This window comes from Sphingobacterium siyangense, from assembly GCF_023277505.1.
In the GTDB taxonomy this organism is placed as follows: Bacteria; Bacteroidota; Bacteroidia; order Sphingobacteriales; family Sphingobacteriaceae; genus Sphingobacterium; species Sphingobacterium siyangense.
The window spans coordinates 1,614,617-1,670,675 of sequence record NZ_CP080574.1; the positions used below are offsets into that span (position 1 = coordinate 1,614,617).

At 39.2% G+C, this 56,059-nt stretch carries 66 protein-coding genes (2 of these 66 cut by a window edge); 51 read left to right on the forward strand and 15 right to left on the reverse strand.

Annotated elements, in window-relative coordinates:
- On the reverse strand, positions 1-260 hold the 5' end (the start) of the coding sequence (locus K2F45_RS06530; RefSeq protein WP_083663514.1) for a hypothetical protein. 601 nt of this gene lie to the left of the window's left edge; only the first 260 of its 861 coding nucleotides appear in the window; its start codon is at positions 258-260; the stop codon falls past the left edge of the window.
- 360 nt (positions 261-620) lie between these two features.
- On the opposite strand from K2F45_RS06530, the gene K2F45_RS06535 reads away from it, so the two are divergent.
- Entirely contained in the window at positions 621-1,067 is a 447-nt protein-coding gene (locus K2F45_RS06535; RefSeq protein WP_075991463.1) for a nuclear transport factor 2 family protein, read from the forward strand.
- Positions 1,068-1,521: 454 nt separating this feature from the next.
- On the opposite strand, the gene K2F45_RS06540 is transcribed toward K2F45_RS06535, so the two are convergent.
- From K2F45_RS06540 to K2F45_RS06550, 3 genes are all read right to left on the reverse strand, one after another.
- The gene (locus K2F45_RS06540; protein WP_248933197.1) at positions 1,522-2,436 is read right to left on the reverse strand and encodes a hypothetical protein; all 915 of its coding nucleotides are present in this window, start codon (positions 2,434-2,436) and stop codon (positions 1,522-1,524) included.
- Between the two features lie 51 nt (positions 2,437-2,487).
- Complete coding sequence (locus K2F45_RS06545; RefSeq protein WP_075991464.1) at positions 2,488-3,345, reverse strand: helix-turn-helix domain-containing protein; 858 nt, start codon at positions 3,343-3,345, stop codon at positions 2,488-2,490.
- Between the two features lie 90 nt (positions 3,346-3,435).
- Complete coding sequence (locus K2F45_RS06550) at positions 3,436-4,341, reverse strand: alpha/beta fold hydrolase (protein WP_075991465.1); 906 nt, start codon at positions 4,339-4,341, stop codon at positions 3,436-3,438.
- Between the two features lie 578 nt (positions 4,342-4,919).
- Here K2F45_RS06550 and K2F45_RS06555 point away from each other — a divergent pair.
- Positions 4,920-5,270, forward strand: coding sequence for a DUF3024 domain-containing protein (locus tag K2F45_RS06555; protein WP_248933198.1), 351 nt, complete (start codon positions 4,920-4,922; stop codon positions 5,268-5,270).
- A 281-nt stretch (positions 5,271-5,551) separates the two neighbouring features.
- On the opposite strand, the gene K2F45_RS06560 is transcribed toward K2F45_RS06555, so the two are convergent.
- A complete protein-coding gene (locus K2F45_RS06560; RefSeq protein ID WP_075991468.1) occupies positions 5,552-7,234 on the reverse strand; it encodes a S8 family peptidase in 1,683 nt (560 codons plus the stop codon).
- A gap of 354 nt (positions 7,235-7,588) precedes the next feature.
- Between K2F45_RS06560 and K2F45_RS06565 the strand changes: the two genes are divergently transcribed.
- From K2F45_RS06565 to K2F45_RS06580, 4 genes are all read left to right on the forward strand, one after another.
- Positions 7,589-8,035, forward strand: a complete 447-nt coding sequence (locus K2F45_RS06565) for a nuclear transport factor 2 family protein (RefSeq protein WP_075991469.1) — start codon at positions 7,589-7,591, stop codon at positions 8,033-8,035.
- A gap of 199 nt (positions 8,036-8,234) precedes the next feature.
- Positions 8,235-8,570 (forward strand): hypothetical protein, encoded by a 336-nt coding sequence (locus tag K2F45_RS06570; protein ID WP_075991470.1) that lies wholly within the window; start codon positions 8,235-8,237, stop codon positions 8,568-8,570.
- Between the two features lie 110 nt (positions 8,571-8,680).
- Entirely contained in the window at positions 8,681-9,859 is a 1,179-nt protein-coding gene (locus K2F45_RS06575) for a putative Ig domain-containing protein (RefSeq protein ID WP_075991471.1), read from the forward strand.
- A gap of 153 nt (positions 9,860-10,012) precedes the next feature.
- Positions 10,013-10,459 carry a nuclear transport factor 2 family protein gene (locus tag K2F45_RS06580; protein WP_157625942.1) on the forward strand — a complete coding sequence of 149 codons (447 nt, stop codon included), beginning with the start codon at positions 10,013-10,015 and terminating at the stop codon, positions 10,457-10,459.
- A gap of 394 nt (positions 10,460-10,853) precedes the next feature.
- Here the strand turns inward: K2F45_RS06580 and K2F45_RS06585 are convergent, their stop codons facing one another.
- Positions 10,854-11,846, reverse strand: a complete 993-nt coding sequence (locus tag K2F45_RS06585; RefSeq protein WP_075991473.1) for an ADP-ribosylglycohydrolase family protein — start codon at positions 11,844-11,846, stop codon at positions 10,854-10,856.
- A gap of 176 nt (positions 11,847-12,022) precedes the next feature.
- Here K2F45_RS06585 and K2F45_RS06590 point away from each other — a divergent pair, with 176 nt between their 5' ends.
- Entirely contained in the window at positions 12,023-12,469 is a 447-nt protein-coding gene (locus K2F45_RS06590; RefSeq protein ID WP_075991474.1) for a nuclear transport factor 2 family protein, read from the forward strand.
- Positions 12,470-12,592: 123 nt separating this feature from the next.
- Here the strand turns inward: K2F45_RS06590 and K2F45_RS06595 are convergent, their stop codons facing one another.
- Complete coding sequence (locus K2F45_RS06595; protein WP_075991475.1) at positions 12,593-13,834, reverse strand: hypothetical protein; 1,242 nt, start codon at positions 13,832-13,834, stop codon at positions 12,593-12,595.
- Positions 13,835-14,238: 404 nt separating this feature from the next.
- On the opposite strand from K2F45_RS06595, the gene K2F45_RS06600 reads away from it, so the two are divergent.
- The 3 genes from K2F45_RS06600 to K2F45_RS06610 all read left to right on the forward strand — a co-directional run bounded on the left by K2F45_RS06600 (position 14,239) and on the right by K2F45_RS06610 (position 16,864).
- Positions 14,239-14,400, forward strand: a complete 162-nt coding sequence (locus tag K2F45_RS06600; RefSeq protein WP_157625944.1) for a hypothetical protein — start codon at positions 14,239-14,241, stop codon at positions 14,398-14,400.
- A gap of 99 nt (positions 14,401-14,499) precedes the next feature.
- Positions 14,500-16,185, forward strand: coding sequence for a tetratricopeptide repeat-containing sensor histidine kinase (locus K2F45_RS06605; RefSeq protein WP_075991476.1), 1,686 nt, complete (start codon positions 14,500-14,502; stop codon positions 16,183-16,185).
- A gap of 13 nt (positions 16,186-16,198) precedes the next feature.
- The gene (locus tag K2F45_RS06610) at positions 16,199-16,864 is read left to right on the forward strand and encodes a response regulator (RefSeq protein WP_075991477.1); all 666 of its coding nucleotides are present in this window, start codon (positions 16,199-16,201) and stop codon (positions 16,862-16,864) included.
- 243 nt (positions 16,865-17,107) lie between these two features.
- On the opposite strand, the gene K2F45_RS06615 is transcribed toward K2F45_RS06610, so the two are convergent.
- The gene (locus K2F45_RS06615; protein WP_248933199.1) at positions 17,108-17,596 is read right to left on the reverse strand and encodes a tetratricopeptide repeat protein; all 489 of its coding nucleotides are present in this window, start codon (positions 17,594-17,596) and stop codon (positions 17,108-17,110) included.
- Positions 17,597-18,000: 404 nt separating this feature from the next.
- Between K2F45_RS06615 and K2F45_RS06620 the strand changes: the two genes are divergently transcribed.
- The 16 genes from K2F45_RS06620 (at position 18,001) to K2F45_RS06695 (ending at position 30,708) form a co-directional block, all read left to right on the forward strand.
- Positions 18,001-18,576 (forward strand): TerD family protein, encoded by a 576-nt coding sequence (locus tag K2F45_RS06620; protein ID WP_046674360.1) that lies wholly within the window; start codon positions 18,001-18,003, stop codon positions 18,574-18,576.
- An 8-nt stretch (positions 18,577-18,584) separates the two neighbouring features.
- Positions 18,585-19,238, forward strand: a complete 654-nt coding sequence (locus K2F45_RS06625) for a stress protein (protein ID WP_075991480.1) — start codon at positions 18,585-18,587, stop codon at positions 19,236-19,238.
- 9 nt (positions 19,239-19,247) lie between these two features.
- Positions 19,248-19,910, forward strand: coding sequence for an HAD family hydrolase (locus K2F45_RS06630; protein ID WP_075991481.1), 663 nt, complete (start codon positions 19,248-19,250; stop codon positions 19,908-19,910).
- Between the two features lie 3 nt (positions 19,911-19,913).
- Positions 19,914-20,789 carry a phosphoribosyltransferase family protein gene (locus K2F45_RS06635; RefSeq protein WP_075991482.1) on the forward strand — a complete coding sequence of 292 codons (876 nt, stop codon included), beginning with the start codon at positions 19,914-19,916 and terminating at the stop codon, positions 20,787-20,789.
- Complete coding sequence (locus K2F45_RS06640) at positions 20,723-21,277, forward strand: TerD family protein (protein WP_075991483.1); 555 nt, start codon at positions 20,723-20,725, stop codon at positions 21,275-21,277. Before K2F45_RS06635 ends, K2F45_RS06640 begins: the two co-directional genes overlap by 67 nt.
- Before the next feature lie 3 nt (positions 21,278-21,280).
- Positions 21,281-21,892 carry a TerD family protein gene (locus K2F45_RS06645; RefSeq protein ID WP_075991484.1) on the forward strand — a complete coding sequence of 204 codons (612 nt, stop codon included), beginning with the start codon at positions 21,281-21,283 and terminating at the stop codon, positions 21,890-21,892.
- Positions 21,893-21,894: 2 nt separating this feature from the next.
- Positions 21,895-22,533, forward strand: a complete 639-nt coding sequence (locus tag K2F45_RS06650) for a vWA domain-containing protein (RefSeq protein WP_075991485.1) — start codon at positions 21,895-21,897, stop codon at positions 22,531-22,533.
- 2 nt (positions 22,534-22,535) lie between these two features.
- Positions 22,536-23,174 (forward strand): vWA domain-containing protein, encoded by a 639-nt coding sequence (locus K2F45_RS06655; RefSeq protein ID WP_075991486.1) that lies wholly within the window; start codon positions 22,536-22,538, stop codon positions 23,172-23,174.
- A 15-nt stretch (positions 23,175-23,189) separates the two neighbouring features.
- On the forward strand, positions 23,190-24,233 hold the full coding sequence (locus K2F45_RS06660) for a TerY-C metal binding domain-containing protein (RefSeq protein ID WP_075991487.1): 1,044 nt from the start codon (positions 23,190-23,192) through the stop codon (positions 24,231-24,233).
- Between the two features lie 2 nt (positions 24,234-24,235).
- Positions 24,236-25,720 (forward strand): PP2C family serine/threonine-protein phosphatase, encoded by a 1,485-nt coding sequence (locus K2F45_RS06665; protein WP_075991488.1) that lies wholly within the window; start codon positions 24,236-24,238, stop codon positions 25,718-25,720.
- A 3-nt stretch (positions 25,721-25,723) separates the two neighbouring features.
- Positions 25,724-27,235: a helix-hairpin-helix domain-containing protein gene (locus K2F45_RS06670; protein ID WP_075991489.1), complete on the forward strand. Its 1,512-nt coding sequence runs from the start codon at positions 25,724-25,726 to the stop codon at positions 27,233-27,235.
- 9 nt (positions 27,236-27,244) lie between these two features.
- Positions 27,245-28,282, forward strand: a complete 1,038-nt coding sequence (locus K2F45_RS06675) for a TerC/Alx family metal homeostasis membrane protein (protein ID WP_075991490.1) — start codon at positions 27,245-27,247, stop codon at positions 28,280-28,282.
- Complete coding sequence (locus tag K2F45_RS06680) at positions 28,282-28,869, forward strand: thermonuclease family protein (RefSeq protein ID WP_216640447.1); 588 nt, start codon at positions 28,282-28,284, stop codon at positions 28,867-28,869. Before K2F45_RS06675 ends, K2F45_RS06680 begins: the two co-directional genes overlap by 1 nt.
- Before the next feature lie 66 nt (positions 28,870-28,935).
- Positions 28,936-29,172: a hypothetical protein gene (locus tag K2F45_RS06685; RefSeq protein WP_075991491.1), complete on the forward strand. Its 237-nt coding sequence runs from the start codon at positions 28,936-28,938 to the stop codon at positions 29,170-29,172.
- A gap of 34 nt (positions 29,173-29,206) precedes the next feature.
- The gene (locus tag K2F45_RS06690) at positions 29,207-30,256 is read left to right on the forward strand and encodes a type I restriction endonuclease (RefSeq protein ID WP_075991492.1); all 1,050 of its coding nucleotides are present in this window, start codon (positions 29,207-29,209) and stop codon (positions 30,254-30,256) included.
- Between the two features lie 11 nt (positions 30,257-30,267).
- Complete coding sequence (locus K2F45_RS06695; RefSeq protein ID WP_157625950.1) at positions 30,268-30,708, forward strand: hypothetical protein; 441 nt, start codon at positions 30,268-30,270, stop codon at positions 30,706-30,708.
- A gap of 199 nt (positions 30,709-30,907) precedes the next feature.
- Here the strand turns inward: K2F45_RS06695 and yidD are convergent, their stop codons facing one another.
- Entirely contained in the window at positions 30,908-31,186 is a 279-nt protein-coding gene (gene yidD / locus K2F45_RS06700) for a membrane protein insertion efficiency factor YidD (protein WP_075991494.1), read from the reverse strand.
- On the reverse strand, positions 31,183-31,410 hold the full coding sequence (locus tag K2F45_RS06705; protein WP_070570510.1) for a hypothetical protein: 228 nt from the start codon (positions 31,408-31,410) through the stop codon (positions 31,183-31,185). The genes yidD and K2F45_RS06705 overlap by 4 nt, the downstream gene beginning before the upstream one ends.
- A 203-nt stretch (positions 31,411-31,613) precedes the next feature.
- On the opposite strand from K2F45_RS06705, the gene K2F45_RS06710 reads away from it, so the two are divergent.
- From K2F45_RS06710 to K2F45_RS06730, 5 genes are all read left to right on the forward strand, one after another.
- Positions 31,614-31,916: a hypothetical protein gene (locus K2F45_RS06710; protein ID WP_075991495.1), complete on the forward strand. Its 303-nt coding sequence runs from the start codon at positions 31,614-31,616 to the stop codon at positions 31,914-31,916.
- A gap of 237 nt (positions 31,917-32,153) precedes the next feature.
- Positions 32,154-32,948, forward strand: a complete 795-nt coding sequence (locus K2F45_RS06715; protein ID WP_075991496.1) for a type IV toxin-antitoxin system AbiEi family antitoxin — start codon at positions 32,154-32,156, stop codon at positions 32,946-32,948.
- Positions 32,949-33,019: 71 nt separating this feature from the next.
- Positions 33,020-33,862 (forward strand): nucleotidyl transferase AbiEii/AbiGii toxin family protein, encoded by an 843-nt coding sequence (locus K2F45_RS06720; protein ID WP_216640448.1) that lies wholly within the window; start codon positions 33,020-33,022, stop codon positions 33,860-33,862.
- A gap of 356 nt (positions 33,863-34,218) precedes the next feature.
- A complete protein-coding gene (locus K2F45_RS06725; RefSeq protein ID WP_075991497.1) occupies positions 34,219-34,563 on the forward strand; it encodes a hypothetical protein in 345 nt (114 codons plus the stop codon).
- 171 nt (positions 34,564-34,734) lie between these two features.
- Positions 34,735-35,181: a nuclear transport factor 2 family protein gene (locus tag K2F45_RS06730; RefSeq protein ID WP_083663515.1), complete on the forward strand. Its 447-nt coding sequence runs from the start codon at positions 34,735-34,737 to the stop codon at positions 35,179-35,181.
- A gap of 131 nt (positions 35,182-35,312) precedes the next feature.
- On the opposite strand, the gene K2F45_RS06735 is transcribed toward K2F45_RS06730, so the two are convergent.
- Positions 35,313-35,894 carry a macro domain-containing protein gene (locus K2F45_RS06735; RefSeq protein WP_248933200.1) on the reverse strand — a complete coding sequence of 194 codons (582 nt, stop codon included), beginning with the start codon at positions 35,892-35,894 and terminating at the stop codon, positions 35,313-35,315.
- A gap of 109 nt (positions 35,895-36,003) precedes the next feature.
- Here K2F45_RS06735 and K2F45_RS06740 point away from each other — a divergent pair, with 109 nt between their 5' ends.
- Positions 36,004-36,450 carry a nuclear transport factor 2 family protein gene (locus K2F45_RS06740; protein WP_248933201.1) on the forward strand — a complete coding sequence of 149 codons (447 nt, stop codon included), beginning with the start codon at positions 36,004-36,006 and terminating at the stop codon, positions 36,448-36,450.
- A 108-nt stretch (positions 36,451-36,558) separates the two neighbouring features.
- Here K2F45_RS06740 and K2F45_RS06745 read toward each other — a convergent pair whose 3' ends face one another.
- Positions 36,559-37,794, reverse strand: a complete 1,236-nt coding sequence (locus K2F45_RS06745) for a hypothetical protein (RefSeq protein ID WP_146752976.1) — start codon at positions 37,792-37,794, stop codon at positions 36,559-36,561.
- Between the two features lie 44 nt (positions 37,795-37,838).
- A complete protein-coding gene (locus K2F45_RS06750) occupies positions 37,839-38,450 on the reverse strand; it encodes a Crp/Fnr family transcriptional regulator (RefSeq protein WP_075991501.1) in 612 nt (203 codons plus the stop codon).
- A 262-nt stretch (positions 38,451-38,712) separates the two neighbouring features.
- On the opposite strand from K2F45_RS06750, the gene K2F45_RS06755 reads away from it, so the two are divergent.
- The 15 genes from K2F45_RS06755 (at position 38,713) to K2F45_RS06825 (ending at position 51,491) form a co-directional block, all read left to right on the forward strand.
- A complete protein-coding gene (locus K2F45_RS06755; protein WP_070565751.1) occupies positions 38,713-39,189 on the forward strand; it encodes a c-type cytochrome in 477 nt (158 codons plus the stop codon).
- Positions 39,190-39,248: 59 nt separating this feature from the next.
- Positions 39,249-41,237, forward strand: coding sequence for a Sec-dependent nitrous-oxide reductase (gene nosZ, locus K2F45_RS06760; protein ID WP_248933202.1), 1,989 nt, complete (start codon positions 39,249-39,251; stop codon positions 41,235-41,237).
- Between the two features lie 11 nt (positions 41,238-41,248).
- On the forward strand, positions 41,249-41,863 hold the full coding sequence (locus K2F45_RS06765) for a hypothetical protein (RefSeq protein ID WP_198386050.1): 615 nt from the start codon (positions 41,249-41,251) through the stop codon (positions 41,861-41,863).
- Positions 41,850-42,299, forward strand: coding sequence for a nitrous oxide reductase accessory protein NosL (locus K2F45_RS06770; protein WP_248933203.1), 450 nt, complete (start codon positions 41,850-41,852; stop codon positions 42,297-42,299). Before K2F45_RS06765 ends, K2F45_RS06770 begins: the two co-directional genes overlap by 14 nt.
- A 10-nt stretch (positions 42,300-42,309) precedes the next feature.
- Positions 42,310-43,560, forward strand: a complete 1,251-nt coding sequence (locus tag K2F45_RS06775; RefSeq protein ID WP_070565743.1) for a nitrous oxide reductase family maturation protein NosD — start codon at positions 42,310-42,312, stop codon at positions 43,558-43,560.
- The gene (locus tag K2F45_RS06780; RefSeq protein ID WP_075991503.1) at positions 43,557-44,270 is read left to right on the forward strand and encodes an ABC transporter ATP-binding protein; all 714 of its coding nucleotides are present in this window, start codon (positions 43,557-43,559) and stop codon (positions 44,268-44,270) included. The genes K2F45_RS06775 and K2F45_RS06780 overlap by 4 nt, the downstream gene beginning before the upstream one ends.
- 7 nt (positions 44,271-44,277) lie before the next feature.
- Entirely contained in the window at positions 44,278-45,045 is a 768-nt protein-coding gene (locus tag K2F45_RS06785) for an ABC transporter permease subunit (RefSeq protein ID WP_248933204.1), read from the forward strand.
- 29 nt (positions 45,046-45,074) lie between these two features.
- Positions 45,075-46,001, forward strand: coding sequence for an iron-sulfur cluster repair di-iron protein (ric, locus tag K2F45_RS06790; RefSeq protein ID WP_075991505.1), 927 nt, complete (start codon positions 45,075-45,077; stop codon positions 45,999-46,001).
- Between the two features lie 14 nt (positions 46,002-46,015).
- Complete coding sequence (locus tag K2F45_RS06795; RefSeq protein WP_075991506.1) at positions 46,016-46,843, forward strand: DUF2249 domain-containing protein; 828 nt, start codon at positions 46,016-46,018, stop codon at positions 46,841-46,843.
- A gap of 1 nt (position 46,844) precedes the next feature.
- Positions 46,845-48,107, forward strand: a complete 1,263-nt coding sequence (locus tag K2F45_RS06800) for a hypothetical protein (protein ID WP_075991507.1) — start codon at positions 46,845-46,847, stop codon at positions 48,105-48,107.
- Positions 48,108-48,144: 37 nt separating this feature from the next.
- Positions 48,145-48,474: a metal-sulfur cluster assembly factor gene (locus tag K2F45_RS06805; protein WP_070565732.1), complete on the forward strand. Its 330-nt coding sequence runs from the start codon at positions 48,145-48,147 to the stop codon at positions 48,472-48,474.
- Between the two features lie 285 nt (positions 48,475-48,759).
- The gene (locus K2F45_RS06810) at positions 48,760-49,146 is read left to right on the forward strand and encodes a hypothetical protein (protein WP_248933205.1); all 387 of its coding nucleotides are present in this window, start codon (positions 48,760-48,762) and stop codon (positions 49,144-49,146) included.
- Between the two features lie 542 nt (positions 49,147-49,688).
- The gene (locus K2F45_RS06815) at positions 49,689-49,847 is read left to right on the forward strand and encodes a hypothetical protein (protein ID WP_248933206.1); all 159 of its coding nucleotides are present in this window, start codon (positions 49,689-49,691) and stop codon (positions 49,845-49,847) included.
- A 23-nt stretch (positions 49,848-49,870) separates the two neighbouring features.
- Positions 49,871-50,020, forward strand: a complete 150-nt coding sequence (locus K2F45_RS06820) for a hypothetical protein (protein ID WP_248933207.1) — start codon at positions 49,871-49,873, stop codon at positions 50,018-50,020.
- Positions 50,021-50,486: 466 nt separating this feature from the next.
- A complete protein-coding gene (locus tag K2F45_RS06825; RefSeq protein ID WP_248933208.1) occupies positions 50,487-51,491 on the forward strand; it encodes a hypothetical protein in 1,005 nt (334 codons plus the stop codon).
- A gap of 51 nt (positions 51,492-51,542) precedes the next feature.
- Here K2F45_RS06825 and K2F45_RS06830 read toward each other — a convergent pair whose 3' ends face one another.
- Together K2F45_RS06830 and K2F45_RS06835 are read right to left on the reverse strand one after the other, a co-directional pair.
- Positions 51,543-52,118, reverse strand: a complete 576-nt coding sequence (locus K2F45_RS06830; protein WP_248933209.1) for a metallophosphoesterase family protein — start codon at positions 52,116-52,118, stop codon at positions 51,543-51,545.
- Positions 52,119-52,131: 13 nt separating this feature from the next.
- The gene (locus tag K2F45_RS06835; protein WP_248933210.1) at positions 52,132-53,028 is read right to left on the reverse strand and encodes a helix-turn-helix transcriptional regulator; all 897 of its coding nucleotides are present in this window, start codon (positions 53,026-53,028) and stop codon (positions 52,132-52,134) included.
- Positions 53,029-53,166: 138 nt separating this feature from the next.
- Here K2F45_RS06835 and K2F45_RS06840 point away from each other — a divergent pair, with 138 nt between their 5' ends.
- The 4 genes from K2F45_RS06840 to K2F45_RS06855 all read left to right on the forward strand — a co-directional run.
- Positions 53,167-53,529 (forward strand): hypothetical protein, encoded by a 363-nt coding sequence (locus K2F45_RS06840; protein ID WP_248933211.1) that lies wholly within the window; start codon positions 53,167-53,169, stop codon positions 53,527-53,529.
- Positions 53,530-53,742: 213 nt separating this feature from the next.
- The gene (locus K2F45_RS06845; RefSeq protein ID WP_108635557.1) at positions 53,743-53,964 is read left to right on the forward strand and encodes a DUF6140 family protein; all 222 of its coding nucleotides are present in this window, start codon (positions 53,743-53,745) and stop codon (positions 53,962-53,964) included.
- A gap of 163 nt (positions 53,965-54,127) precedes the next feature.
- Complete coding sequence (locus tag K2F45_RS06850) at positions 54,128-55,960, forward strand: DUF262 domain-containing protein (protein WP_248933212.1); 1,833 nt, start codon at positions 54,128-54,130, stop codon at positions 55,958-55,960.
- Positions 55,953-56,059: the 5' end (the start) of a GmrSD restriction endonuclease domain-containing protein gene (locus tag K2F45_RS06855; protein WP_248933213.1), read on the forward strand. The gene runs 2,245 nt beyond the window's last position; 107 of the gene's 2,352 nt are visible here — the first part of the coding sequence; the start codon lies at positions 55,953-55,955; its stop codon lies beyond the right edge, outside the window. Before K2F45_RS06850 ends, K2F45_RS06855 begins: the two co-directional genes overlap by 8 nt.

The window sequence follows — 56,059 nt, forward strand, 5'->3', positions numbered from 1 at the left end:
AATACCGAAGTAGTAATAATGTCGTCTTTAATAGTATCGAGATTAATTTCTTTCCAATCTGCGCTCCCTAGCAAATCGGGGAGGACAGCAATAAGTATTATATTGAGCTGCGTATTGGCATTAATTTTATCTTTACTTATTGAGTCTGGTCCATTATGGAATGTGAGTGTAAATAACTCTACATTCTTTTCTATACCGTATAGTTTTTCTGTTGATAATTTGTATTGATCAATTGAATAGTTCTCCGGCTTATCCGGCATAACAAAATATTTTGGTCGGCTAAATAAACTAACATTGACAAATATAAATGACAATAAAAGTAAGAATCTGAACAGTTTAATTAGACGTTGTTCCATCATTTCCTTCGCTATGGTTAATAACTTTGTTTTTCTCCGCTTCGCTAAAATCAGTTACAACATCGACCTTGGCGAATCGCGTTTTTTAATTGTTGTTAAAAGATAATAAAAATAATTTCACTTTCCTCGCCGTTCCATTCCTGCCATTCACCGAGTTTTCCCAATCGTTGGTCTAAAGCCCGTAGTCTAGGGGCCTATTGTGTCGTAGTTTTGAGTCAACAAATAAGAACAGATAAAAAACTAACACAATAAAATAAAGACATTATGAAAACGCTAGTAAAAACATTCACAGCAGCCGCCCTAATCGCCGTATCAACTTTCGCTATGGCAGCTGAAGGACCTGGAGCCAAAGCAACAAAAACAAACGTTAACCTTTCCACAGCAGATTTCGCTTTAGAACACTATGTTGCGGTAACGACTGAAGGAGAATCAGCAGGTGTAGAGCAGTTATTCGCCGAAGATTTTAATCAAAAGATCCAAGCTACCAATGCGCAGTCTAACAGCCGTAGTGCCGTAGTTAAACTATTGAAAAAGCAAAAAGGAGAGAAACTGAACTGCACAGTTAGCACTGATATTTTAGAAGAATCTGCAGATTATATGGTCGCTAAAGTAACGTTGAAATTTGAGAACTTCACAAAAACGGACTTAGTTACCTTGGAGCGTGTGGCTAATGACTGGAAGGTATCCAAATCAATTAATTCTTATAAGTAGTATTCAATAACTGGTGGTTTACCAATAATAAAAGACAAACCACTAGTGAATCATATGTTTATTAAGGCCACGTCGGGAGATGTGGCTTTTTTACTTCAAAAGGGCCTGATTCTCATCAGATCCTTTCTCTTAGCGTTTATTTGTACAGTAATTTTTATGTTTCCTATCGTTTCCTCTTTTTTGTTTCGTCATCCAATGTTTTTAAAGACTATTGGATTTTCACTGTACGACGCCAATTTTTATGTTGAACCTTTCTTTCGAAAGGTAGCTTGTAGCCGTTTTGTATTATAAGAACAATAGCCAGTTCAAAATAGTTTTATAATTTTTTACTAACTGCAGTTTTAATTCAAAAAGCTTACGCTCTTAGTGAAGTACTGGTTGTACTAGTAAACATTTGAAACATCCTTTGATTATCAACCAGAGCTTACAACTCGCGATTAATCATGAAGGACCGCTAATCATAAAATACCTTCAGCTGCTCCAGCCTCTTTTTTACCAGCTTACTTTTCATCGGTTCAAAACTCATGATTTCTTTGCTGTTCTGTTTTACGGATACCCGAAACGGCTGGTTTAGCTTTGCTGTCAAATGATAGATAGCCACTAGCTCAGCGAGGTCTTCAAACCATGCAGCTGTACTGTAAAGTGACGCGAAGGGTGTTTTTTGAAGCTCTTTGTAAATTTTAGGTGCATCAGAAACCGGCACCTGCTTTCCGCTTAGGAAGCGTGTGGTTGCCAGCAAAGGGCTAATGAACGCTTTCTCGGGCACATTCGCGGCATGCCAGATACCCCGGGTAAATGCTGTAGGTGCCGCAACTGTATCACTTTCGAAGGAGTGAGGTGTAAGAGCCAGCACCGCATCCACTACATGCGTTGCCTCGTGAAGCAATACGTACACCATAGCGTCCAGCTCGCCGGCTTCTATCGTTACCTTCAGTCCGCTGTCTTCAGGAAATGTGTAGTACGAATTCTCCTTCCATGTGGCCCATTGGGAAACAGTTTCATTAATAATCTCTGCACGAAAAGTGATGTTGAATTTTTGGCTTGAATCGGCTGTTTCAACCGGGGATGTAAGTGCCGTATTGGGCATATTATCCATGAAGCTTATACTGTGCAGATGTTGCTTCAGAATTTTACTATGCAGCGGCGACAGCATACTAAAAGCCTTTGCGACCTTGTCTTTTTCTTTTGCTGTCAGTACATGATCCACAGGCTGCATCCCTGCTTCACGAAATTTGTTGAAAACTTCGTCCGGTGCCGGTTGTATTCGTTCTGCCAATGCTGACAAGGACCGGCTTTCTGGACTTTGCGCGCGAAGAGCCATCGGGATAATAAGAGAAAAAAATAAGTAAGTAAAGAATCTGCTTATCATATTGAATTTGTTTTGGAGCAAAAGAGACTGAATTTACAAAAAAGACTGAATTTAATTTATGGCAAGAAATTTTGCCCGGAATGCTGATGGCGTTTCACCTGATTTCTGCACAAATAGCCTGCTGAAGTATGCTGGATCTTCATATCCCAGTTCATAGCCAACCTCTTTTGCCGTCAGATTGGTATGTACCAGCAGCCGTTTTGCTTCTAACAGAATTCTGTTCTTTATCACATCATTTGGCTGTGGCAGATTGAGCCTTTTAAATTTATGGCTAATCGTTTTTGGAGCCATAAACAGCAGTTCGGCATAGTCGGCAACATGGTGCTTTTCCTTATAATGTTCGTCAACCAACAAGGTAAACTTCCTGAAAAACTCCAGGTCGCTGTTCTGTTCAGTAAGTTCTTTATCGAGATTTTGCTTTTTCCACAACCGTGCGGATTTGATGAACAATTGTTTGAGATAGGTACGAAGCATCTCTTCCAGCGAGGTATCGTTCAATCCGAACTCATCCGTAATCTGTCCGAAAATATAGCTAAAGAAAGGAATTTCGCCATTATCCAATTCCACCATCGGCATATTGTAGATGTTACTGAACAGCAATCCGTTACAGGCTACTTCCTCATCGTGTATCTGGATACAATAAAAGTTGCGGTTGTAAAAGATGAAGTGTCCTTCTTCCTTTCCGAGCTTCTTTATATGCAGATGCTGATTGGGGCTTACAAAGAACAGGGAGGGCTGTTTTACGGAATATTCAGCAAGATCAACCTGTAACTCAGTTCCCTTTGAAAGAAGCAGTACTTTTATGTATTGTTTATAACCCGCGCTATTAATGGAGTCAACATTTTCTTCATGCAACGATATAAGTCCTATGGTTTTTAGGTCGTTTCGAAATACTTTTTCACTTGCCATATTGGTAAACTAATGGGGTTAAAAATACTAATCTCAGTTTAAATAGAAACAGGAGAACATAATATTCTTGCTCTCCTGTTTTGCAATTCATCATGATTTTGCAAATTTCTCCAGCTCGGTATTGAATTTTTCCATTTCTTCGACGAACAAAGCATGACCGCTGTTTTCAAAGCGGATAAGCGTTGCATTTTTTATGCCTTTCTGTAATTGTTCGGCCCAAACAAGCGGACAGTTTTTATCATACACTCCCTGAAAGATGGTCACAGGAATATTGATTTTTGAAAGCTGGGGGCGTAGGTCCAAATCGCGGAGTGCGGTGATCGATTCTGTCATGGCATAAGGAGAGGCCTGTAAGTTGATATTCTCCAACCATTTTTCTACGTTTTTAGAGATATTGCCCTCTTTCGCCACGAAGCCTGCACCGAAACTTGCGATCAGATCCTGTCTTTGTGTTTTGGTTGCGTTTATCAATCCTTGTACAGCTGCATCCGGCAATCCGTCAGGAAAACCTTCCCTTTGTTTCCACGATGGTGCTGCCGCTCCAAACAGCGCTAGCTTGCTTATATGGGCGGAGTTATATTTTGTTACATAATGCAGTACTATTGCGCCACCGAGCGAAAATCCTCCAAGCGTAGCATTTTGTATGTCCAGTTTTTCCAGAGCCACTTTTATATCATCGGAAAAAACATCAAAGTCATACTTTCCGTAAGGTTTATCTGATTTTCCAAAACCACGAAGTGTAATTCCAATCACTCTGAATCCTCTGCGGGATAGATATTGGTATTGGTATTCGTACATTTCATCGCTCAATGGCCAACCGTGAATCAATACAATAGGCTTACCTTCGCCAAGGTCGGTTACATGGAGCTTTACTCCCTTTTCTACTTCGATGTATTCTGCTCTTCCGGCAGAAGCTGGTACTCTTTTCCCTTGAGCAAAAATAGAAGTGCTCAATAAAGTCATCACTAAGCTGATTATTGTAATAATTGTTTTCATTTTTTTAATGTTTAAATTGTTTCAAAGTTATGATACAAAGGTATAATCAGCTTGGTTTGAATGGAATGGATAATGGTGGATATGTATTGTACTTTTTTCCCTAATAAAGAATTTGAGGATAATAACCTCGAATCAAAAGTAATGTTGAAATTTGAAGTTTTTACCAAGGCCGATCTCGTGAAACATCTATATATTAAGGTCATGTCGGGCGATCTAGCTTTTTTAGATCATTGTATTTCGATTCGGCGATAATGATAACTTTGAAAATGGTCGCATACTGCAGGAGACCAGATGAAGTAAAGTATGTAATGAAAGGGCTGGTTTAAGTATGGGAATGGTTAAAGAAAACAAGTGTGCCGAAGATTATCAAAGAATTTTAGGGAAACGCTATGCTGATTTTGATCTCATCAATCCATCGTGTAGGGATGAGTTAATCGATAAAATTGTATCGGAGTATCAGCCGTTTGTTTACAAAAAACAACTATAAATAAGCGCAAATAAAAATTTTAGTTCAGCAAAGTGTGTTAGATCATTGGTATGAGATGGAAAAATAAGCCGATAAATTTAAATTTGTAACTATGATGCATAAAAAAGAACTTATTTCAATGATTAAAATTCAGTTGAAAAGCTTTATAGATTCCAAAAGACCGAAAGATGTAGAAGTGCGCAAAAAATTGGATTTTGGTTATTCGTGGGATGGGAAAACGGCTTTACTGTTTGAAATCAGACCACAATGGAATGACTCAACGAATATTGTAGAATTACCGTTTGCAAAGCTTCGCTTTGTGAAAGCAGCTAAAATTTGGAAACTCTATTGGATGCGAGGATCGGGCAAATGGGAGGCTTATGAACCGAAACCCGAGTGTACTAATCTGCAATTATTGTTGGATGAAATCGATCATGATGGATATGGATGTTTTTTCGGATGATATCCGGTCATCGAGGAATCGGCAGATTATATGGTCGCTAAAGTGACGTTGAAATTTGAAAACTTCACCAAGACTGATCTCGTTACCTTGGAGCGTGTGGGTAATGACTGGAAAGTATCCAAATCAATTAATTCGTATAAATAGAATTTAACAACTAGTGGTTTGTCAGCTCAGGCAGGCTACAGACCACTAGTGAATCATATGTTTAAGTTTAGTTTAGAAGCCAGGTCTTGAGACCTGGCTTTTTTGAGTCATTACTCCCCGTAGCTTTAATATCCCTATTAAAGCTTTCTTGATTTTTTGATCTCTTTTGCTATTTCCATTGCTTTCTTCATGTCAGGAATACCATAACCATAAGGGATAACCGGAGTATTGATTCGATCTCCTGATTTGCGTATTACATCCATTAGCTCTTTATTGCTCAATTGCGGATAAGCTTGCCATAAACAGGCGGCTAAGCCACAAAGTATAGGACTCGAATAGGAGGTTCCGCTACGTGTTTCACCGACGCCTGATTCCCCGATTACCCATGCTCCTCCACCTAGGGCCATAACATCCGGTTTCATTCTGCCATCTACTGTCACTCCCCAAGATGTAAAATATGCTACCCTACGATTATCATATACCGCACCTACTGTAAGTACATGAGGAGAGTCGGCCGGACTCCCTACCCAGCTTCTGTCATTGCCCGCACAATTGACAATTAAGATACCTTTACTGGCTGCTATGTTAGCAGCCCTTGTGGCAAATGTGGTCTTTCCATCCATCTCTTCAAATTTATAAGCAGGATTGTAGAAACTTTCTGGACCATAATAAAGTGACGAATTAATAATATCTACACCAACACTGTCCGCAAATTCAGCAGCGCTGGCCCAGTAGTCCTCTTCAACATGCTGTTCAGATGATTGATCTTCAGAGCGCAGCAGCCAGTAATTTGCCTCCGGTGCGGTACCCACATATGTTCCAGGTTGGTTGACAGCCATACAGGAACTTACCCAAACTCCGTGCATATCGACCGCATATGGATCATCGTTTTCATAGACAAAAGATTTAGCACCTTTGATATTCACATTTTTAAAAGCTGGGTTATTTTTAAGATTCAAAAAACCGGCATCGATGACAGCAATATCGATACCTGCTCCTTTAAAACCATTCTCGTGAAGCACCTGTCCATTATTTATGCTTATATTGGAGGCAGCTCCGCCATAGTCCAATTTATTATTAGTGGTATTGTTGGATACCCTTTGCGGGATATCTTTATACTTTCCTTTCTCGGTCAAGTTTTCCCTAGGCCCTTCCCATACTTTTTCTGCGGAGTGCACAAAGGGGAGATTTTTATAGTTGTCAATAAGGAAATAATCTACACAATGTACCGTGACGGTATTTAGCCATTTACTTTTGGAGACAATTTTACATCCTATCTTTTCAATTTGATTTAAATAGTCCTCCGAAATCGGAAGATCGGAATTGTCGATTGCGATGTTTCGTTTCTGCCGCCGCTGGATAGCCTTCTCTGATAAGAATGTTTCAGGATTATTCAACGTATGAGAAGATGTCCCTTTGTCCTTTAGTACTAACCTAAACTTGTAGTCATTGGCATCTGTTACAATGATTTTTACTTTTGCTGTTGCCTTGCCATTCGCGAGGGTTGCTATTGCATATGTTTCGCCAGCTCCTTCAGGCCATACTGAAGCTTCTTTTGTTTCTGGATTTTGTGTTAAACTTGCAATTCTTGTGTTCTCGACTGTCCAGTTTATTTCATCTGAGTCACCTACCGGCAGATTCTGTATTTCAGTTGACAGCCTGGCCCCTAAAAATTGTATTTCACGTTTTAAGTAAACTTCATCTGGTTTAATGACAATTCTTACAGGTTCTGGAATGATAGTCTCTTCATTTTTTTTGCATGAATTAAATAAAAAGCACAGTAAAAGTAAGTACGAGGAGATTTTGAATGAATGAAGCATTTATATGTTATAATTCAATTGATTTTTGTGGTATATATAGACTTATTTGTGTTACCAAATAAGTTTTTGTATTTGTAGTGAAATCGAGTGCAAATTAAATAAATATTGACTATTAATTCTCTTTATTTATTATTTAATTTTAGTTTTTGTGTCGATTGCCCTTATATTTCTTTAATTGTGAATATAATTCTCCGTAATCAGTAATTCGTAAACATTCACCTCCCCATTCCCGCCATTCACCGAGTTTTCCCGATCGTTAGTCTAAAGCCCGTAGGCTAAGGGCCTATTGTGTTGTAGTTTTGAGTCAACAAATAAGAATAGATAAATAAACTAACACAATAAAATAAAGACATTATGAGAACACTAGTAAAAACATTCGCAGCAGCAGCCTTAATCGCAGTATCAACTTTCGCTATGGCAGCTGAAGGACCAGGTTCGAAATCAGAGAAAGCAAACGTTAACCTTTCTACCGCAGATTTCGCTTTAGAGCACTATGTAGCGGTAACTACTGAGGGAGAATCAGCAGGCCTAGAGCAACTATTTGCAGAAGATTTTAATCAAAAGATCCAAGCTACTAATGTACAGTCTAATAGCCGTAGCGAAGTGGTTAAATCCCTGAAAAAACAAAAAGACGAAAAGCTAAACTGTACAGTAAGCACAGCTATCATCGAGGAATCGGCAGACTATATGGTTGCTAAAGTAACGTTGAAATTTGAAAACTTCACCAAAACAGATTTAGTTACCTTGGAGCGTGTGGGGAATGACTGGAAAGTATCCAAATCGATCAATTCGTATAAATAGTATTTAATAACTAGTTGTCTGCTCGGTAGCAGACAACTAGTGAATCATATGTTTAAGTTTAGTTTAAAGGCCAGGTCGCGAGATCTGGCTTTTTTCTTTTGCTCAAGTATAAGGCAGACTTTTTGATTAACTTTAAGTATTCATGAGTGATGATGAGTTTTCTTTATGAAGTGAGTATTGCCACAAGGATATATTAATTATGACCGAAAAGTATTATTATAAACTTTATTTACAAATTGTTTTAAAAGGAGCCGATTACGTTTTTGGCTATTTAAATGTCTCTCATATTCCTTATGAAAAATTTTATGAACTTTTTCAGGATCAAGTGACTACTGAAACCTTCTTGTTTAAAGATGTCAGTTATTTTATAGACGAAGAGCTCTACCAGAAGAATAAGGTTTTTCTGGATAAGGAAGTTTCTTTCACATTTGATTTTGATTTATTTGAATATAGTATCGGTCTTACAGGAGATCCATTTAGTCGTTATATAAAAGATTATTACGAAGAGCTGCCACCCGCAATAAAACGGAAATAAAAATGTAGCTGTATTTATAAGAAGAAGAAAATATGCTAAGATGCGAGTACATAAAGATAATGGAATAGATTGGTTGGGCATGATTCCTGAGCATTCGTAAATTCAGATATATGACTAAAATAATCATTCCTCTTATTCTAATCTTTCTATTAATTGGTTGTAAATCGATTACCGATTCGGTAGATTATTTTGGGCAAACCTACCCTGATTCTATCCCTATTGTTTTTGCCCCAGGTACCATTTCAGTAAAAGGCCGACTGGAACATGGTATTTCATTTACACCTAATGGCGGGGAATTAGCATTTGGAATACTCGATAAAGAAGATTTCAGTGGAGCGATATTTCATGCTAAAAAAATCAACAAAAAGTGGACTAAACCTGTAGCTTTTGAACCATTAAGAAATAAGTGTGTCTATTTACCCTATTTTTCACCTAATGGTACATCCTTACTTTTTAGTCAAAGTAATGCTGGAAAGGACAACGCCTCCACAGATATTTGGATACTTGAGAAAGTTAAAGGTGAGTGGGGGATTCCAAATATGATACAAGCTCCAATAAATTCGGCAAGTAGGGAAGCAAACGCCTGCATGACTTATGACGGTACAATCTATTTTTCATCCAACAGAAATTGCGAGGGAAAGGAAAATTGCCACAACGCTGATTTATTCTATTCAAAGCTCGTGGGTAATGCGCATCCAAGCGCAGATATCATACCGGAATTTGCCTCCCCAAATGATGAGGAAAGTGTATTTATTTCTCCAAAAGAGGATTACATAATTTTTTGTAGATATACAAACGATGAAAGTAAAGTTGATCTATATATCAGTTACCGCGATATACACAATAATTGGATTGTGCCGCAAATTGTTCATTCAACAATAAATTCAAAAGATTGGGACAGAAGACCATTTGTAACTATTGATAATAAGTTCCTGTTTTTTACTCGATTGCAAATTGGAGAAAGCGGAGTAACCGAATCTGATATATATTGGGTTAATACTTCAAAACTGTTTAAGCCTTTTGTCTATAATTCTCTTTCTGATACAACAGTTCAAATAGGAAAGAAATTCGAGATATCCGTCCCAAAAAATTATTTTAAAGATATAGATGATGAACGGTTGGTTTACAGTATTAACCAAGACCAATTTAATTGGCTGCATTTTGATAGAGAACAAATGAAATTATCTGGGCTGCCAACTGTCGAGGGGGATTTTGAACTCACTTTTTCAGCAAGAGACCGATATTCAAATATGGCAGACGATAAGATTAACATAACCGTAAAAAAGTAAATACTGCTATAAGACTTTTCACCTCCCCATTCCCGCCACTCACCGAGTTTTCCCGATCGTTAGTCTAAAGCCCGTAGGCTAAGGGCCTATTGTGTTGTAGTTTTGAGTCAACAAATAAGAACAACAGAACTAACACTATAAAAAAAAGACATTATGAGAACACTAGTAAAAACATTCGCAGCAGCAGCCTTAATCGCAGTATCAACTTTCGCTATGGCAGCTGAAGGACCTGGAGCAAAATCGTCAAAAGCAAACGTTAACCTTTCTACCGCAGACTTCGCTTTAGAGCACTATGTAGCGGTAACTACTGAGGGAGAATCAGCAGATGTAGAGCAGTTATTTGCAGCTGATTTTAATCAAAAGATCCAAGCTACCAATGCGCAGTCTAACAGCCATAGCGAAGTGGTTAAATCCTTGAAAAAACAAAAAGGCGAAAAGCTAAACTGTACAGTAAGCACAGCTATCATCGAGGAGTCGGCAGACTATATGGTCGCTAAAGTGACTTTGAAATTTGAGAACTTCACCAAGACTGATTTAGTTACTTTGGAGCGTGTGGGCAATGACTGGAAAGTATCCAAATCGATCAATTCGTATAAGTAGTATCCAGTAACTGGTGGCTTGCCAATAATAAAAGACAAACCACTAGTGAATCATATGTTTATTAAGGCCAGGTCGAGAGATGTGGCTTTTTTACGTCAAAAGGGCCTGATTCTCATCAGACCCTTTCTCTTAGCGTTTACATGTACAGTAATTTTTATGTTTCCTATCGTTTCCTCTTTTTTGTTTCGTCATCCAACGCTTTTAAAGACAATTGGATTTTCACTGTACGACGCCAATTTTTATGTTGAACCTTTCTTTTGAAAGGCAGCTAATAGCCGCTTTGTATAGTAAGAACAGCTGTCGATTTAAAATAGTTTTAAAAATAAATGTTTCGATTTTTTAAATTGACATTTTTGAAATAAGCTCTTACTTGTTAGACATTATTATCGAATTTCTAATCCAAATATCTCTTCGCTATTTTTTCTATTAGCAATTTGATATCATCATAGCGGGCGATGCTCAAAAGCCAATCTTCAGGTATACTTTCCAGCCCATAGTACAAACCAGCTAATCCGCCCGCAATCGCAGCCCCGGTGTCTGTATCTTCACCAAGGCTTACAATAGATAATACAGTGTCTTTATAGTTGTCTTTTTCCATAAAAACCCATAGGCTTGATTCTAGACTATCGATCACATAACCGCTGGACCTTAATTGATTATGTGTCTTAGATCGGATGTCATGCAAAATGGTGCTATTAAAATGAGTTATTTCCGACTCAGGGAAATTGATGTCCGTCCAGAACTTTGAAACTTGATTCCGCATTTCAGCATAAGCCTGCTCTTTGGCCAAACCTAGCAAAATGAGTTCGGCTAATTTAAGATAGATAAAACATGCCATTGCAGCGCGTATGTGCTTATGCGTTAGGGCGGAAATTTCCCAAATTTTCTCGAATTGTTCCGACGGGCTAAGTCCTTTGATCTCAAATAAAAGGGGTAATATTCTCATTAACGAACCATTGCCGTTGTCTTGTTCTCTCGCCCGATATTTTAGCAAATGTAGCTCTCCGATTTGCCCGGATCCGATAATATCTTTAAGCTCACCGATCGATTTAGCCGTGGTGATGCCGATATCAAAGACTTCTCCTCTTGCTGTCCACAGCTTACCTTCCTTCCAAGCTATAAATTTTTTGGAGATATCTACCAAATCATATCCACCTAACAGCGAGTCTGCAAGACACAAGGTTAAAGATGTATCATCTGACCAGGTACCCATAGGTTGATTATGGCTGCCAAATCCGATCATTTCGGTAGCTGGATTTTTTAGCATTTCTTCTTTCGACCTGAATTCAAATGGTACACCAAATGCATCACCAACCGCAATGCCAAACAATGCTCCATACATTTTATTTTTCGCTTGATTAGCAGCTGTATTAGACTGTATATTCATAAATAATTTGATCGTTGATTCATATCAATATAATAAAAAATATTCACCTCCCTATTTCCTCCATTCACCGAGTTTTCCCGATCGTTAGTCTAAAGCCCGTAGGCTAGGGGTCTATTGTGTTGTAGTTTTGAGTCAACAATTAAGAACTAAAAACTAACACAATAAAAAAAGACATTATGAAAACGCTAGTAAAAACATTCGCAGCAGCAGCCTTAATCGCCGTATCAACATTTGCTATGGCAGCTGAAGGACCTGGCGCAAAAGCAACAAAAACAAACGTTAACCTTTCTACAGCAGACTTAGCACTCGATCACTATGTTGCGGTAACCACAGAGGGTGAATCAGCAGGAGTAGAGCAATTGTTCGCCGAAGATTTAAATCAAAAAATCCAATCTTCGAATGCACAGTCTTACAACCGTAGCGAAGTTGTTAAATCCTTGAAAAAGCAAAAAGGAGAGAAGCTAAACTGTACAGTAAGCACCGACATCTTAGAAGAATCAGCTGATTATATGGTAGCGAAAGTGACTCTAAAGTTTGAAAACTTCACCAAAACAGATTTAGTTACCTTGGAGCATGTGGGGAATGACTGGAAAGTATCCAAATCGATCAATTCGTATAAATAGAATTTTACAACTGGTGGTTTGCCAGTAATAAAAGACAAACCACTAGGGAATCATATGTTTATTTAAGGCCGCGCCGTAAGTCGCGGCTTTTTTTGCGTTTGGAAATTTGGAATTAAATAACGGTTATTGTTTTTGCATAATTCCATATTTCTTGTTTTGATCGCTTTTGGCGTTTGCCCCTGCGTAGCTATCTAAAATCCGCGTGGTGGCCGCCTTTAGGGAACGTCCGAATTCTGTGGGATGATAACCCGGTCCAGTAAAAAATTCCACCTCATGATTGATTTTTGAATACCATACTCTTCCTACATCCTTTGGACCTAGGGTATCTGGTCTCGTTATTTTTACAAATCCCTCGAGTTTGTTTTTATCTAAGCCTATCACTTGATATGGCTGTGTCTTACTCTGACAATCTACCTCAATATATTTTTCTCCATTCCAGCACATGCAATCGTTTAGAGGAGGATCAAAGATGATAATTGCTAATGCAGCACAAGTAAGTACACCTGCTCCACACAATAAAAGCTTTTGTTTTTTCTTTTTTAATAGGAAAATATTACCAGGAGTTTTTATTTGATCTTTCTGTCTGTCATTTTCATATTTTTTATCCACTGCGTCAGTTGGATTTATTGGGGACTTTTCAGTGTTTATAATATTTGAATCAGCAGATGTAGAGGGACCATCTTTTGTGCCATTAGTTGTTTCTGTACAAGATTTATTGATATTATTATCTTCGCTCAACTGAGCGCTGTTTTCTCCATATACAGCGCTCGATCCCTTAGTAATCGTATTACTGTTTTTGTTATCGTTCTCCTTTATTGGAAACTGATTGTCTTTTGGTTGGTTATATCTTTCTTCAAAAGAGTCTCTGCTATTTGTAATCTCAGGAGGTTCTACTGAAGGTTGATGGAGTTCGTTGTCTTGAGCAGCAATATCTATATTGACGGTTGCTTCATTTGGAGAGAAATTTTCTTCAGACGTCGTTATTTCAGGTTCGGTTGAACTTTCTTTCCAGTCCTCACTACAGTAAGGCCGGGGTTGGAAATCTATCAAAATAGCAAGTAGTTTTACGACATTTTCCTGTGCTCTATATGTGGTGCTGCCAATTATAAAGTTTCTTAAATTCCTCAGTTTATCTAAGTCGAAAGTATTAACTATACTCTCCAAATCCTTATCTGAATTCTGAGGATTGAAAAAACGATGGAAGACAATGAGATCTTCTCTTGCTAGCCCTTTTACTAAAATTTGATAGCTCCAATCTCTCAAATCTTTGGTTGATGGTCGTTCACGGCTAACAAACACAAGTTTGTTATTCAACTTTAAAACTAAATAGGCATTCCTTACTGCCTTCTGAAATTTCTCAAACATTTGAACAAAATTAAAATAACCCCACCATCGGAAAATACGGAAAACCGTAAGCAATAAATATTACTTCCTTTTTGGAAATTTTGGAAAACGATTCGATCTAGACTGGAAATTTTTGAAACATTGGAAACATCGGAAATCTATGATAAAAAGGCTGTTAACGGCTATAACTTTGTTCTCGAAGTCAGATGATAAATCGATTAAAATATAAACTAAGATACTAATCTGATTTCACAATGAGAAGATCTCGCGGTAGTCATTAGCCGGTTTGGGAAGCAGCTTCTGCCTCCCGCGATTGACACTCTTACTTCCCAAAAAATTCAGAAGGCCTTCTGAAAACATTTGTAGCAATCCCGTGCATGGTGCACGGGGCCTACCAGGTTTTTGACTTTTAAATTTTTTGAGTTATGTGGAGTTTAATATTATATTTTTTATTTGGAATCGGCCAACCGTCTAATGCACAACAAAACACTGGAACACCAACAGTGCAAACGGCAGACACACCACCACCAAATCCTGGTGATGATGGAGATGGGGGAGATAAAGGAAACCCACCACCGAAAGGTTAATTTTTAATATTAGAAAAAGAGAGTTGATGTAAATCACTCTCTTTTTTTTTTGTTGTTGATTTAGATAAGTTTTTTGGATAAATTAGAAAAAACTTAGCCGTGCGAAAACTCATTTTATTCCTATTTTTCATCTTAGGTATATTCTCCTGTTCTGAAAAGAAACAAGGCAAGGTAAAAGGGGAGAGTCGAAATTACTACCTAAAAGCGCTGTCATTCTATAACCTAGGGGTGTATGATAGTTCGTTCGTTTACCTTGAATTGGCAAAAGAACAAGCATTTAAAGAAGATGATAATTTGACGGTTGTAAGAAGTTTAATTCTTATTGGAATCAATGAGTATGATCAAGGTGATTTTTTTGGAGCACAAGAAACATCTCTAAAATCAATCGAATTTCTAGAGAAGAGTAATTTAAAACAAGACACATTGTTGTCCTTTGCTTATAATACTATTGCTAATTCGACCGACGAATTGAAACAATATAATAAAGCTATCCCTTATTATCATCAGGCTATAAAATATTCCACTAATCCCGAAAATACACTAATTTATATAAATAATCTTGCCGTCTGCCTAAGAAATGCAAAACGTTATGCCGAATCAATTAAGCTTTCCGAAGAAATCTTGTCAAAAGTCCCGAGTGGAACAACGGACTACGCCAAGTTTTTAAATAATTTAGCCAAAACAAAATGGATTGCAGACAACAGCTATAATCCCGTACCGGACTATCATAAAGCTTTAGCGATAAGGACTAGTCAAAAAGATCGTTGGGGTCAGAATTCAAGTTATGCGAGTTTAGCTAAATATTATGACCATAAAAACTCAGATTCATCTATTTATTATCTACATAAGCAATATGAAATAGCGAATGTAATAAATAGCGCGGATGATCAGTTGAATGCATTAAGAGGCCTAATTCAAACTAGTTCCTTCAATTCTCAACGGTATCTATCAACCTATTTGGCGCTCAACGACAGCATCCAGCAGGCCCGCGCCGCTGCCAAAAACCAATTCGCCCTTATCCGCTATGAAGTCGAAAAAAACAAGGCCGATAACCTGCGGCTAGAAAAAGAAAATTCCGAAAAGCAAAACCGTCTTGTCAGACAACGAGCCATTACTGGAGCAAGTATCTTTTTACTGCTGTTGGCTGTTGGTGGGGGAACCCTCTGGTACAAACGACGCAAGCAGCGTCTTGAACTCGAAGCCGAGAACAAGGTTAAAGAAACGCAACTTCATCTTTCGAAGAAGGTACATGATGTTGTAGCAAACGATATTTATCATGTGATGACGGAAGTTGAATATCGAGATGATCTGGATCGTGAAGTGCTGCTTGATAAATTAGAAATTATTTACAACCAATCGAGGGATATCTCACATAACGTTGAGCAACGGCCTACCGTTGAAGTTCCATATAATGAGCAAATTTCTACATTACTTAAGCCCTATGGCTCGAACAGTCGTCGTATATCGATCGTTGGAATTGATGCTGAGCAATGGTCCGATGTCAGTAAGCGTATTAAAGAAGAAATAAAACATGTACTACAAGAGTTTATGGTCAATATGAAAAAGCATAGTGGGGCCGAGCGGGTCGTCGTGCGCATTGAAAAATCTGACCAACAGCTTAAAATTTTTTATAAAGATAATGGTGTTGGCCTACCAGCAGAAAGACCTCAGGGAAAAGGTATGGCGAATACGGTTTCCCGTATTGAAAGTCTAGGTGGCGGAATTATCTTTGTCAGTGAACCGGGAGAAGGGCTCAGCATTACTGTCAATATCCCATTAATATAAAGATGATTGTTGTATGTTTAAAAAAGTACTTATTGCCGAAGACCACGATACAGAAAATTTTGCAGTACAAGTAACACTGCGTGACTTGGGAGTAGTTGATCCCGAATATGTTTATTATTGTGATCATGCCCTCGCTTGGATCAAGAATGCTATCCGTGCCGGAGAACCATATGACCTACTTATTACCGATATTAATTTTAAGGATGATGGTTCTGATCAGGAGATTCAGGATGGACTTTCGCTGATTAAAGCAGTTAAATCTATTCAGCCGGATATTAAAGTTGTTGTAATGACCGTGCAAGAGATCACGACAATAGTCCATGAAATGTTCAAGGAAAAACAAATTGATGGTTATGTTTTGAAGGCACGCCGCGGAAGAGAGCATCTAAAAGAAGCCCTCCAGATGGTGTATCAAGGTAGAACATATCAATCTGCAGATAATAAGAAGGCTGTCCAAGATCTAAATGCATTTGAATTCTCCCAGCTTGACTTACAGATTGTTAATTTATTATATCAAGGTATTCCACAATATCAGATGCCTGAAATACTCAAACAGTTAGGTGCTAAAGCTTCCAGCCTGAGCACAATCGAGAAGCGCCTTAATCTGATGAAAGAATCTTATGGTTTTACCAACAATGCCCAGCTAATTGCACACTGTAGAGATGCTGAGCTGATATAACTTTTTCCATTACGGTTTTCCGTAAAGAATCTTGAGGGTATCGTGCTACTTTTGTGAAAGCAAGGTAAATAACGAGGTTGGTTTACTTGCCGAAAATACGATATCTGATGCATTCAGGATATTTAGTGCCATATTTTAACCAATAAGATGATGAGAAAGGGCTATCCACCGATAGCCCTTATTTGTTTTTATGATCATTTGTAACAGCCGACTTATGAGAGATCCAGCTAAATGCGCGATCATTTAATCAGCCTGATTTGAAAAGGTATTGATTGAGTTTAGCGCATAGTAAGCGATTCCATTATCCGGATATTTTTCCAAGATCTCTTCGTAGAGCGCCTTTGCTTTTTCGGCTTGCCCAGTCTGCGAATAACAGAATGCAATATTACAGAGCGCCATTTCCCGATAGCTCATTTTTGAAGCGCTAAACATGGTAACTGCCCGATATTTATCTAACCATTCCTTTTTTGTAAAAAAATCGACACTCTGTTTAAAATATTCAATCGCACCTTTAAAGTCATTCTGTTTGACTGCTTTCATTCCCTTTTTGTGACTTTTTGGAATGAGCTGTTGCAATGCTGTTACTAAAATGAAAAAAAGAACTGAGGCGACTATCATGCCCTCAAGTTGGAATAAGAATAAGGAAGCTACCACCAGGACCATCCAGAAGGCAATCAGTATTAAAACAGCTGGCCAGGACACTGACCTTACAATAGGAACATTTGCACTCATAGATTAATAAATTGCTGGTTGTTATTTTCTAAAGGTATCAAAATTTCTTAAAAAAATCCTCTTTCAGTATGTCGATTACGTTAAGTTTTAAAGCGGTATTTATCGTATTGCTGCTTATCTCTAGAATATAAGGTAATTGTTTTATCTAAAGTACTTCTGTTGACAAAACTATAAGACAAAATGATGGTAAAAATAGCTTGTAACATACTGAAATGTAGTTTACTATTTTTACGTAAAATCATATTTTGAATTTCATGTTAAGATTCTGATTTAATTTTTATGAGCTACGGTTTCCCGTAAAAAAGACTGCCTTAATCAAGCTAGTTTTGTTTTAAGCGAGTTAGCAATGTTTTAATCAAATGCTTAACTGCTGGAGTTAACGATACATTTATTAGCAGATTAATATGGCTATTAACCTACAAAAAGGACAACGTATTGAAGTTGGACTTACAAAAATTACCATAGGATTGGGCTGGGATCCTAATGAAGGAACAGGGAATGATTTTGACTTAGATGCATCCGCATTTATGATTGATCAATTCAAACAGATACCAGCTGAACCTTTCTTTATTTTTTATGGAAATACAGATTCTCCAGATGGCGCACTTCATCATACAGGTGATGATCCAACCGGTGGAAATAGTGCCGATGGAGATGATGAAAGTATTCAAGTTGATTTATCAAAAGTAGATTCACGAATTACAGAAATATCCTTTGTGGTTACCATCCATGATGCGATTGCCCGCAGGCAAAATTATGGACAGGTAAGAAATTCCTACATACGAATCGTAGATGATAGCAATGGACAAGAAGTTGCGAAATACGAATTAGGAGAAGATTTTTCTCTTGAAACTGCCGTTGAGTTCGGGCGTCTTTATCGTCGCAATGATAGCTGGAAATTTGAAGCTTCTGGTATGGGCTATAAAGAAGATCTAGCCTTCTTCCTGTCAAAATATTATAAAGGACAAATTATAAAATAATATAAATTATGGCTATTAACCTAGAGAAAATCACCCTTGAAAAGAAAGGTGACTCGCATTTTATTGACTTATCAAAAAAAGGTAATCCAATTACACAGGAGATCAATATCAATTTGAATTGGTCAAAAGGAACAAAAAAGGGAATATTTGGAAGTTTATTCAGTAAGGATATCGACCTGGATCTGGGATGTTTCTATGAGTTGAATAACGGAGAGAAAACCGTTATCGATGGTCTTCAGTTTTCCGGTGGCAAGGGAGGGACCAAGGATCGTTTGACCCGGCAAGGACGTTATGTGGCTGAACCCTGGATATGGCATACTGGTGATGATAGAGGGGCTAGCTCGGGTTCTGGAGAAAATATCATTGTAAATCCGGCTGGACTAAAAGACCTGAAACGGATGGTTATCTACTGTTTCATTTACGAAGGGGCAGCACGTTGGCAAGAAACAAATGGTGTTGTCACTGTAAAGGTCCCTGGTAATGCGGAAATAGAAGTACAGATGGGAGCACAATCCAGTCACAACAAATTCTGTGCGATTGCTGAAATACTCTTTTCTCAAAATTCAATCACTGTCAGAAAGCTGGTGACTTTCCATACTTCGCATGGAGACTGTGACAAGGCTTACCGATGGGGAATGCAATGGACGGCCGGATCAAAATAGGAAATCATTATGGTTATTGATACGTCATTATTTGAACACTATTCTTTTGATCTATGGCTTACACTCATCAAATCAAATCCTCATTTCAAACAAAAGAGAAATATGTTGCTACGGGATTTCTTTTGCGTCGATAAAAAGATCGGGGATATAGGTAAAGTCGTCCGGCATTACGATATTTTGAGTAATCAGATCAGTGAGATAACAGGAAAACATATAGATCGTGAGTTTATCTACTGTTTGATTTTAAGTGAATTAGGGGTTGATCTCGATACAGATCTCAAAGAGCGTTTGACGGAATTCACGAGGGAAGTCGATATTCTTTTTTGGGAATATAAGCCTGTTCTCCTGAATGATAATCAGAAAAGCGTATTCGAAGCAATAGTTTCCAAGGGGAAGACCCTAAGTCTTTTAAGCAATACTGCATTTCTAGACGGTACCGTGTTACGTCGGGTACTCGAATATTATGAGCTATCGGATTTCTTCTCTTTTCAACTTTATTCAGATGAAATAGGGGTTTCCAAGCCAAATAATACAGCTTTTGAACTTGTTTTCCAAAAAATAAGACAACAGCGAACGATCAAGAAAAAAGATATTGTCCATATAGGTGATAATCAAAAAGCAGATTATAATGGCGCTATCAATTATGGTTTTAACGCAATATTAATCCAATAAATTATGATGTACAGATATAGCTTACATCATGTTGAACATCAGCATGTATGTCCTTTTTCAGAAATGGAATACAGTCGCTTTAAGTTTGGAGAGACGATTTATGCCGAGAAGTTTGCGAAAGAACTGTGCATGGGTTTTTTGGCAAAGCATAAGAATTTGATTCTCGAACAAGAAGAGATTATTTTACTGCCTAGCCCATATAACTCCATTCCGACAGCATCCAATTTTTTATGTTCCTATTTCAAACGGGAGTTAAATAGATTTTTGTTTCAGCATGGCAAGGCCGCATGCAAAGAAAGTAAGATCCATCGCAAACAGACTTATGTGGAGGACTATGGAAATATGGACTCTGAACAACGCTTGAAACTTATTGCCAACGATACCTATCATTTGGATCGGAATTTTATAGCAGATAGGTTCTGTATTTTTTTAGATGATATCAAAATCACTGGAAGCCACGAACTGACAGTTGAAAAAATACTAAAAGATCATAACGTGCAGGGGACTTTTTTCTTTGTCTATTATGCTGAGCTCGTCAACCAGTCTATCCATCCCAATATTGAGAATAAGTACAATTACTTTGATGTCAAATCACCGGGCGACCTTGTACGGATCATTAACAGTAGTAGTTTTCACTTCAATACACGCTTGGTTAAATATTTACTCTTGTTAAATGAAGTAGATTTTTTCCAGGTCGTCAATCAAATCCCGGTAGAAAAAAGCTGTGAATTGTTCGATCTAGCAATTAGCAATAACTACCATACTATAGTGCATTACCAACAGAATATTATAAAACTAAAACAACATAAATCATGGCAATCAATTTACAAAAAGGGCAAAGAGAAAACATCAATGCACCCAAATTTACAATCGGCCTAGGCTGGGACACCAATAGTTCTTCCACAGGAAGCGCCTTTGACTTGGACGCTTCGGTATTTATTCTTGGAGAAGACAAAAAGATCCTTTCGGATCAACATTTTATTTTTTACAACAACCTAAAATCTCCAAATGAGGCAGTAGTTCATACTGGTGACAATCTTACGGGAGATGGGGATGGAGACGACGAGCAAATCATCGTAGATCTAGCGAAGATTGAAGATACAGCGACAGAAATATGCATCGTCATTACCATTCACGATGCAATATCACGAGGTCAGAACTTTGGACAAGTACGCAATTCCTTTATGCGTATTCTCGACACTGTTTCCAATGAGGAACTATTGAAATACGAATTGGAAGAGGATTTCTCCATAGAGACTGCTGTCGAGTTTGGCCGTATTTATAAACGGAATGGTGAGTGGAAATTTGAAGCTGTGGGTATGGGCATGAAAGGTGGGTTGGAAGATTATTTAACGAAATACAATTAAGAAATGGGAATTAATCTTCAAAAAGGGCAACGTATCAACCTTCAAAAGGGTAATGGTACAGTATTGCAAAATGTTTGTGTAGGTGTGAACTGGGGAGCTATTGAAAGGAAAAATTGGCTCGGCGGAACAGAGAAAGAAGCGGTAGATCTAGACGCCAGTTGTATTCTTTTCGATGAAGCTAAAAATAATGTTGATGTTGTGTACTTCGGGAGTTTACGATCTAGAGATGGAGCCATTAGTCACAGTGGCGACGATTTGACGGGAGACATGGATGGCGATGATGGCTTGGATAATGAAATCATTACGGTTGATTTTTCTAAGCTTAATAGTCAAGTAACTCATGTCGCGTTTGTGCTCAACAGTTATCGTGGGCATGATTTCGGGACTATTCCTTTTGCCTCTATCCGGATTTATGAGGGTACACCTTCCCGGGTCAATGAAGTATTTGCGACCTACAATATTGCTAAAGGTGAGGGCTTTTCTGGGCACGTCTCCATGGTATTGGGCGTATTTTATAAACGCAATGGTGAATGGAAATTTAATGCCATTGGAGAGCCAACTAAAGACCGTAAGTTGGAAGAGACTATTAAAACCGTTCAGCAAAAATTTTTATAGCCATGAGAAGACTTCCCGTATATCTATTATTGGATACTTCTGGCTCAATGACCGGAGAACCAATTGAAGCCGTTAAAAACGGTGTACAGATGATGATGCATTCCCTACGTCAAAATCCTCAAGCGATCGAGACCGCTTTTGTCAGTATTATCACCTTTGACTCTGACGCTAGGCAGATTGTACCCTTGACCGATTTGGCTTCCTTCCAGATGGTTGATATTAAAGCCTCTGGTGTGACTTCCTTGGGAGCAGCCTTGGCCTTACTTGCTGATAAACTGGAAACAGAGGTAACCACGACCACACTGGAACAGAAAGGGGACTGGAAGCCACTGATTTTTGTTATGACCGACGGTATCCCAACGGATAATTGGCAGCAAGGGTATAGCAAACTAAAGGCTGTTAATAAAGGGTTGATTGTCGGTTGTGCAGCAGGACAGGGGGCTGATGATGCTATTTTAAGACAAATTACTAATTCTGTAGTACGTCTTGACAGTGCAGATTCAGAAAGCATCTCAAAATTCTTTCAATGGGTAACGGCTTCCATATCCACTACGTCGACCAAAGTTGAGGAATCAGGCAAAGAGGTAACTGGATTGGATCAGCTACCACCACCGCCATCGGAGTTAGTTATAGTAGCTTAGTTATGAACAGACGATTATTAGCCTACTTTCTGCTCGACACCTCAGGATCTATGCGTGGTGAGCCCATACAAGCATTGAATAATGGCTTTAATGGGCTCATTAGTATGCTCCGTACGGATCCACAGGCGATGGATTCCTTGCATATCAGTGTCATTACCTTTGATCGTGAAGTTCATAATCTAGTTCCTTTGACCGACTTGGCAAGCTTTCAGCCAGTAGAAATACATTGCCCCGAAAGCGGCCCAACTCATACAGGAGAGGCACTCGAAATGCTGCTTAAAATGATAGACAATGAACTGGTCAAGGGATCGACCGAACGAAAGGGTGACTGGAAGCCTCTGCTCTTTGTTTTCACCGATGGAAAGCCATCCGATATTCAGAAATATCGGATGTGCATTCCCAAAATCAAAGCAATGGATTTTGGAATTATTGTTGGTTGTGCAGCTGGTCCTAAAGCCGAAGTTTCTTTTTTAAAGGAGCTGACGGATGAAGTTGTCAAATTGGATACCACCGATAGTAATACATTGACAACCTTCTTTCGATGGGTGAGTTCATCAATTGAAATGGGCAGTAAATCCCAAGGTACAGGTGAAACTCTGACACTTCCACCTCCACCGAACGAATTGAATATTATCATTTAAAACTTTGAATTAATCATGAGAAGGTTACCTGTATATTTCTTGATAGATGTATCTGAATCTATGGTCGGCGAACCTATAGAGCAAGTACAAGATGGTATTGGTACCGTCATTCAGACACTCAAAACTGATCCTTTTGCACTCGAAACTGTATGGATATCCATCATTGGCTTTGCCGGTAAAAGCAAGGTCATTACACCCTTACAGGATGTGATCACTTTTTATCCGCCAAAATTGCCCATTGGTAGTGGAACCTCGCTGTCCAGTGGATTGACAGAACTGATGCGCTCCATTGATAACGAGTTAATGCCGACGACCTATGAACGAAAAGGTGATTGGAAACCCATTATATTTTTGTTTACGGACGGTGTACCGACAGATGATACAGAAGAAGCCATCAAAAAGTGGAATACAGTATACCAACGCAAAGCAAATCTAATCGCGATCTCAATAGGAGATAATACCAACTATGGATTACTGGAGCAACTGACCCCACATGTGTTGCGTTTTAATAATAGCGGTGCGCAGTCATACAAAGAGTTTTTTAAATGGGTGACAGCTTCCATCAAAGCGACAAGTGAGCAAGTGACCAATAGTAATACTGATACAATAAATTTAGCGAAAAGCACTCCTGAGGTGATTGAGAAAGTTGATACAGTTAGAATGCATCAGATCGTGGATGATAATTTTGTCGTGGTTAATGCAAAATGTTCAAATACCGATAAGTCATATCTGATCAAATTTAGGCGTGATATGGAAGATTCAGGTATCATGGACTTATCTACCCGAGTTTATCGTGTACAAGGAGCTTATAAAATAGATGAAAACGCCTATCGTGATTATTCTGGACTTGACAATTCTAACTTGAAGGTATCAACCGACGAGCTGTATGGTAATCCCAATTGTCCTTGTTGCGGTAACCAATTTGGTCTCGCCAGCTGCTCCTGTGGTGGAATACATTGTATCAAAGGTGATGGCGAAAATACATGCCCTTGGTGTGGCAATATTGGCTTTTATGGTGCCTCAGGTGGCGGATTTGATATTAATAGAACTTTAGGTTAATCGTGGAAACAATTTTAAAACAACTGCTGGACGAATTTAACGTAGAGCAGAACAAGGTCGTTGATAATACTCTGGCCAAACTGATGCACAATGCGAAGATCAATGCATTAGCAAGGGATATTAATTCATTAAAACAGCAGATAATAGCGATATTTCAAATGTATAGAGAGAAGGAAGAATTTAAAGAAGCGCAACTGGTCATTACTAATGCTAATGCGAAAAAACACTATGCGTATAGTTTTGACCTAGCTCAATTTCCCAATATTCGCATCCAACAGATCAAAAATCTGGATAAAGTTGGTTTAACCTTTGATCCGGAGACTTCAAGTATCTGTGGAGTGCCAAACATGGCACTTACGATGGATTTGCACTTGGTTTTTATTAATACTCTAGAAGAAAATCCAACGGAAGACATTAAGATCATCCCATTTATTGTCAATGCTGATCCTAAGGACCTTTGGCTGAATAAACCTAGCAATCAAAATGATCTATACGCCAAGGCGGACAGTGATAAATATGCTGGAGCCTTTCTCGACAAGCGGATAGTTGTTGCCTCACAAAGAGGACGCTCGCATGCACACGAAGGTTCTTTTCGCGATGATCATTTTTATGTGTCTGCACTGCCTGAAGCTTGGGCCGTCGTGGCCGTTGCGGACGGAGCTGGTTCGGCTAAATTTTCCCGGCAAGGATCTAAAATAGCTACAGAATATCTTGTTAAAACTTTCGATAACGAGGTTCTTCTACACGAATTAAACGATTTATGCTTGGCTTACTATACTACCGCACCCGCTGAAGCAGTTCCGCCTGCACCAAAAGATGATCAACCTGTTTCCGCGGCCACAACAAATATTGTCAATGATCCGATTGAAGAGGTTGTTAAAGCCGAAATGACTACAGAGGAGTGTTTGCTCAAGGTCAAATCTTCGATCATCAATATCCTTTACAAATCTGTTCGCGATGTACATGCAAAGCTAGTGGAGTTTGCCAAACAGGAAGATATTCTATTGAAAGATCTCAACACCACATTGATTTTTGCGCTTGTCAAAAAATTTGATTTTGGCTACGTGGTCCTGACATTTGGTGTCGGTGATTGCCCGATCAATGTTGTTATTGGCGATCTACAGGAAGTGCATTTACTCAATCTGCTCGATATCGGTGAGTTTGGTGGGGGAACCCGTTTTATTACCATGCCAGAGATTTTCAGTCACAGTGATATGCCATTACGATTTGCGATCAATAGATTTGATGATTTTTCAAAATTGATGTTGATGACAGATGGGATCTATGATGCCAAATTTATTACAGAAAACAAACTGGAAGATAAAGAAAGATGGAATACCTTTCTACAAGATCTAGGTGGGCAAAATGAAGACGGTGCAAAGGTAGATTTTCTGACAGATGAACATATTAAGGATCAGTTATTGACCTGGCTTGACTTCTGGAGTAAAGGTAACCACGACGATAGAACACTAGCCATAATCTATTAACAGATGAAGACGATAACTATAAAATCCATTATTGATCCGTCTCGGACTTACAAGTATATAGATGACGGCAGTCCCAAACAAGGTGGTGTTAAGGATGTCTATTTCGCACCCAATAGAAAGTACGTGGTTGCTTTTTTTCGAAACACCCTTGACTTCAATCAGCGGGATCGGATAAAGCGTATTGTCACTTTATATTTAGACAATATTAAGAATGGTAGTGCAGGTGATTATTTCTTGCAGGAAATCTACCGCTGGCCTTATGATGCGGTAGAACAGGATGGCAAGACAGGCGTCATTGTACCTATCTATGATACCAAATTTTTCTTTGCAAAGGGTTATGGTGCCAATTCGATGATAAAAGGAGGGGAGAAAGTTGGAAAGTGGTTTACTGCACCATCCTTTCGTCATCAACAATATCCGCTCGCCTTGGATAAGTCCGAATTAGGCGATTGGCTAAGTTATTTTCAAATTGCTATTAATATTTGTCGGGGCGTCAAGAAAATGCATCAAATGGGGCTTGCCCATTCAGATCTATCCTATAATAATGTGCTTATTGATCCTGTTAGTAAGTCTGCCAATATCATTGATTTGGATGGTTTGGTTGTCCCCGGATTGTACCCTCCTGAGGTGATTGGTACAGCCGATTTTATTGCCCCAGAGGTATTAAAGACCAAACACCTTAAACTTAATGATCCCGATCGGGTACTGCCTAATCAGAAGACAGATCTCCATGCCCTGGCAGTGCTGATTTATATGTATCTGTTGCGACGGCACCCACTGCGGGGTGGTAAGATTTGGGATCTTGATGCCGAAAAAGATGAACTAATGGCGATGGGAGAAAAAGCACTGTTTGTTGAGCATCCTACTGATCGAATGAATGCTGTTAAGACCGATCAGCTGAGAAAATGGGAATCCTTCTGGGGAAATCCTAATAAGCTTTCCTACACCAAAACGGGACCTTATCTGGCCGATCTGTTTAAACGGGCTTTTATCGATGGCCTGCACAACCCTATGTTGCGTCCCATTGCCAACGAGTGGGAGACTGCATTATTGAAAACAGTAGACCTTATTCAGCCGTGCAATAATCCACATTGTGATGAGAAGTGGTACGTATTTGACAATTCTACCAAACCTATCTGTCCATTCTGTGGTACAGCGCACAAAGGAAGCCTTCCCGTCATCGATCTCTATTTTAAATTTAAAGATACTGTATGGAAACCCGAAGGACATCGGCTAATGGTCTATCACAATCAATATCTTTTCAAATGGCATGTATCCCGTAAAGTGATACGGAATGAAAGCCTTACCGCTGAGGATAAGAAACCAGTTGGGTATTTCACCTATTACCAAAATAAATGGATGCTAGTCAACCAAAACCTGCAGGGGATGAAGGATCTGACTGAGCAAAAAGATGTACCAATTAATTCAATGGTTGAATTGACTGACGGCAAAAAGATTCTACTGTCCAATGAGGAGGGTGGAAGGTTATTATTTATCACGCTAACTAATCAATAATTTATAAAAATGGAACAAAGTATTTTACAATTACATCCTGGTCTAATTTGGGGATTTGGGTTGACAGTCATTATCATGCTGTTACTGGATTTGGGTGTTTTCAACAAAAAGAGCCATATTGTTTCTTCCAAAGAAGCGACTATATGGACAGTGGTTTGGATTTCGTTGGCAATGATTTTCTCCGGTGTTGTCTATTATGTATTTAATCAGGATGCTGGAGGGCATGCCACTGCAATAGAAAAGTTTACCCAGTTTCAGGCAGCTTACTGGATTGAAAAGGCTTTGTCAGTAGATAATTTATTTGTGTTTATCTTGGTGTTTTCTTACTTCAAAGTGCCACGGGAATTACATCACAAAGTACTGTTCTGGGGGATTTTGGGTGCGTTACTCTTTCGGGCGATCTTCATCTTTGCAGGCGTAGGCCTAATTAATTTGACATATCTTAATCCGATACTGGATTTCTTTGGTGTGACCGCTCTACCTTGGAATATCAATCTTGTGTTGACAGCCTTTGGTTTGTTTCTAATTTTTGCAGGGATCAAATCTTGGGGAAGTGGAGATGACGATGAAGATGAGGATTTTAGCGAAACAGCAGGTGCGCGATTGGTGAAGAAATTCTGGAAGGTATCTGATAATTATGATCAAGGAAAGTTTTTTACTGTTCAGAACGGGACGAAACTTGCAACCCCGCTTTTGGTTGTTGTTGCCGTAATTGAATTTACAGACGTGTTATTTGCGGTCGACTCTATCCCTGCTATTTTTGCTATTTCGAAGGATCCTTTTATTCTTTACACATCCAACATCTTTGCCATACTTGGACTTCGGTCACTCTATTTTCTACTGTCCAATTTTATCCATATGTTCAGCAAACTTCCTTACGGGCTCTCGGTAATCTTAACGTTCATTGGTGTCAAAATGATCATCTCGCCTTGGTATCATATCCCTTCACCAGTTTCTTTGGGCATTGTAGGGGGAATTCTTATTTTATCTGTTTTGGTATCCATACTATTTCCTGAAAAGGAAGCAGATGAAAAGATCTCGGCATAATGAAAAAGCTAGCCAGAGTCAGAAAAAGATGGCAAATACTGGTTGCCATCTTTTTCATATTACCTTTATTTATTAATTGCGGAAGTGAACAGCCGACTGAGGTCACTCAACAACATTTTATTAGTGCCTCTAGGGAAGGGAAGTCTACTGCTCCACTTCAGGAGGAAATGATCAACCGGTGGCAACAAAAAGAAGTTTATGTTACGAAGGTCATTGATGGAGACACTTTCTGGGTTAATAATGGTAGTGAAAAATTTAAGGTCAGATTTATAGGAATTGATGCACCAGAGACGCGCAATTCCCGAGGAAAATTAAAGGGACCATATGCAAAGGAAGCAAAAGAATATGTACGACAGCTAACCGAAAATAAGTGGGTTAAGCTTGAATTTGATGTTCAGAAAAAGGACAGATATCATCGGTTGCTGGCCTACATCTATTTGCAGGATGGTACTTTTCTGAACGCTGATTTAGTGAAAGGCGGATTTGCAGTTGTAGATACCTATCCTCCCAATGTAAAACATACAGCCCTTTTTGTGAAGCTTCAGCATGAGGCTAGAGAAAGTAAGAAGGGTGTATGGGCTTATTAAAATAAAATGTGTCACTACGGGAAACCGTAAAATAAGATGCGCTGATCCGATTATTTTTGATGTATTATGAAATTGATAAGCCTATTATTTATCATCCTCTTGCGGTTTGATGGTACCACAGCTTCGCTAGTGAAAGAAAGTTCAGATAAGAATACAGTATACGTTTGTGGTAGTGGCAAAGGGAAGCGATATCACCTCAATGAAAACTGTAGAGGATTAAAGTCATGCGGTGCCAAAACCATCAAGACAACACGGGAGCAAGCACAAAAAGAAGGTAAAACCCTTTGCGGTTGGGAAGATTAAAGAAACCACTTATTGCTAACAAAACTATTTTATTATGGATTTTAAAGATGAGATTCGTCAATTTGCCAAGCGCGTTGACCGACTTTTACCACAGATCAAAACAGAGGAAGCCACAAAGACATCCCTAGTGATGCCGTTTTTGAAGATATTGGGATACGATGTGTTTGATCCGTTTGAGGTACAACCAGAGTTTATTGCCGATATCGGTATCAAGAAAGGGGAGAAGGTTGACTATGCGATATTACGTGAAGACAAACCTGTTATCTTAATTGAATGCAAACATTATGCGGACGGGCTTGATCCGCATAATTCGCAATTGTTCCGTTATTTCCATACCACAGAAGCCAAATTTGGTTTGCTGACGAACGGCGTAGAATACCGCTTTTACACCGATCTGGTTACTCCGAATAAGATGGACGAAAAGCCATTTTTTGAGTTCAAGATTATGGATATCAAAGACAATGAAGTATCCGAATTACGCAAATTCCACAAAACAGAATTTGATCTCGAAAGCATTTCCAGCGTTGCGAGCGAATTAAAGTACTTTAACGAGTTGACTATTTTAGCAATGGGCGAGATGCAAAACCCAAGCGACGATTTCGTTCGTTTTTTTGCGAAGCAAGCCTATCCAAGTGTTGTTACAGCAAAGGTTTTGGAACAGTTTACGCCATTGGTAAAACGGGTGTTTACACAGATTGTGAACGACCAGATCGCCGAAAGACTAAAAAGCGCACTCAAAAAAGAAACTGAAGCCGAAGAAAAGAACGCTGCAATTGCACCGACAGAACCCGATGCCTTGATTGTCACCACGGAGGAAGAGATTGAGGGATACCTGATCATTAAATCTATTTTGCGTAAAGAGATCGAGGTAGGTCGCATATTTATGCGTGATAATCAGTCCTACTGCGGCATCTTACTAGATGATAACAATCGCAAACCGATCTGTCGATTCTATTTTACGCCCAATCGCCTGCGTATCGGGTTGTTTGACAAAGACAAAAAGGAGGCTAAATATGATCTAGATTCATTGGATGATATCTACAAATATTCAGAGCAGATCGTGGAAACCGTCATTAACTATTAATCAGCTGTGTTATGAAAAAGTATCTATTGTTATTTCTTATTTCATTTTTATCTATGGCCTGTAAAAAAGCTGAATCGGAATACGATACATATGGTTATGAAACAGAATGTGATGAATGTGACATTAACTATGTTGATGACCTAGGGACTACGGTGTATTTGAATGGTCATAAAGGAACATGGAAGAAAGATTTTCCGCGCTCGGTATTCACAGAGATGAAAGTGACCGTCACTGGGCGACAATCGAATTCGAATACTGTGTCTGCTCATATTATAAAAGACGGTAAGCGGCTGGTTTCGAAGTCAGGCAATTCCAGTGTTACTGTTAGACATATCGTAAAAAGTTCGGGATCAACTAAACCTGTTTCGGGCATCTGTGGTGCTCCAACTCAAAAAGGAGGACCGTGTCAGCGCAAAGTGTCAGGTGGGGGAAGGTGCTGGCAGCATAAATAAAGATTCAGGACTGAATAAAGGTTGTTCGATAAAGCCTTATTGAACAACCTTTAAAAAGCCAATTACCTACATTCGGAGAGGTTTAACAGATTATTTTTTACAGTGTATATGACTTTCTCAGTTATCTTCGGCTTTTTGTATTTATTTAGTTCGCAAAAATACAGATAGGTATGCTTTTTAAGTTCCATCCCTAAACTATTTACAACAACCTCTCCGCGATCTCCGCCTCGCCAACCACTACACCGCCTTTCAGGTACATCATCCGCTTACCACTTTTATAATCTGTGATTATGTCAAAGTGACCATTACAGGTTCTCATGCGTGAAAGCAATGCTTTACTACCTGCCCTAAAGCCTTCATGTTTAGTTACGTCAAATACATATTTAGAGCAGCTATGCCTAAATATACACTTACGTCTTCTTTCCGGTGGGATGATCAACCAATACAACCGGATCGCGGTCAATAGGAGAGGCTTCATGGCCTTGAAAATACCACCATCTGTCTTGCCGTCGTATATCCAGGTTTATTATTAAAGCAACCATTTTCGGCATGTACATAAGTTGTGACGCTTTCTAGTCTTACATAGTTCCATCCTCCTGATGCACCCTGGTTAATCAGGTTTTCTAATTGTTCTGCTACTTGATCCGATGTGCCTGTCCTTGGGTCTATCGATGCTACAAAAGGTACTACTTTGTATTCCATAATATCAGTATTTGATTGGGTTAATGATTTAATTAAAACTATATAGTAAAACATTGAAAATCAATGTATTTTTAGTTTTATTACAATCCATTTTACAATATTGTCAATTTTAAGAATAAAAAATTACAGATTATTACGGCTTCCCGTAAAAGTTATGCCTATGCGCCAAGGTGGCTAGCTACTGTATTAAAGAACATGTCAAGATGAGGAATGCTTTTGCATTTTATCTGACCTCTGGAGACTGGCTTTTACGAACCAAGATCAGTATTTTTAATACACTGAGTTTTGCCAATGAGAAGTTTTACGATCCTATCAAAGGCACTTTGCAGTTTGATGTGTCCGATCTGGTGCTGATTAAGCCCAGCGGGCGAAATCAGGTCCGCTTGCAAAGGCTGAAAAACAAATTGGATAAGCAAGAGATCGATGGCATCAAAAGATCGATTTTGGCCATTGGCGATGCTCCGGTTGTCTTAGGTGACTGGCAACAATCGGTGTGTTTTTTGTAGAGCGGAGGATCTCGGCGAGTCAATTCAGATAACATGATATCAATATGAGTTTTTTACATCCATTTCTCTAAAATCAGGAATAACGGTATTATGCTTGTTTTTCGAAAAGACATACTTGTTTATGTATTTCTTTATTATCGGCGAAAAACGCCGATAATATAAGTTTTGTTAAATAAATCAGTTTATGTATGTTTGATTTATCGGCGTTTTTCGCCGATAAATTTAAATAGTTTAAACATGAATATGTATTCTCAGAGAAGGAAAGATGTGTTAAAATTAGTGCCGGAGGGAGCTTTGGTTACCAGATCTTGGCTACAGCAGAATGATCTCACAGGTCATGCGATCGATAATTTATTGAAGAGTCGACTATTGGAAACTGTGAAAAATGGAGTATATAAACGTGAAGGGGCAGAAGTGGAATGGGGGGATATTGCCTATTTCCTGCAGAAACAGCTAGATACAGATCTAACCATTGGAGGCCTATCGGCTTTAGAACTTCAGAAACTGACCCATTATCTCCCGATGTCTAATCAACGCTTGATTCATTTATATGGCCGGGATAATCTTCCCATATGGATAAATAACCTTACAACAGGGATCAAATTTCTTAAGCATAGTTCTGGCTATTTATTTGGTAATAGTTTTGAAGATGAAAGGCCGCTAGCATTACTTGAGTTTACTAGAGCTTTCAGTTGGAAAAATACAAAGGAAGGCTTACGTATATCCATTCCTGAAAGAGCTATTTTGGAAGTGATGAATCAAGTTCCCCAAAATATATCATTTGAACATGCGGATGAATTAATGCAAGGATTAAATACGCTTTCTCCTAGGACACTCCAAAGATTATTGGAACTGTGCACAAATATCAAAGTTCGCAGGCTTTTCTTTTACCTTGCCGAGCGTCAAAATCATACCTGGTTTACAAAACTTCAATCTGAGAAAATAGATTTTGGATCTGGTAATCGTGTGATCGTCACAGGTGGGAAACTAAATAAGAAATATAAAATAACTGTTCCTGATTTTTATGGGTAAGAAAGAAGAATATGCCGAGCAGGTCCGTTTATTGATCCGATTGTTACCTATAATCGATAAAGAAGACTGTTTTGCACTTAAAGGCGGTACGGCTATTAATTTGTTTTTATAGAGATTTGCCAAGGCTTTCCGTAGACATCGATTTGTTGTATCTGCCAATGGAGGATCGCGACGCCTCTCTTGAAAATATCAGAGCTGCATTAGCGAGAATAACAGATTCCATAAAGAAATCGATTGCAGGTGCCCAAGTTCAAAATACAACACTACAACAGGATAATTCTTTACGAATAATAGTTTCACTTAATGATGTTCGTGTTAAAATAGAACTATCTCCTGTTATACGTGGAAGCCTTTTCCCAGCTGTCAGAATGGAAGTGCGACCGCAGGTTGAAAAAGAATTTGGTTATGCTGAAATGCTAGTTGCATCACACCCAGATCTGTATGCTGGTAAACTTTGCGCTGCCCTAGATCGTCAACATCCCCGTGATTTGTTTGATGTAAAACAGTTATACGAAAATGAAGGATTAACGGAAGAATTACGAAAAACATTTCTTGTATTTTTAATAAGTCATTTTCGACCGATGGCAGAACTGCTTAATCCAAACCGAAAAGATATCTCAGGTATATATGAAATGGAGTTTGCGCAAATGGCAGAAATTGAAGTTTCTTTAGAGGAGCTACTTTCTGTACGGGAGAAACTGATTGCAGATATCAACAAGGAGATGACTGATAGTGAACGTAAATTTTTACTCTCTGTCAAAAATAAGACACCTGATTGGGCACTCTTAGGATTGGACGCAACTTTAGTCTCGGAACTTCCTTCAGTGAAATGGAGATTAATCAATTTAAATAAAATGTCAGAGAATAAACACGTTACCGCTTACAAAAATCTAGAAGCTGTCCTATATCCTTAAAATCAAGCTGAATAGGAGAGATATGGCTTTTTTACGTCAAAAGGGCCTGATTTTCATCAGACCCTTTCTGTTAGCGTTTATTTGTACAATAATTTTTATGTTTCCTATCGTTTCCTCTTTTTTGTTTCGTCATCCAATGCTTTTAAAGACTATTGGATTTTCACTGTACGACGCCAATTTTTATGTTGAACCTTTCTTTCGAAAGGTAGCTTGTAGCCGGTTTGTATTGTAAGAACAACAGTCAATTTGAAATAGTTTTATTGGAGTAATTTTTTTTGTTAACTTGATATGACGGCAGCTGTCTCAATAAAGTATTTTAAAAGTACATAGCATTTCAACCGTCGGATTACTGTTATATGAAAAATCGTTATATCATTACGCCAAAAGACAAAAGGGCAGAAGAGTTATTGGATTTTAATGAAGCTGGAGATCATCATTTGATCCAGTTAGTTCTCTCAGAGTCGCAATTTTATCAATTAGATGCTTTTGGTGTATTTTCAGATTTGAATAATATGCTAGGCTGTTTAATAGATGATTTTGAAGACGATGCTATTACGAATAAGCAACAGTTGGAGGAAGGGTTAAAATATTTAAAAAATGTAAGGTTAAAAGATGATCGTATTCAGGAGCTTATGGAAGAAATTATTTGCCTGTTTGAAGAAGCTTTGAAAAGGCAAACTGGCGTTTATTTTTTCTTTTAATAGGAACTTGGTTATTTTTAAATTGCTAAAATAAAATTCACCTCCCCATTTCCGCCATTCACCGAGTTTTCCCGATCGTTGGTCTAAAGCCGATAGGCTGGGAGCCTATTGTGTTGTAGTTTTGAGTCAACAAATAAGAACAACAGAACTAACACAATAAAAAAAGACATTATGAGAACACTAGTAAAAACATTCGCAGCAGCAGCTTTAATCGCAGTATCAACTTTCGCTATGGCAGCTGAAGGACCTGGAGCAAAAGCAACAAAAGCAAACGTTAACCTTTCCACTGCGGACTTCGCTTTAGAGCACTATGTTGCAGTAACTACAGAGGGCGAATCAGCAGGAGTAGAGCAGTTATTCGCCGAAGATTTTAATCAAAAGATCCAAGCTACCAATGCGCAGTCTAACAGCCGTAGCGAAGTGGTTAAATCCTTGAAAAAACAAAAAGGTGAAAAGCTAAACTGTACAGTAAGCACAGATATCATTGAGGAATCGGCAGACTATATGGTCGCTAAAGTAACGTTGAAATTTGAAAACTTCACCAAAACAGATTTAGTTACCTTGGAGCGTGTGGGTAATGACTGGAAAGTATCTAAATCGATCAATTCATATAAGTAGTATCCAATAACTGGTGGTTTGTCAATTATAAAAAGGCAGACCACTAGTGAATCATATGTTTATTTAAGGCCACGTCGTGAGATGTGGCTTTTTTAGTTTTGTCCACTTGCTACTAATTGTCAATTATTTTTTTAAATATTTCTATAATTTTCTACAACGATAAGATCAATATCATCATAATCTTTGGCAACCCTGTTAATAGTAGCTTTTACATCGTCCCAAACTAAACCACCTAACCCGGCCCCAATTTTTGGCAGGGCTATTTTTTCGATGCCATTTTGGCGGGCATATACAAGCATTTTGAGAAGAGAATCTTCAATTGCTTTAAGTTCTGCTTTGGTTTTCCAGGTCTTTTGAGTGCCAAGATTGAAAACAGTGCCTTCACCATAGTCGTAAGAAAAAACATCCCCAAGAGAGAAATCACCATCTTTACAACGCTTTTTATATTCCAAATACATTTGATTATATTTTTCTTTGAATTGTAAAGCGATTCCTTTCCCCATTGCTCCAGCGCAATTACAACCATGAGCATAATTTTTTACATCAGGTAAATTGAATATATTTCCAGAATCTAGATACGTGACCATTTTCTTTTTTTTAATGCGTAATAAAGTCCAATCATTCAGCTTGGAAGTCGAATTGTTGGGAGGATGAAGATGAACAAAATTATCCTGAAATGCAACTTGCTTCACCTCCCTATTCCCTCCATTCACCGAGTTTTCCCGATCGTTAGTCTAAAGCCCGTAGGCTAGGGGCGTATTGTGTCGTAGTTTTGAGTCAACAAATAAGAACTAAAAACTAACACAATAAAATAAAGACATTATGAAAACGCTAGTAAAAACATTCGCAGCAGCAGCTTTAATCGCAGTATCTACTTTCGCTATGGCAGCTGAAGGACCAGGAGCAAAAGCAGCAAAAGCTAACATTAACCTTTCTACAGCAGACTTCGCTTTAGAGCACTATGTTGCGGTAACTACAGAGGGAGAATCAGCAGGAGTAGAGCAGTTATTTGCATCTGATTTTAATCAAAAGATCCAAGCTATCAATGCGCAGTCTAACAGCCGTAGCGAAGTGGTTAAATCCTTGAAAAAACAAAAAGGTGAAAAGCTAAACTGTACGGTAAGCACCGAAATCCTTGAGGAGTCGGCGGATTATATGGTAGCCAAAGTGACGTTGACGTTTGAAAACTTTACCAAAACAGACCTAGTGACTCTTGTACGTGAAGGTAATGACTGGAAAGTATCTAAATCGATCAATTCGTATAAATAAGAGCCATCTCAAATAAATATATAAATGTTGTAGAGCCATGTCGAGAGATGTGGCTTATTTTCTAGCTATTTCATGATCGATCATCTCTCATGGCTTATGCTAATAGCATCATTTGCGTAATTGGGTTTGCGTTATCCTGTAGAGGCTGACAACAATAATAGCTGCAGCGACCGTCAGCACATGATGTGTTCCCCTGATAGAATAATGTATAAATCCACCGAGCCCCTGCAACATTAACACAAATTCATTCAAAAAGATTCCAACAAGTAAGCCATAAACGCCATAGTGAATGCCTTTTTCGATTTTTAACATACAAATCTGAAAAGCATACCCAATTAAAAAGAGTGATATTACCACCAAAAGGACGAGGTGAAGATAAGCAATAACAATTGGTCGAAATCCATAAGCTTGTTGGCTCAGAGCAGGTATGACCGATATGCCTTGCAATATCAGTTTGAGAAAAATGGCAAACAGGACACATAACCAAATTTTAGATGTATCGGGGCTTAAGCGGAGTGAAATATTGCTTCGGACCAGTCGGACGACTCGTTGTGCTAATGTTCCCCACAGGACAAATTGCAATCCGACTGTAATGACTATAATAATATATAGCCACAGGGGTAAACCCTTCCACCATAGAACAGATAAGAAATAGGTTGGTATAACAGTCATGACATACACGAGCGAAAAACGCGGACTTATTGGTATTTTACCAGTACGTTTATACAGCCAACTGGCAAACAGAGCAATACAGCCAAAGAAAAACCAGCCATTATACTGAAAATGAAGATAAAAATAGACTGATGCAAGCTGTTTTAATGGATCCAGTTGGTGGCTCACTTTGAGATATGCCAGAAAATAGGTCCCTAGTGAACTAAATATATTGAAAAATAGTGCCGACTTAATTAAGATCGAAATGGCCGGAGGAAGTGTCGATGATTTAAGATCCCGCACTAATTGAAAGCAGAACCAATAAGAGACAAGTATCGATAAAAAGGATAATATAATCGAACATAGGTTATAGCCAGCAGCTGAAAAGGAAATAAGCATGCCTATCGAAACCGTCCAATTAGCCCATAGGATATGCTGATATTTCCTGCACAAAATCTGATTGGTTTTTATTCCCAGAACGGTCATTATGAGAAAAATCATAAGAGCTTGGGATACCCAGGCGGAAAAAGCAAAATGCGAATGCGCATGCATGAGGTTTTTCTGGTCGATCCAAGGAATGGGAAATAAAAATTTTAAGCGCATAATCAACCCGAAAATACCTACAATAAGTAAATTGAATAGGGTGATGACGATCCATTTCCTGATACTTAAATAGCTACTGATTTTATTCATACGTTGATTTCTTTCCGATAGCTGAAACATCGTTGTTTCAAGCTTCAATCAATACCATCGGCCGGAACAAAAACTTTTCCGCGGATAATGTTCAATTTATCTTCCTTGTCCATTTGCTTCATTGTCCGGATGATTGTTTCTACTCTTAACCCGGTCATATTAGCCAATTGTTGGCGCGTAAGCATAAGTCGGTTGCATTCCTGACAAACGAGTCTCTTGCTTTCATTTAACTTTTGGATCAGATTGGAGAGGATCTCCTCCGGTGAACGATTGTAAATTAATTTGATCATAAAGAGTTTAAAGTGTAGTTCGCGCGCCATCTTTTGTGATACCAAACGATGTAGGTTGCCATATTCATATATGATTTCGATGAATTTTTTCGAACTGATCTTCAGTAATGTACATGAACTGTCGGTAATTGCCGTCACTGTATAAACTCCATTGTCCAATATCGCTACTTCTCCAAAGCCCTCATTGGCACAGATAACATTGTGGAGGACCTCCCTACCGTCTGATAAGAAATTAGAAAGACGAACTCGCCCGCTTAACAACTGATAATAAAATGTGGCCATGCTATCCTCATGAAAAAGTATTTCACCAATATCGGCATGTAGGCTGCTCGCTCCCTTTTCGAGAAGTATTGCGGTTGGAATCATCGTTCGATATAAGTTAGTTTTTACTACACAGCGTAAAGATATAGTAGTGTCACAAAATAGATCTTGATGTTGATCACGGGAATGAGTGATGAAAATCAATTTGGTGTTAATGTGCTTATATATAGTGTTTTATTGTTTTTGATTGATGGTTTGTTCTCACCGGAATCATTTTATGATTTGCCTCATAAAATGGCTACACGCTTCGATAATACCTTTGGATTAAGTAAAACACAATCAAGTTTGAACACAAAACCAAAATAAGATGAGAAAGCTAATTGTATGTTGTTTGATGGGATTATTTATCTATTCCTGTTCCTCAAACAATGGCGAGAAAAAGACCGTTGCCAACAGTGTTAATGAATCTGGGGCTTCGGCAAATGACGCCAGTGGATATGATCCTCACCGCGGTGAGGGAAAATTTGACAAAGTGGAAATCGCTGACCATTTGGATGCACCAATGGCCGCAGCCGGAAAATTGATTGTTGACCTGAAATGTGCTTCCTGCCACAAGCTAACCGACGAGAAACTAGTCGGGCCAGGATGGAAAGGTGTGACACAACGGAGAAAACCACAGTGGATCATGAATTTTATCACTAATCCTGATCCGATGATCGATAAGGATCCGGAATTACAGGCGCAACTTGAACTATGCATGGTCCGGATGCCTAACCAAAATCTAACGGACGAGGAAGCCCGAAAGGTATTGGAGTTTATGCGACAAAATGATGGTGTAAAATAATAAAAGCTGAATAAGAATCAACAAAGCTGCATAGGTATTAACCTTAAAATAAGAATAGAATGACTTTAACAAAATACATATTGACGAGCCTAATGGCGAGCGCGGTGTTATCGACTTTCCATGCCTGTAAACCCAAAGGAGCGGGAGCCGCCGTGAGTGGTGATGCCGCTGAGAAGGTATATGTTGCCCCAGGGAAATACGATGAATTCTACAATTTCGTATCCGGGGGATTTAGTGGGCAGCTCTCCGTTTATGGACTTCCATCCGGCAGATTATTGCGTGTAATACCCGTTTTTTCACTAGATCCCGAAAAGGGCTGGGGTTTTAGTGAAGAAACTAAACCGATGCTCGAAACGTCCCATGGCAATGTACCTTGGGATGATTTACACCACGTGCAGCTTTCGAAAACCGATGGAAACTACGACGGCCGCTGGGTATTTGTCAATGCCAACAATACCCCCCGTATTGCCCGGGTGGATCTGACAACTTTTCGTACGGCTGAAGTACTCGAACTCCCCAACAGCGGTGGAAACCACTCTTCGCCGTACATTACTGAAAATACCGAATATGTTGTTGCAGGAACGCGATTTTCGGTTCCGCTGGACGGTGAGTCGGGCGATGTACCTATCAATACCTTTAAAAAGAATTTTCGCGGAACATTGAGCTTTGTCAGCGTCAATAAGGATAATGGCAACATGGAATTGGCTTTTCAGATTGAGACACCCGGTGTAAACTATGACCTGAGCCGAGCCGGTAAAGGGACTTCTCATGGTTGGTTCTTCTTCTCCACCTACAATACCGAACAGGCAAATACATTGCTGGAGGTCAATGCATCCAAAAATGACAAAGACTTTATATTGGCCGTCAACTGGAAAAAAGCCGAAGAGTATTTGAAAGCCGGAAAAGGGAAAAAGGTTACCGGGTTGAAGTATGCCCATAACACTTACGACGAGAAATCACATACCGCAAAAACATCTTTTAATACAGAAACGATCGTATTGAAGGCAGAGGAGCTGGAGGGGCTATGCTACTATATCCCTTGCCCAAAATCTCCGCACGGTGTCGACGTTGATCCTACAGGCGAATATATTGTAGGGTCGGGTAAACTGGCTGCGGTCATACCTGTATTCTCGTTCGCTAAGATACAGAAAGCAATCCAGGAAAAACAATTCGAAGGAAAATTCGGTGGTATCCCAATTATCAAATACGAATCTGCGCTGTACGGCGAAGTCCAAAAACCTGGCTTGGGCCCACTGCATACAGAATTTGATGGCAGAGGAAATGCAATCACGTCATTCTTTGTGTCTTCCGAATTGGTGAAATGGAATATTAAGGATTTAAAGGTGCTCGACCGTACACCAACATTTTACTCAACAGGCCATTTAATGATACCTGGTGGAGATACCAAAAATCCAGAAGGCAAATATGTCATCGCCTATAATAAGATTACGAAAGACCGCTTTCTCCCTACAGGACCGGAGTTGGCTCAGAGTGCCCAATTGTTTGATATTTCGGGAGACAAAATGCAATTGTTGTTAGACTTTCCGACCATTGGTGAACCACATTATGCGCAAGCTATCAAAGCGGAGAAAGTGAAAGACAAAAGTGTGAAGATTTTTAAAATTGAAGAAAATACCAGCCCATTTGTTGCCAAAGGAGACAAAGATGCACGCGTTGAACGTAAAGGTAACCAGGTACATGTATACCTGACATCCATCCGTTCACACTTCACTCCGGACAATATCGAGGGTGTACAACTAGGCGATGAAGTCTATTTCCATGTGACCAATATTGAGCAGGACTGGGATATGCCGCATGGCTTTGCTGTCAAAGGCGCAAAGAATGGAGAATTGCTCATTATGCCGGGAGAGACACAGACATTGAAATGGGTTCCAGATAGAGTAGGTGTATTCCCGTTCTACTGTACGGATTTTTGTAGCGCGTTACACCAAGAGATGCAGGGGTATATCCGTATCTCAAAAAAAGGAAACAATGTTCCGTTGATTTATAGTCTGGGAACCAATCAACCGCAAGAGAAGACCAATTAATATAACCTACAATGATGAAAACTACAAGTCACCTGTCAGCAGTACATCGGATTCTTTTGATCCTGAGTGGCCTGGCCCTGGTAGCGGTCATCTTCCTACCCATCTGGCGTATTGAGCTCGACGCAGCACAATACCCAGAAGGGCTAGAACTACAGATCTATAGCAACAAGTTGGCCGGACAAGTTGATATTATCAATGGACTGAACCACTATATCGGGATGAAAACGCTACATGCGGAAGATTTCATAGAATTTAAGGTCTTGCCCTATATCATCTTATTTTTTGCGCTTGCTTTTTTGCTTACCGGTTTCGTACAGAATAGAAAACTGCTCTATGGCTTATTCTTTTGTTTTCTGCTTTTTGGAGTCGCAGCCCTGGTTGACTTTTATATCTGGGAATACAACTATGGGCATCAGCTCGATCCATCTGCACCGATAAAAGTTCCCGGAATGTCTTATCAGCCACCACTGATCGGATACAAACAGCTTTTAAATTTTGGCGCCTATTCTATACCTGATATCGGGGGATGGATCTTTATACTCTGTGGAATTATCTTGGCCTTTTGTACAGTGCGGGAGTGGCAAAATAATAAAACCCTAAAACTAAAATCATATGAGAAATTATAAATTATTTGCGTTGATCTGTAGTAGTATATTGCTGGTTCTATGTAGTTTGCAGGCCTGTCAGGGCAACAATAAACCCAAGCCTATTAAATACGGTAGCGAGCAATGTGCCCACTGTAAGATGACAATAACGGACGCGCGTTTTGGTACGCAGCTGCAGACAAAAAAGGGACGGGTCTTTAATTTTGATGACGTACAATGTATGATCGCCTTTGTCAAAGGGAACTCGGTCAAAAAAGAAGAGATTACCGTTTATTACCTGCCGGATTATGTTAGCCATAAGCTCGTACCGGCTGAAGGTGCATATTATCTCAAAAGTGAAGCCTTGAAAAGCCCAATGCGAGGCAATGTTGCTGTATTTGAAAAACGGGTGGAACTGGATAAGGTCAAAGCAGAGATCGGTGGCACGGTGATGACCTGGAATGATCTGTGGAAATAAATGAATAACAATGAAGAATCTAGCTTTAGCGTTGTACTGTGCAATGGCTTGTCTTTGGCTCGTAAACGTGCCTGTATCGGCGACAACCATCCAGGTAGGAAAGGGGCAGTCGGTCAGAACAATAAAGGCTGGCTTAGCACAAGCGAAATCAGGTGATACCGTTTTAGTAGCGGCGGGTGTGTATAAGGAGGGGAATATTGTTATTGATAAGGCAATTTTCCTGAAAGGCCTGGGAAAACCTGTGCTGGACGGCGAGAAAAAATATGAACCGCTCTCGATCAAATCACCGCAGGTTACTGTTCAAGGCTTTTTAATACAGCATTCGGGACATTCTTCCATGAATGATATTGCCGGTATTAAAATTTACAATACAGCGCATATCAAAATTTTTGACAATGAGCTCGTGGACAATTTTTTCGGGATCTATGCGCAGAATGCTACAAACGTTGAAATACGGGGCAATATCCTCAAAGCTTTTGGTACAGCGGAGCAGCTGATTGGTAATGGTATTCATGCTTGGAAATCAGATAGTTTAAGTGTTGAAAATAATGAAGTGTCTGGACATAGGGACGGTATTTATCTTGAGTTTGTGACCCATACTCGAGTACAGGGCAATCTTTCTGAAAAAAATCTGCGCTATGGTCTCCATTTTATGTTTTCCCATGAGAACAGTTACATCTCAAACACCTTTCGCAGCAATGGTGCAGGTGTAGCTGTTATGTATACCAAGCATGTCCATATGGAAAACAATAATTTCGAAGAGAATTGGGGCGATGCCGCCTATGGATTGTTGCTCAAAGATATTTCCGATAGTCAGATCATCAACAATCAGTTTAGCCGCAATACCACGGGTATTTTTATGGAAGGATCGAATCGTATCCATATTGAACATAACAATTTTAAGAGCAACGGATGGGGGCTCAAGATTCAGTCGAGCTGTATGGACAATGTGCTTAAAGACAATAATTTTCTTCAGAATACCTTTGATGTTGCCACCAATGGTACCCTTACACTCAACAGCTTTGTGCATAACTATTGGGACAAATACGAGGGATACGATCTGGACAAAGACGGATTTGGGGATATCCCTTTTCGTCCCGTAAGCCTATTCTCGATGATGGTTGAGCGCTATCCTTCGGCGATGTTACTTTTTCGAAGTTTTATGGCCATGTTGTTCGACCGGACTGAAAAGCTATTACCAAGTCTGACACCCGAGGGGCTTAAAGACGATAAGCCTCGCATGAAATCAATAAAAGTATGATTAGTATCCAGCAGTTAACGAAAAGCTTTGGAAAATTCAATGCATTAAAGGGCATTGATCTGACCTTGAATGGCGGCGAATGCGTTGCCTTAATTGGCCCCAATGGCAGTGGTAAGACTACTTTGATCAAGTCTGTCCTAGGTATGGTCATGCCGAGTGCCGGACGGATCACTTTTGAAGGACAGGACATTGGACAGCAATGGGCTTATCGGAACCATATCGGCTATATGCCGCAGATCGGTCAATATCCTGAGAATATGTCCATCAAACAGGTCCTGGATATGATCAAAGATATCCGTAAACAGCCCCAGACGGATTCGGATCTTTATCAGGCTTTTGGCGTGGACAAGCTGTTGGAAAAACGGATGGCAACGCTTTCCGGTGGCACAAGACAAAAAGTAAGTGCCTGTATCGCATTTATGTTTGACCCCAAAGTACTCATCCTGGATGAACCTACAGCAGGACTGGATCCTCTGTCTACCGAAATTCTCAAGGATAAAATCAAAAAAGAAATCGGACGCGGTAAACTGATCATCATCAGTTCCCATGTGCTTAGTGATCTCGATGAATTTGTATCGCAGATTGTCTTTCTGCAGGAAGGAGAGCTGAAGTTTCATAAGAGTTTGCAGCAATTAAAAGAAGATACAGGTACTGAAAAGCTATCTAAAGCAATCGCTTATTTGATGCAGAACCGCGACCTGTCTAATTAGAGAAAAGATGAATAAAATTATACGCTACGTTTTTGTGGATCTCTTGCGCAACAAGACCATTTTATGCTACACCATATTACTCTTTGTACTTTCCATGACGGTCTATAGCATGGAGGACAACTATGAAAAGGGATTACTCAGTCTACTGAATATTGTGTTGTTTGTAGTTCCGCTGATGAGTATCATTTTTTCAGGCATCTATATCTACCAGAGTTCCGAGTTTATCAATTGCCTTGTCAGTCAGCCTTTGCAACGGCAAAGCATTTGGGGCAGCCTGTATGTGGGTCTGGCAGGTACACTTAGTTTAGCTTTTTTTATTGGCGTTGGCATACCAACTTTTATCTATGCATTTAGCTCTTCGGGAATTACTTTGGTCGGTTGCGGACTGTTACTTTCTTTGATTTTCGTTTCGATCGCGATGTGGACATCTGTATTGATCAGAGATAAGTCGAAGGGGATAGGATTGGCAATTTTGCTTTGGCTTTATTTCACGCTGCTTTTTGACGCACTGGTGCTTTTCATCCTATTTCAGTTTGCGGATTATCCCATCGAACATGGAATGGTTGCACTGTCCATGCTCAATCCCATCGATATCTGTCGCATCCTTATTTTATTACAGGTCGATCTATCCGCGATGATGGGCTATACAGGGGCGATATTTCGGGATTTCTTCGGTAATACATTCGGCATTGCGATCACCCTGTTGGTCATGTTGCTCTGGTGCCTCATTCCTCTAGGGCTATCTATTCGCTATTTTAAGAAAAAGGATTTATAATAATTTATTGACCATTTAATACTATTATCATGATTAAATCACCGTTATTGGAGGTTTTCAATATAGAACCTCGACTTAAACACCCGACCATATTTGATCACTTCGATGCCCTGGATTCGGGCGAGTCATTTATTATCAAAAACGATCATGATCCTAAACCGCTCTATTATCAGTTGCTGGGTGAACGTGGAAAGGATCTCATTTGGAATTATCTTGAATCGGGGCCCGAATACTGGCAGGTTCGCCTTGGCAAACCGCTCGAAAGCGAAACACTGGAAACCGTTGGCCATATTGCTGCCAAGGATATCCGCAAGGCCGAAGTTTTAAAACAGCTTGGGGTAGATTTTTGTTGCGGTGGTAAGCAGACGCTTAAGGAGGCCGCTCATAGTGTTGGTCTCGATGAAATTGAATTGCGCAGACGGTTAAACCAATCCGAAGAGCTTCCTATAGCCGGCCCACCGCTAAATTTTAAAGATTGGGATATCGATTTTTTAAGTGATTATATTAAGAATGTTCATCATCGGTATGTCCGGGAAAAAGGACCGATTATTCAGGAACTTGCACATAAAGTGGCCGATGTGCATGCACAGCAGCATCCCGAGCTGGTCAACTTGTCCAAAGAACTCGATGCCTTTCTTGATGACCTTTACCATCATTTGGATAAAGAGGAGAAGCAGCTCTTTCCGGCAACCAAGAATGAACAAGAATTGACCAGCAAACAGGTAGAGCAGCTCATTCAATTTTTGATTTCCGAACACGAAGATTCAGGAAAGGAACTTCAGCAGTTGCGCAAAATTACCCAAAATTACACATTGCCAGCCAATGCCTGCAATTCCTACACGTCATTATTTTCACAGATCGAATCTTTCGAATCCGATCTTTTGCAGCATATCCACCTGGAGAATAATATTTTATTTCCAAAGTTGCTCGCGAGCTACGGTGTTCAAATGAATTAAAAACTAGAAAAGCCATGCGGATAAACCAGCATACCAAGATTTCAGAACTGATCAGCTATAATGACTTAAGCATTGAAGCCATTGCAGCTATTGCCAAACCCTTGCGTAAGATCCGGATCCCGGTGTTGCGTCGGATACTGGCCCCTCGGGTCTCCATAGGCGAAGCAGCAAAAATTGGCGGATGTTCGGTTGCAGATTTTCGTGCTGCGCTGGTACCGCTCGGCTTTATTTGGATGTCAGATGGAGCTGAGAAAGTCAATGATCCATTCGATGCAGCAGAGCGGCCAAGTTGGATGGATGATGCAGCAGTGACGGTTGTATTCGATGTGAGACCCCTATTGGAAATGGGGCAAGATCCATTAAAAGATATTTTTCAGTTGTATCGCTCACTCGTCGCAGGAGGGATTCTTTGCATCAGCAATTCATTTGTCCCCATTCCATTAATTAGGCGTATGGAGGAGCGTGGAGTGCCAAGCTATAGCCACGAATGGGCGGAGGGCGAATTCAGAAGTTACTTTTATAAAAAAGATACAGTGCTGTCCGTTCAGCCTGCTGAGGGCGATCATATTTCATTTGTGCCGAAACGACTTTTTGAGCAGAAATTAGCGCGACTTTCCGCGCTTCAACTTGTTACATTGGATGTCAGGACATTGCCTATGCCGCAGCCCATGGAATCAATTCTTGAGGCCCTTGCTCAACTGAAAGCCGATGAGGTTGTCTATGTAAAACATCGGAAGGTTCCGCTCCATTTACTAGAAGAACTGGATCATTTTTCTTATCGGATTTTCATCCATGAACAACATCCTGGAGATGTCCATCTGTTAATTTACCCCGTTAAATAAAATGGCACATATTGCTATTCATAAGAGCCCAGAAGCGTATGCTGTATTGCCGTTTTTTATCACTGCGGGCATTTTTTTTCTACTGTTCAGCTTCCTCTTGGTTTTTAGCGGGGGGCAGCTCTTTGGGCACCATTTTCAACCAAAAGTGCTGGCAATCGTCCATAGCCTAGCACTAGGTTGGGGCACGATGGTGATTTATGGAGCGGCGTATCAGCTGGTGCCGGTTATTTTTGAACGTTCACTTCGCTCTTCCAAATTGGCATTTTTCAGTTATATCCTATTGACATCGGGAACCTGTGTGTTGATTTATAGTTTCTGGTATTTCAAGATCGGTTTACTCATGTGCGTTGGAGGGCTATTGATTACGCTCAGCTCCTACCTGTACTTCTACTTGCTGTGGATGACGACTAAAGATGTGGAGCATCTATTTGAACTACGCCTTTATTTTACGTTCTCGGCCTTCTGGCTTTGTTTTACAACCACCTTAGGCCTTTTGCTTGCCATTAATTTAGCCCATGGTTTTCTAACAAAAAGTCACCTCGATATCCTAAAGCTACACGCCCACGTCGGTATTGTTGGTTGGTTTTTGCAGTTGATCCTGGGAGCGGGAGCGAAGATGCTGCCGATGTTTCTCTTGGGACAATCCACCAAAACAAAGTGGCTTTATGTTTCGGTCATTTTGATAAACCTTGGATTGGTACTTTTTTTATTGGACGGATACAGCCATCCTGTGGGATTAAGATCTCTTACCTTTGGAGCAATAGTGCTATTGGGAGTAGTTTGCTGGGCCGTTTTTGTCGTGGATTGTTTTGTGCACCGGGCGCGTAAGGTACTGGATATTCCGATGAAACATAGTTTCATTTCCTTTTTGAGTTTATTGTTCGCGTTTCTCACCTTACCTATGGTTGTCCGGCAGGAGTCTGGTAATTGGGTGAATTTATATGCCGTATGGGTGTTTTTTGGATGGTTAACGGGTATTATTTTAGGGATGACCTATAAGACCCTGCCTTTTATGATCTGGAATTGGCGCTATAAAGATCTCAATGGCATCAAAAAAATACCTTTGCCCAAGGAACTTTATAGTCAGCGATTACTTTCTATACAATATTATCTTTACCTAGTGGCGCTTGTCGTCATGGCGGTTGCTGTAGCCGGTCGATTCAGGTGGGCATTATACTGTGCAGCCTGGCTTTGGGCAGCACTTGCTGCTGTTTATGTTGTCAATGTCGGAAAAGTAGTTTTTCATCAAAGAAAAAGTAAATAAACTACGCACCTCGCCTATATATTTAATGAAAGATACCATGAAAATTGATCTAACAAAACCGGAGGCTTCCGATCAGTTAAAAGCTGTTCAGGTATTGATGCTTGTGATGGATCCCGAATTGGGGATCAACATCGTAGATATGGGCTTAATTTATGATATTAATTTAACCGATCCCAGTCGTATTGTTGTTACCATGACGTTATCTTCATCCTATTGCCCGATGGGCGACTCTATCGTTCATGGCGTTGAAAAAACATTGCAACAGCAATTTCCACAGCGGGCAATAATTATCGAGCTCGTTTGGGATCCTATTTGGACTCCCGATCGGATCAGCGAAGAGGGAAAGAGCCTATTGGAACGAGAATGATTTCTTGAAGAATAAATTCACCTCCCCATTCCCGCCATTCACCGAGTTTTCCCGATCGTTGGTCTAAAGCCGATGGGCTAAGGGCGTATTATGTCGTAGTTTTGAGTCAACAAATAAGAACAACAGAACTAACACTATAAAATAAAGACATTATGAACCATCATGAGTGCTTAAAAATGGCACTCATGATAGCTTTATCACCAATCAAAAAACAAATCATTTCGATAAAAAACTTTAGTAAAAACATTCGCAGCAGCAGCTTTAATCGCAGTATCAACATTTGCTATGGCAGCTGAAGGACCTGGAGCAAAAGCAACAAAAACAAACGTTAACCTTTCCACAGCAGATTTCGCTTTGGATCACTATGTTGCGGTAACTACGGAGGGAAAATCAGCAGGAGTAGAACAGTTATTCACCGAAGATTTTAATCAAAAGATCCAAGCAACAAATGCGCAGTCTCATAACCGTGAAGCGGTTATCAAATCTCTGAAAAAACAAAAAGGCGAAAAGCTAAACTGTACAGTAAGCACCGATATCATAGAAGAATCGGCAGACTATATGGTTGCAAAAGTGACTTCGAAATTTGAGAATTTTACCAAGACTGATCTAGTTAACTTGGAGCGTGTGGGCAATGACTGGAAAGTATCCAAATCGATCAATTCGTATAAATAAGAGCGATTTTAAATAAATGTATATGTAGTAGAGCCACGTCGAGAGATGTGGCTTTTTTTATTGTATGGATGTCCATCGGCTCAAGTTTTCGGTAGATGTATTCTACCGCTTACATTGGGTACTTTTCATTCAAATAACCTTTGAATGAAGCCTAAGTTTGTGTAAGAATTAACAACAACAGTATTATGGAAAATCAAATACTTTCAAAAAAAGCACGATCTGATCTCACAAGTCGGTTAAAATAGAATTACTTCTAATCGGATAATTAAATATTGCATTAATTGTCTATATTCGAAAACGGCCCATATTCTTATGGCAGTAACTTTATTAACAATCTAAATTTTATTTTATGTGGAGTTTAATTTTATACTTTTTGTTTGGTATTGGTCAGCCGTCTAATTCCCAATCAAGCGTGGGAATAGCAATAGTACAATCGGCAGATTCTAATCAATCTGATGAGCCAGGAGACAATGGGGGTGAAACAAGTACGCCAAGACCACCAAAAGGCAAGTAATGATAATTTTTAATCAAGAATTAATTTTATGTGGAGTTTAATTTTATACTTTTTATTTGGTATTGGCCAACCTGCCAATATAAATTCGTCAGGAAACAGTTCTACGGTTAATATAATAGCGGACGATAATCCTAATGATGGCGACGGAGGAGATGTTGGTACCATCCGCCCTCCTAAAGGGAAGTAGCAGTAATTTTAATATCAATTAATATGTGGAGTTTAATTTTATACTTTTTATTCGGTATTGGTCAGCCTGCCAATGCTCAGAAACCGACTGTACAGGTCGCAGTTTCATCCGAAGCGGATCAACCAGGTGATAATGGTGGTGAAACGGGGACGGTTCGTCCTCCAAGAAAGTAAAGTGATTACTAAGGCTATATTTGGAAAAAAATAGCCTTAGTAATTATGTCGATATCATAGGAAGGCGATGTCCCAAGGTAAGCTGTTCAATCTGTTTTTGATTAAGTTTAATGTTTCTAAAATCAGGTAATCAGGGGGAAGCTGGCTAGATTCAAAGAGGCTAAATTTCGTATTATAAACTTGACTAAAATGGATATTCCAATTTTCATTCAATTTTTGGAAGAATAAACTGTCAGCAGGATGGTATTTAAGCCAGTGACTATTATTTCTAAAGCTTTTTGCGTCTTTATTGGCTACACTTAGTAGCATTTTAAAAAAGTCCCCGGACTGAATGAAATGCTGAAATTTCTCATATTGCAATAGTTGATATATGTCGTAAACATGCAGATAATTATTTGAAAAATACCACAAATAGGGTATTGTTTAGCGAAGCAGATATGTTTTCATTTGATTAAAAATATAGGCCATGAAAACATTGAAAATTATCGCATTAGTGTTAGCTTGTGGATTTAACACGACACTATTGAATGCACAGTCGGCAATGACCACTGCAAAGGCTAGCTTAAAAGCGTGGCACCTCTTGTTAAACAGTGGAACTGTCCAAACCATTGACGGGGTATATAATTTAGAAGAATATTCGATATCATTGGATAGTGTTGTCACGATGGAAGGTGAGAATGCTGATTTGGAAACTGCTAAATCTGTTTTTAAAATTAAAGGGAAAATAAGTTATAAACTGAATCAGGGGTATTATGAATTTTCGGGAGATGGAATTGAAGCGGTAACTAAAGAAGAAACTGGAAAAACAACCAAGTCAACCAACCTCTTCCGAATTGGTAGTTTCACGAAGGTTAAAGCCGACAGTTTAGTGTTTTTATTCGATAAAATCACGAAAGATTTGAAACTGGTTAGCGCGGAAGCTAAAGAGAGGGAGGCCCAAAAAGAACGTGATGAAATTAAAAGACAAGCCGACAAAAAAGTATTTTATGATAAAGTCAAAACGGTTGATATCAACAAATACTTTTTTAATTTAACATTACCGAATACCAAAGATAAAAGTTTTGCAACGTATACATTTTATGAAAATCCACTGTTGGTTGGAGATTCCTATTACTCGGGTTTTAAGTTTACACCAGCAATCGATGGATATTTGTATTGGTATTTCCATACCTTTGAGAAGGGAGAAGATGGTTTTTATCTGCTAGACAGCGATAAAAATGTTGACGATATCAACGTTTCCTATTTCAAAAAAATGGCTCTTTTCAAAGACGAGGATAATAAATCATCGTGGGTGATTCAAAAATCTGGAGAGAAGCTAAAAAAAGGTAAAACGTATGTACTTTGGTTTAAAGCAAAGTCCAAAATACCTCCACACAAGAAAAAAATATTTGCTGCGATCGAGGCATCCAATAGCGTTATTCTAAGTGAATATTTCAATGCTCAATTTGATAAAATTGTAGGTGATTTTTAATAAATATTGCAGATTGCTATCAAATGAGTCATCCTGTGTCAAAGCCACTCTTTATAACCGAAGCTTTGGGGATATCAGCAGCTCATACAAGGAAGCGTTGATAAACTGAATTGCCTTAACCTTTATCTTTCCGTAGCCTGCATGGTTATGACCGAAAATATGGTAGCTGGGGGATCGTCCCAGAACAAACTCACGGACCTCCGCGCTGCCATAGCCATTGTCCAAAATACCCGATGGCGGATAGTGTGATACCATGATATCAACCTGCACCTTGGATTCGAAATGATGGAAAAAAGGAAAACCACTGATGCCCATAATCTGGAGACCGTTTATCCTGACCGAGGTATCGTTTAGCCAATGGATTCCTTCGGGTACCAATTTTTTGCTTCGCTGCGGTTCCAGTTCAAAGGGGAGATCATGATTTCCATGGACAAATACCTTGTGTGGTATGGGAAGCCCCGCATACCACACAAAGAAATCGGATAGCTGCTGCATATCACCCGCATCGCAGACATCGCCGCAATGGATGACGATATCGATCCCCTCAGGAATATCCAACAGGCGGTGTATGCCATGCGTGTCCGACAGCAAGAGTATGTTTTGCTCCTTTACCCTAATGATGTGCATATCAGCTCGGCTTTTAGGATTGATGCTGTAAAGATTTACGATATTCTTCTTTCATCCTATCCGCTAGACTTTCGGGAGCAATCACCTTGACTTCCGCACCGACGGAAAGCAATTCCATGACAAAGTCATGGGTGATATAGATAGTAAGCTTCACACGCAGTTCCTCCTCATTGTCTACTACTATTTCCTGTGTATGGTGCAAAGGCAAGGACTTGATGTATTTGCCCTGAAATGCAGAATAAGAGAGGATCACTTCCTCGATGTGCTGGTCTTCGCGCGGAAGGATAATGCCGAAACTGTGCTCAAAAAGCGTTTCAGGATCTACTTTGATCGCTTTAAATTTTCCTGCTTTTACCACCTCCAAGGATAAGATCCTGTCCAGCGGAAAGATCCTGAGGCTATCCTTGTCCAGATCCTGCCCAATCACATACCAACGGTTGCGGACTTCTTTTAGAAGGATAGGATATAATCTTCGGTGCTCTACCTCGGTTTCATAATATTTGCTGTAGTCGAAATATAACGCACGACCATTGTGTAGTGCATGGACGATGTCGCCAAGGTATTCTGTGCCACGTGGCTTACGTTGTTCAAAGATGATCTGTTTAGAACCATTGTTTCCCAGGCGCATTAGATTGAATACGTCGAAGGCATCGAGTGCCCGCTCTGCTTCTTCGGTGTCCTGCTGGATAAAGTATTGTTTTTTTGAGCGGTTGCTTTCTATCGAGATTCCGTATAGTGCACTGATATCGGCAATGTCACGTTGAAACTGGCGTTGACTGACGGTAAGGTTGTACTCGAGTAAGGCCGATTGTTCCTGCAAGATACGGTCAATCTCTGACCAAGAAAGTGGTCTGTGACGCAATTTGTTGATCACTATTTTGTGGCGTAATATGGTTTCTCTAACTGACATAAATAAGCTTTTGACAAATATAAGATTAGAAGGCGACAAAATACGGCGCCTATACGGGCAGTATAAAAAATATTCATTTTCGCGTTAGCGACGTACTTTGGCAGGTTCGCAACCTAAGTTTGGACCAAACAATATATAATGGAAAAAGAAACCAACCAACAGGATACCTTATTGCGTGAGCAACAGATCTTGGCCAACAGTGGAACAGGTATGAAGACCGAATTAGGAAAAGCAGTCAAGTCATTTATCAAGCTTGCGTTTTTGGCGATCACAGCCTTTAGCTTGTCCTTTCATGTGATGCCCGATCATAGCTATCGGATATTTCCAAAGGAGCGATTATCCTTTGCCTATACTGTGATCGCGTCTGCTGAAGTAGACCAGCTGATCAATCGATACAACGCGGCGGCGGGTATGGAGCGTATACTTATTCAACAGGACTATATCTATCGACGGTTGGAAGAACTAGGTGTAATCGGTCCAAAGGAGGAGGATGGCGAATAACTGTCGGAAGAGTCAGTTTTGGTTCTGCTCAGATTTAAGTAAGAGCATGGAATTCAATTTATTCATTATTTCTGATAGCGACTTACTTTGGCGCTACTGCCGGATATCTTTGATTAATTCAATGAAATCGTTACGAAGTTTTATCGTTAAACAAGTGTATTTATTTTTTATCTACACAAATATTTATTAATTTACAATAATCATATTACCCTAATGAGCCTATTTTTAATTACTGTAAAATCACGTCTGGCGGCGAATTTAACCGTTATGGAGAAAGGAATGACAGTGGAAGTATCCTGTCGCGATTCCGAATTATATGCCAACGGCTGCCCTCATGTTAAGGAAGCTTTTATGCGCAAATATGGTATTGACCTGCTGAAATTGGGCGGCCCTAATGCGATATGGAACTATTTTGATATTAAAAAGATCTCTTAATTAGGCCTAGAAAGAAGGAAAGCAGTTTTTGTAATGGCTTATGTTTATGCTATTCATATAAAATTAAGATATAATTTGCTGATCGGAGCTATCCTAAAATAAAATATAAAGCACAGTTGTTCCAATGGATTTGCTAGGTCAATGGAGGATTAAATATTTATAAATGATAAAAAAATTAAATACAGATTTATATACAATCGTAGAGATTTTAAATGCCGGTATTGATAATTTTGAAATCAAAAGTTACCAAAGAGGTTACCGGTGGGATATTGACAATATTAAAACGTTAATTGGAGATATTTTAGAATGTGGTGCCAATAGTGTCTATTGCTTGCAGCCTATTGTTGTGACGAATATATCAGCTTCTACTTACGAAGTGATCGACGGTCAACAACGTCTGACAACTTTTAAAATATTAATACACTGTCTACGGAACTATACGAGCGAACTGGATATCAAAGATTTTAATATTTCCTATGAAACGCGGTCTTGTGAGTTATTTTTGGAAAAACTCTATGAAAATGTATTTCAACATGAATTGGAAGATTTAACAATCGACCATGTCCTCCTTCTATGGAACCAGCTGACATTAGAAAAAGAGGAGCGGAACAGAGATAATTTTCACATCTTCCAAAGTTATTGTACTTGTCATTTCGAGCTGAAAAGGCTAGATACGGTTACCCTATCTAATATTGTTAACAAAATAAAAGCGCAGATAAAATTTATATGGTATGAAGTGGATCTGATGTTATTAAATATCACTGCCGAAAAGCTTTTTGCAAATATTAATAAAAACAAAATAAAGCTTACGGGAGCTGATTTAATAAAGGCACTTTTTATACTAGACATAGAAAATAATGCTGATAATGTTGAGGTAAAGCATTTTAGAAAGCAAAATTTAGCAAATGAATGGGACGAGATTGAGCAATCATTGAGAAATCCTGATTTTTGGTTCTTTATTACCAATAGTCACAACCAGCATTATGATGTACGGATTGGCAAACTTTTCGATATCGTGACTGAAAATAGGTTGGAGTCAGATCTAGTAGCTTATTTTATAATGAACAAAAATGAAAGTCTGAGATCATGGCCTTTGATATATGATAAGTATAGAATTGCTCAGGAGTGGTTTGAAGATACCTATTATTATCATCGAATAGGATTTCTTGTGAATATGAATATTCATTCGTTCGAACGAATATTGGACGAGTATAATAACGGTAAAATCACTTCTAAATTAAAATTCAAGGAATGGCTGGATGGTGAGATTTCTGCCTATTTTCGATCATTCGAAATCAAGGAGCTTCTTTATTCAAAACAGAGAGATAGGGGGCGCTATGGTAAGTGTACAGGGGTGTTATTACTTTACAATATTTTACTTACTGAAAAATTTTATCCTGGTCAGAAGTTTTCCTTTGGAAAGTTTGTTGAGCAGGAGTGGTCGCTAGAACATATCCAACCTCAGAATCCAAAAGAAAAGACTGCTGAAAATTGGCTCGAATGGCTAAGGGAAATTAAACCACTGATTGTTGATAAAATAGCAGATAATGAGCAGCTAATAATAAAAGTAGATCCCGATCAATATGATTTTAGTGAGATTAATTATGAGGAATTATGGCATAGTTTGAAATCGGTAAGGCAGATGGATAAGATCCCAGCCTTTATTTTAAAACAGTTGAGTGCTTTAGAAGATACATTTGAAGAGGAATTTCCTGTCCATGGGATTCAGAACCTCGCTTTATTAGATAAGGTAACCAATTCAAAATTGAGCAATGGTTCTTTCAAAGAAAAGCGCGCTTTAGTACTTCAAATGAATGATACCGAACGTGTAGACAATGAAAAAACGTATTTGCCTTTAGGTACTTTAAACGTTTTCAGCAAAACAATGATAACCGATCCTATGGGTATCCAGCTTGAATACTGGAGTGTCACAGATAGTGAGTTTTATGAAAAAGATATTAAGAACACTTTAGCACCTTACTTGTCCTATGAATAATGATAATCAACTTTCTTTTGTAAATATCATAGCTAAGTTCAAAATTCAAATCCCTATACTACAACGCGATTATGTACAGGGACGTAAAAATGATACCGT

What these genes read in the sequence shown, in the direction of transcription:
- K2F45_RS06535 (WP_075991463.1), top strand. Translation starts at nt 621, where the DNA reads ATGAAAACGCTAGTAAAAACATTCACAGCAGCCGCCCTAATCGCCGTA.
- K2F45_RS06540 (WP_248933197.1), bottom strand. Translation starts at nt 2,436, where the DNA reads ATGATAAGCAGATTCTTTACTTACTTATTTTTTTCTCTTATTATCCCG.
- K2F45_RS06545 (WP_075991464.1), bottom strand. Translation starts at nt 3,345, where the DNA reads ATGGCAAGTGAAAAAGTATTTCGAAACGACCTAAAAACCATAGGACTT.
- K2F45_RS06550 (WP_075991465.1), bottom strand. Translation starts at nt 4,341, where the DNA reads ATGAAAACAATTATTACAATAATCAGCTTAGTGATGACTTTATTGAGC.
- K2F45_RS06555 (WP_248933198.1), top strand. Translation starts at nt 4,920, where the DNA reads ATGATGCATAAAAAAGAACTTATTTCAATGATTAAAATTCAGTTGAAA.
- K2F45_RS06560 (WP_075991468.1), bottom strand. Translation starts at nt 7,234, where the DNA reads ATGCTTCATTCATTCAAAATCTCCTCGTACTTACTTTTACTGTGCTTT.
- K2F45_RS06565 (WP_075991469.1), top strand. Translation starts at nt 7,589, where the DNA reads ATGAGAACACTAGTAAAAACATTCGCAGCAGCAGCCTTAATCGCAGTA.
- K2F45_RS06570 (WP_075991470.1), top strand. Translation starts at nt 8,235, where the DNA reads ATGACCGAAAAGTATTATTATAAACTTTATTTACAAATTGTTTTAAAA.
- K2F45_RS06575 (WP_075991471.1), top strand. Translation starts at nt 8,681, where the DNA reads ATGACTAAAATAATCATTCCTCTTATTCTAATCTTTCTATTAATTGGT.
- K2F45_RS06580 (WP_157625942.1), top strand. Translation starts at nt 10,013, where the DNA reads ATGAGAACACTAGTAAAAACATTCGCAGCAGCAGCCTTAATCGCAGTA.
- K2F45_RS06585 (WP_075991473.1), bottom strand. Translation starts at nt 11,846, where the DNA reads ATGAATATACAGTCTAATACAGCTGCTAATCAAGCGAAAAATAAAATG.
- K2F45_RS06590 (WP_075991474.1), top strand. Translation starts at nt 12,023, where the DNA reads ATGAAAACGCTAGTAAAAACATTCGCAGCAGCAGCCTTAATCGCCGTA.
- K2F45_RS06595 (WP_075991475.1), bottom strand. Translation starts at nt 13,834, where the DNA reads ATGTTTGAGAAATTTCAGAAGGCAGTAAGGAATGCCTATTTAGTTTTA.
- K2F45_RS06600 (WP_157625944.1), top strand. Translation starts at nt 14,239, where the DNA reads ATGTGGAGTTTAATATTATATTTTTTATTTGGAATCGGCCAACCGTCT.
- K2F45_RS06610 (WP_075991477.1), top strand. Translation starts at nt 16,199, where the DNA reads ATGTTTAAAAAAGTACTTATTGCCGAAGACCACGATACAGAAAATTTT.
- K2F45_RS06615 (WP_248933199.1), bottom strand. Translation starts at nt 17,596, where the DNA reads ATGAGTGCAAATGTTCCTATTGTAAGGTCAGTGTCCTGGCCAGCTGTT.
- K2F45_RS06620 (WP_046674360.1), top strand. Translation starts at nt 18,001, where the DNA reads ATGGCTATTAACCTACAAAAAGGACAACGTATTGAAGTTGGACTTACA.
- K2F45_RS06625 (WP_075991480.1), top strand. Translation starts at nt 18,585, where the DNA reads ATGGCTATTAACCTAGAGAAAATCACCCTTGAAAAGAAAGGTGACTCG.
- K2F45_RS06630 (WP_075991481.1), top strand. Translation starts at nt 19,248, where the DNA reads ATGGTTATTGATACGTCATTATTTGAACACTATTCTTTTGATCTATGG.
- K2F45_RS06635 (WP_075991482.1), top strand. Translation starts at nt 19,914, where the DNA reads ATGATGTACAGATATAGCTTACATCATGTTGAACATCAGCATGTATGT.
- K2F45_RS06640 (WP_075991483.1), top strand. Translation starts at nt 20,723, where the DNA reads ATGGCAATCAATTTACAAAAAGGGCAAAGAGAAAACATCAATGCACCC.
- K2F45_RS06645 (WP_075991484.1), top strand. Translation starts at nt 21,281, where the DNA reads ATGGGAATTAATCTTCAAAAAGGGCAACGTATCAACCTTCAAAAGGGT.
- K2F45_RS06650 (WP_075991485.1), top strand. Translation starts at nt 21,895, where the DNA reads ATGAGAAGACTTCCCGTATATCTATTATTGGATACTTCTGGCTCAATG.
- K2F45_RS06655 (WP_075991486.1), top strand. Translation starts at nt 22,536, where the DNA reads ATGAACAGACGATTATTAGCCTACTTTCTGCTCGACACCTCAGGATCT.
- K2F45_RS06660 (WP_075991487.1), top strand. Translation starts at nt 23,190, where the DNA reads ATGAGAAGGTTACCTGTATATTTCTTGATAGATGTATCTGAATCTATG.
- K2F45_RS06670 (WP_075991489.1), top strand. Translation starts at nt 25,724, where the DNA reads ATGAAGACGATAACTATAAAATCCATTATTGATCCGTCTCGGACTTAC.
- K2F45_RS06675 (WP_075991490.1), top strand. Translation starts at nt 27,245, where the DNA reads ATGGAACAAAGTATTTTACAATTACATCCTGGTCTAATTTGGGGATTT.
- K2F45_RS06680 (WP_216640447.1), top strand. Translation starts at nt 28,282, where the DNA reads ATGAAAAAGCTAGCCAGAGTCAGAAAAAGATGGCAAATACTGGTTGCC.
- K2F45_RS06685 (WP_075991491.1), top strand. Translation starts at nt 28,936, where the DNA reads ATGAAATTGATAAGCCTATTATTTATCATCCTCTTGCGGTTTGATGGT.
- K2F45_RS06690 (WP_075991492.1), top strand. Translation starts at nt 29,207, where the DNA reads ATGGATTTTAAAGATGAGATTCGTCAATTTGCCAAGCGCGTTGACCGA.
- K2F45_RS06695 (WP_157625950.1), top strand. Translation starts at nt 30,268, where the DNA reads ATGAAAAAGTATCTATTGTTATTTCTTATTTCATTTTTATCTATGGCC.
- yidD (WP_075991494.1), bottom strand. Translation starts at nt 31,186, where the DNA reads ATGAAGCCTCTCCTATTGACCGCGATCCGGTTGTATTGGTTGATCATC.
- K2F45_RS06705 (WP_070570510.1), bottom strand. Translation starts at nt 31,410, where the DNA reads ATGGAATACAAAGTAGTACCTTTTGTAGCATCGATAGACCCAAGGACA.
- K2F45_RS06710 (WP_075991495.1), top strand. Translation starts at nt 31,614, where the DNA reads ATGAGGAATGCTTTTGCATTTTATCTGACCTCTGGAGACTGGCTTTTA.
- K2F45_RS06715 (WP_075991496.1), top strand. Translation starts at nt 32,154, where the DNA reads ATGAATATGTATTCTCAGAGAAGGAAAGATGTGTTAAAATTAGTGCCG.
- K2F45_RS06725 (WP_075991497.1), top strand. Translation starts at nt 34,219, where the DNA reads ATGAAAAATCGTTATATCATTACGCCAAAAGACAAAAGGGCAGAAGAG.
- K2F45_RS06730 (WP_083663515.1), top strand. Translation starts at nt 34,735, where the DNA reads ATGAGAACACTAGTAAAAACATTCGCAGCAGCAGCTTTAATCGCAGTA.
- K2F45_RS06740 (WP_248933201.1), top strand. Translation starts at nt 36,004, where the DNA reads ATGAAAACGCTAGTAAAAACATTCGCAGCAGCAGCTTTAATCGCAGTA.
- K2F45_RS06745 (WP_146752976.1), bottom strand. Translation starts at nt 37,794, where the DNA reads ATGAATAAAATCAGTAGCTATTTAAGTATCAGGAAATGGATCGTCATC.
- K2F45_RS06750 (WP_075991501.1), bottom strand. Translation starts at nt 38,450, where the DNA reads ATGATTCCAACCGCAATACTTCTCGAAAAGGGAGCGAGCAGCCTACAT.
- K2F45_RS06755 (WP_070565751.1), top strand. Translation starts at nt 38,713, where the DNA reads ATGAGAAAGCTAATTGTATGTTGTTTGATGGGATTATTTATCTATTCC.
- nosZ (WP_248933202.1), top strand. Translation starts at nt 39,249, where the DNA reads ATGACTTTAACAAAATACATATTGACGAGCCTAATGGCGAGCGCGGTG.
- K2F45_RS06765 (WP_198386050.1), top strand. Translation starts at nt 41,249, where the DNA reads ATGATGAAAACTACAAGTCACCTGTCAGCAGTACATCGGATTCTTTTG.
- K2F45_RS06770 (WP_248933203.1), top strand. Translation starts at nt 41,850, where the DNA reads ATGAGAAATTATAAATTATTTGCGTTGATCTGTAGTAGTATATTGCTG.
- K2F45_RS06775 (WP_070565743.1), top strand. Translation starts at nt 42,310, where the DNA reads ATGAAGAATCTAGCTTTAGCGTTGTACTGTGCAATGGCTTGTCTTTGG.
- K2F45_RS06780 (WP_075991503.1), top strand. Translation starts at nt 43,557, where the DNA reads ATGATTAGTATCCAGCAGTTAACGAAAAGCTTTGGAAAATTCAATGCA.
- K2F45_RS06785 (WP_248933204.1), top strand. Translation starts at nt 44,278, where the DNA reads ATGAATAAAATTATACGCTACGTTTTTGTGGATCTCTTGCGCAACAAG.
- ric (WP_075991505.1), top strand. Translation starts at nt 45,075, where the DNA reads ATGATTAAATCACCGTTATTGGAGGTTTTCAATATAGAACCTCGACTT.
- K2F45_RS06795 (WP_075991506.1), top strand. Translation starts at nt 46,016, where the DNA reads ATGCGGATAAACCAGCATACCAAGATTTCAGAACTGATCAGCTATAAT.
- K2F45_RS06800 (WP_075991507.1), top strand. Translation starts at nt 46,845, where the DNA reads ATGGCACATATTGCTATTCATAAGAGCCCAGAAGCGTATGCTGTATTG.
- K2F45_RS06805 (WP_070565732.1), top strand. Translation starts at nt 48,145, where the DNA reads ATGAAAATTGATCTAACAAAACCGGAGGCTTCCGATCAGTTAAAAGCT.
- K2F45_RS06810 (WP_248933205.1), top strand. Translation starts at nt 48,760, where the DNA reads ATGGCAGCTGAAGGACCTGGAGCAAAAGCAACAAAAACAAACGTTAAC.
- K2F45_RS06815 (WP_248933206.1), top strand. Translation starts at nt 49,689, where the DNA reads ATGTGGAGTTTAATTTTATACTTTTTATTTGGTATTGGCCAACCTGCC.
- K2F45_RS06820 (WP_248933207.1), top strand. Translation starts at nt 49,871, where the DNA reads ATGTGGAGTTTAATTTTATACTTTTTATTCGGTATTGGTCAGCCTGCC.
- K2F45_RS06825 (WP_248933208.1), top strand. Translation starts at nt 50,487, where the DNA reads ATGAAAACATTGAAAATTATCGCATTAGTGTTAGCTTGTGGATTTAAC.
- K2F45_RS06830 (WP_248933209.1), bottom strand. Translation starts at nt 52,118, where the DNA reads ATGCACATCATTAGGGTAAAGGAGCAAAACATACTCTTGCTGTCGGAC.
- K2F45_RS06835 (WP_248933210.1), bottom strand. Translation starts at nt 53,028, where the DNA reads ATGTCAGTTAGAGAAACCATATTACGCCACAAAATAGTGATCAACAAA.
- K2F45_RS06840 (WP_248933211.1), top strand. Translation starts at nt 53,167, where the DNA reads ATGGAAAAAGAAACCAACCAACAGGATACCTTATTGCGTGAGCAACAG.
- K2F45_RS06845 (WP_108635557.1), top strand. Translation starts at nt 53,743, where the DNA reads ATGAGCCTATTTTTAATTACTGTAAAATCACGTCTGGCGGCGAATTTA.
- K2F45_RS06850 (WP_248933212.1), top strand. Translation starts at nt 54,128, where the DNA reads ATGATAAAAAAATTAAATACAGATTTATATACAATCGTAGAGATTTTA.